A 54897-nucleotide genomic window follows, 5' to 3' on the forward strand; every position below is an offset into this window, starting at 1 on the left:
CAGCGGAAACCTGGATCCACCGACTCAAGCAACAGACTCCCGGCGGAGGGCACTAGTGCCCCGTCAACGAAGGTCGGTGTGGTTGTCCGTGGACGCGGGTGTTCGCCTGCAAGGCGCGGGAGCGTCCTCGCACCGGACGTACCCGGGCGCTTCCGCGACGCGGCCGGCGGGCGGCTTGGCGGCGGAGAACCGTGCTGGACCCTGCTCGAGGGGGCACTGACATGGCCGCCGTCTCCTCTGGACGTGTCGTCGGCTCGTGGCGCGCGGCTTGGCTGCGGGTCGAGGGCCACTGGACGTGGTACCGCCGCTACTGGCGGTCCAATCTGTACTCCTCGGGCCTGCAGCCGCTGCTGTACCTGTTGGCGATGGGCATCGGGTTCGGCTCGCAGGTGGAGCCCGGCCCCGCCACCGGCGGACTGGCCTATGTGCACTACGTTGCCCCGGCGCTGCTCGTCGCCGGCGCCGTGCAGTACGCGGTGGGCGAGTCGACGTTTCCCGTGCTGTCGGGGTTCAAGTGGCAGAAGGACTTCATCGCGGTCACCTCCACACCCGTCACGGCGGGCCAGGTGCTCGGAGGACAGCTGATCTGGGTGGCGATCCGGCTGTTGCTCTCCGGCGTGGTGTACCTGTTGATCGCCTGGCCGTTCGGCGCCTGGCTGAACGCGGGAGCGATCCTCGTCGTGCTCGTCGGCGCGGCCACCGGCATGGCCTGCGCGGCGCCGCTCATGGCCGTCGCGGCCACCACCTACGACGAGGGCTCGCGGTTCACGTCGATCTTCCGGTTCATCGTGATGCCGATGCTGTTGTTCGCGGGCACCTTCTTCCCGATCGAGCAGATTCCGGCGGCGATCCGGTGGCTGGCGTGGATCTCCCCGCTGTGGCACGGCAACGAGCTCGCCCGAGGGGCCACACTCGGTGGTCTGGGCGTCTTGCCCGCGCTCGGGCATGTGGCGTTCCTGGTGGCCGTGTTCGCGGCGGGCGGGCTCGCGGCCCGGCGCTACTTCTACCGGCGGCTGGTGGTGTGAGCGATGGTGACGACCGAAGCCCCGGCGCGCGGCGGACTGCTGCTGCGCATCCTGCCGCCCTCGCTCTACGCGGGCCGCGCGAGCGCGCTCGTGGAACGCTCCGCGCTGGCCTACTCGCGGGCCTGGCTGGTTTTCCTTTCCGGTTTCCTCGAGCCGTTGTTCTACCTGCTGGCCTTTCAGATCGGCTTCGGCAAGCTGGTCAGCGAGGTCACCGGGCCGGGCGGGCAGACGCTGAGCTACGTCGCGTTCGTCGCCCCGGCGCTGCTCGCGGCCTCCGCGATGAACGGCGCCGTGTTCGATTCCACCTACGGCGTGTTCTTCAAGTTCCGCTACCAGAAGACCTACGAGGCGATGCTGGCCACGCCGATCGGCCCACTCGACATCGCGCTCGGCGAGATCGCCTGGGCGGTGCTGCGCGGTGGCCTGTACGCGCTCGCGTTCTTCGGCGTGATGGGCGTGCTCGGGCTCGTCGCCTCACCGTGGGCACTGCTGCTCGTGCCCACGGCACTGCTGGTGTCGTTCGCGTTCGCGGCGGTGGGCATGGCCTGCACGACGTTCCTGCGGTCGCCGTCGCAGTTCGACTACATCAACCTCGCCGTGATGCCGATGTTCTTCTTCTCAACGACCTTCTACCCGCTGTCGGTCTATCCCGAGCCCCTGCAGTACGCCGTGCAGTGCCTTCCCCTGTACCACGCCGTCGAGCTGATGCGCGGGTTCTCGGTCGGCGTCCTGGACGCGAGCATGATCGGGCACGTCGCGTACCTCGCCGTCCTCGCCGTGCTCGGGGTCCACTGGGCGTCCCGCAGGCTCTCGGGGCTCCTGCTCCGGTGACCCCTCGCCGTCGGACACCGCGGCGAACGCATCGACGATGCCCCGGCCGTAGAAGCCGTTGTAGCCGAGGTACCCGGCGCAGTAGGCGTCCTGCATGCCGTTGCCGCTGAGGTCGTAGTCCTCGGGGCAGGCGACGGGCTCGGCCTGCTCGCCAAGCGCCTCGCGCAGCTCTGCCGGCGTCGCGCCCGGCCGGGCCGACGCGAGCAGCGCGGCCACGCCCGAGACATGCGGCGCCGCCATCGAGGTGCCGCAGAGCGGCTCGTAGCCGCCGGGCACGGTGGAGAGCACGCAGTGTTCTCCCTCACCGCCCGGGGCCGTGAGATCGATCACCCCGAGCCCGTACGAGCTGTAGCCGGCCTTCACCCCGGCGTGGTCGACGGCCGACACGGCGATCGTCTCGCGCAGCCCGGCCGGAAGCACCTCGCAGGAGCCCTCCTCTCCGGCGGAGCCGCTCGCCGGCGACGGCGTGACGTCGAGCGCGCCGTTGGTGGCGGCGGCGACGTTGAGGGTGCCGGCCTCGTCGGCGTACTCCACGGCCCGCGCGAGCGCCTCGCGGATCACCGCCTGGCCCTCGCTGCTCGTGCACGGTGTTCCGGGCGAGGTCACGGAGAAGCTGCTGTTGGCCACCTCGATGCCGTTGCGGGCCGCCCACATGAGCCCGCAGACCGCGGCCTCGGGGTCGACGTAGCCCTGGTCGTCGATCACCTTCACCGAGGCGAGGCGGACACCGGGCGCGACGCCCGCGATGCCCTTGCCGTCGTCGGCGGCCGCGACGATGCCCGCGACGTGCGTGCCGTGCGGCGAGGCCGTCGGCGCCCACGCCTCTTCGGACTGCTCCGGCACGCCCGTGAGGCAGCCCGCCGACAGCGACTCGTCCACCGCGTGGGCCAGGTCGGGATGGGCGGCGTCGATGCCCGAGTCGAGCACGGCCACGGCCACGTCGGCGCTGCCAGGGTCGACCGCGCGGGCCAGGTCGGCGCGCACTGCGCGCATGTCCCACTGCTCGCCGGTGAGGTCGGCGGCGGGCACGTTCCCGCCGGTCGCGATCGGACCGGGCCGGGTGGGCGACGCCGCCGGGGCCGGGGTGTCCACGTCGCGTTCGGCCTGGGCGCTGTAGGCGCGATCGTCGCCGAGCGCGCCCGCGAACTCCGGGCTGGCCGAGGTGGCCACCGCCACGCCGATCTCGGGGTAGTAGCCGGTCGCCTCACCGCAGGCGTTCTCGATCGCACTGGCCGCGTCCCGCTCGGGCGTTCCCCGGTCGAACAGCACGAGATAGCGCAGCGACACGCCCGGACCCGGACACGCGTCACCGGGATCCGCCGTGGCGTCACTCGCGGTGCCCAGCGTGGTGGTGACCACGAGGGCCGCGCAGGCGACCAGCACACTCCCACGCACCAGTACTGGACCTCCGAAGACCGCACCGGGCGGCCGACGCCGTTTCCCCTGCCGTGCGCACGGTAACGAGCCGGTCGGGGCCGGACAAGCTGTCGGCGGAAGTTCCCCCGGCCGGTGTCCGGCGGCCCCAACCACACGGCGTCCGCCCGGCCGTGTGGGATACTGGGTGACGGCTGCTGAGCCGTTGTCGCCACGGAAGGGGTGGTGAGCGACGGTCGGCGGCCCGGTGACGTGCTGAAAGAGCTCCAGGTCGTCGCCGCCCCGCGCATCCCGCGCCAGGCGGCTCGACGACTCGGGAGGTACCGAGTGGCCAGAGCTCGGTCAGGACGTCGCCGCGGGACCCGCCACTGCGGGCGTGCCGGCACCACCGGCTACTCAGTGGCATGAGAGGCAAGGATTCCCGTCGGCGGTGGACCCCACCACGGCGGTACAAAACAGGAAACGGCTCCTGTGCGGCCGCGTTCTGCCAGCCGGTTCCGGTGCCGGGGAAACTCTCCTCGGCCGGGGCGGGCCGGCAGACGCGCCCGGGGGCGAAGGAGACACATGTCGAACGCGGAGACACCCGCCGAGAACACAGGCGGGACTACCGCCACATCCACTGCCGGCGCATTGGCAGAGCTGCCGAACCGGGTCAGGGTGCACGCCCTGGCGAAGCTGCTGGGCTCCAGCAGCCGTGAGGTACTCGCGAAGCTCGCCGAGCTGGGCGAGACCGCGCGCAGCGCGCAGTCGAGCGTGCCGAAGGACGTGGCGCTGAAGGTCGCCGACGCGCTGGGCGCGCTCGACGAGGCCGTCGAGGAGGCCGCCGAGGCCGGCGGTGCCGAAACCGTGACCCCGCCCGAGCCTGCCCCGCAGACGCCCACGGAGCCGGAGCAGCCCGCCGAGCAGGCCCCGGCCGCTTCCGCCACCCCGGAGCCCGAGCCCGCCCCCGCACCGCGGCCCGTGCACACGCCTGTGTTCGCGGCGCCCTCGCCGGTGTTCCTGCCGCCGGAGCCCGTTGCCGAGCCCGCTCCCAAGAAGCAGGAGAAAACGGACAAGGCAGCGAAGCCAGAGAAGCCGGAGCAGGACGAGGCCGAGGCCGAGGCCGAGGCCGACGAGCAGGAGCAGCAGGGCGCCGACGGCGAGTCGGGCGACGCGGGCGAGGGCGGCCGCAGGCGTCGCCGCCGGGGTCGTCGAGGCCGGGGCCGGGGCAAGGGCGGCGACGACAACGCCGCCGACGAGCAGGCGGACTCCGAGGCCGCCGATGGTGGCGAGGCCAAAGCCGAGGACGCCGACGAGCAGGCCCAGAAGGCCGATGAGAGCGCCGAGCAGGACGAGACCGACGGCGAGGGTGGCAGCAAGCGCCGTCGCCGCCGTCGCCGCCGCAAGGGCGGGGACGACGACGGAACGGACGGCTCGGGCACGGACGATCCGCCGAACACCGTCGTGCACGTGCGTGACGGCAAGGCCGCCGACAACAAGACCGAGGCCCGTGACGGCGTGCGCAGCGTGCGCGGTTCGACCCGGCTCGAGGCGAAGCGTCAGCGCCGCCGGGACGGCCGGGAGGCAGGCCGCAGGCGGGCGCCGATCCTGTCCGAGTCCGAGTTCCTGGCCAGGCGAGAGTCCGTCGAGCGCACCATGGTCGTCGCCGAGCGCGGCGACTCGACGCAGATCGGCGTGCTCGAGGACGGCGTTCTGGTCGAGCACTTCGTGACCACATCGGGCAGCGGCTCGATCGTGGGCAACGTCTACCTCGGCCGCGTGCAGAACGTGCTGCCCTCGATGGAGGCCGCGTTCATCGACATCGGACGCGGCCGCAACGCCGTGCTGTACGCCGGTGAGGTGGACTGGGACGCCGCCGGGCTGGAGGGCAAGGCCCGCAAGATCGAGCAGGCGCTTTCCACGGGCGACAACGTGCTGGTGCAGGTCACCAAGGACCCGGTCGGCCACAAGGGCGCCCGCCTCACCACGCAGATCTCCCTGCCCGGCCGGTTCCTCGTGTACGTTCCCGCCGGCGGCGCCACCGGCATCTCCCGCAAGCTGCCCGAGAACGAGCGGCGCAGGCTCAAGGACATCCTCAAGCGCATCGTCCCCGAGGACGCCGGCGTGATCATCCGCACCGCGTCGGAGGGCATCAGCGAGGAGGAGCTCGCCCGCGACGTCCGCAGGCTCAAGGCCCAGTGGGAGATCATCAAGGAGAAGGCGGACTCCTCGACCGGCTCGGGCAAGAAGTCCAGCGCCCCCGTGCTGCTCTACGAGGAGCCGGACCTGCTGGTCAAGGTCGTGCGTGACCTGTTCACCGAGGACTTCGCGAAGCTGGAGGTCCAGGGCGCCACGGCGTGGGAGACCATCCACGCCTACGTCGAGCACGTGGCGCCGGACCTGACCGACCGGCTCAAGCGCTACGTCGGCAACGGCGACGTCTTCGCCGAGCACCGGATCGACGAGCAGCTCACCAAGGCGCTCGACCGCAAGGTGTGGCTGCCCTCCGGCGGTTACCTGGTCATCGACCGCACCGAGGCGATGACGGTGATCGACGTCAACACCGGCAAGTTCACCGGCTCCGGCGGCAACCTCGAGGAGACCGTCACCCGCAACAACCTGGAGTCGGCGGAGGAGATCGTCCGCCAGCTCCGGCTGCGCGACATCGGCGGCATCATCGTCATCGACTTCATCGACATGGTGCTGGAGTCCAACCGTGAGCTGGTGCTGCGCAGGCTCACCGAGTGCCTCGGCCGTGACCGGACCCGGCATCAGGTCGCCGAGGTCACCTCGCTCGGGCTCGTGCAGATGACCCGCAAGCGGGTCGGCACCGGCCTGCTGGAGGCCTACTCCACGACGTGTGAGCACTGCAAGGGCCGCGGCGTGATCGTCACCACCGAGCCGAACAAGGGCAACGGCGGCGGCAACGGCAACGGTCACCAGCACGGTGGCGGTGGGGGCGGACGGCGCTCCCGCGGCCGCGGCAAGGGCGGCGGTGGCGAGGAGGAGGCCGCGCGCACGGCCGAGGCCACGCCGAGCGGGCCGACCCCCGTGCAGCGTGAGTCCGTCGTCTCGGCGGTGCAGGCCATGGCCAACGCCTCGAAGGCGGCCGGCGGCAAGCCCGACGAGGCCGACAAAGCCGACAAAGCAGACAAGCCCGCCGATGCGCCGAAGGCTGGGCAATCCGACAAGGCCGAGCCCGAGAAGGCCGCGCAGCCGGAGAAGGCCGCGCAGCCCGAGAAGGCCGAGAAGGGTGCGAAGCCGGAGCGGCCGGTCCAGGCCGAGCCCGCCGCGGCAGAGCAGGAGCAGCCGGTCCAGGCCGCGCCCGGCGCGGCCGAGTTGCCCACCGAGCCGGAGGCCGCCAAGCAGCAGCCCGCGGAGGCCGAGAAGGGTGCGAAGCCGGAGCAGGCCGAGCCCGTGAGGAGCAGGCGGCCGGCCAGGGCGTCGCGGCCCGCGGGGCCTCCCGCGGTCGAACAGGCCGCCGAGGCCGGACGGGCGGAACAGGCCGAGCCCACCGCGCGGCCGCTCAACGGGCACACGCCGACCCACCAGGTCGCCACGCCCGAGCCCGCCACGAGCCCCGCGGCCGCGGAGAAGGCGCAGGGCGGAGAGGAGCAGTCGGTCGAGGCCGAGCCGGAGCAGCCGTCGGTCCCGGCACCCGCCGTGCGCACCACCACCCGGCGTCCGCGCCGGGCGGCGAGCCGTCCCGCGGGACCGCCGGTGCACGCGCAGGAGAACGGTTGATGACCACCCCCGTGCGCCCGGTGAACAGGGCGCACAGTAAACTGCTGAGCGGCCCGCTGTTGGAGCGGGTCGCCGCGCGCGAAGCTTGGGACGCCCAGAGCGGACCGTTCGCGTGAGCCCCCACCCACAGTCGAGCAAGCAGGAGACTTCCGTGTCGGCGTATGCAGTCGTCAAGACCGGCGGCAAGCAGTACAAGGTCGCCGTTGGCGATGTCGTCGAGGTCGAGAAGCTCGAGGGCGAGCCGGGCACCGAGCACACCTTCCCCGCCGTGCTTTACGTCGACGGCGGCGAGGTCACCGCGGACGCCGACGCGCTGGCGAAGGTCTCGGTCACCGGCAAGGTCGTCGAGCAGACCAAGGGTCCCAAGATCCGCATCCACAAGTTCAAGAACAAGACCGGCTACCACAAGCGGCAGGGTCACCGGCAGAAGCTGACCCGCATCGAGGTCACCGGCATCAACAAGTAAGCCTGACGCTTTCAGAGGAGGGTGACCAGAGATGGCACACAAGAAGGGCGCGTCCAGCTCCCGCAACGGTCGTGACTCCAACCCGCAGTACCTCGGCGTCAAGCGGTTCGGTGGTCAGGTCGTCAAGTCCGGCGAGATCCTGGTTCGCCAGCGCGGCACCAAGTTCCACCCGGGCGTGAACGTCGGCCGTGGCGGCGACGACACGCTGTTCGCTCTTGCCGCCGGCTCGGTGCAGTTCGGCACCAAGCGCGGCCGCAAGACGGTCAACATCGTGCCGGTCGAGGCCTGAACCGGCCCGGCCAGCAAGCGCTAGCACACTCGAACGAGGGGCGGGCCCGGAACACATCCGGACCCGCCCCTCGTTCGTGCTTGTGGCAGACATTCCAGCTCGGCAGGAGAGGCACAAAATGGCATCCCGCTTCGTCGATCGCGCGGTGATCCACCTGGCCGCCGGCAACGGCGGCAACGGGTGTGCCTCGGTGCACCGTGAGAAGTTCAAGCCGCTCGGTGGGCCCGACGGCGGCAACGGCGGCAGCGGCGGCGACGTCCTGCTGATCGTCGACCCCAGCGTGCACACCCTGCTGGACTTCCACTTCCGCCCGCACGCCAGGGCCGGCAACGGCAGGCCCGGCCAGGGCAGCAACCGCAACGGCGCAGCGGGGGAGACCCTGGAGCTCCGCGTGCCGGACGGCACGGTCGTGCTCACCGAGGACGGCGAGGTGCTCGCGGACCTCATCGGCGCGGGCACCACCTTCGTCGCCGCCAAAGGCGGCCGGGGCGGGCTCGGCAACGCGGCGCTGGCCTCGCGGGCGCGCAAGGCGCCGGGGTTCGCGCTGCTCGGCGAGGAGGGCGAGACCCGTGACCTGGTGCTGGAGCTGCGTTCGGTCGCCGACGTCGGTTTGCTGGGCTTCCCGTCCGCGGGCAAGTCGTCGCTGATCTCGGTGCTCTCGGCGGCCAAGCCGAAGATCGCCGACTACCCGTTCACCACACTCGTGCCGAACCTCGGCGTGGTCACCGCGGGCGACACCGTGTTCACCATGGCGGACGTTCCCGGGCTGATCCCGGGTGCCAGCCAGGGCAAGGGCCTCGGCCTCGACTTCCTGCGGCACATCGAACGCTGCGCGGTGCTGGTGCACGTCATCGACTGCGCCACGTACGAGCCCGGCCGCGACCCGGTCTCGGACATCGACGCGCTCGAGGAGGAGCTCGCGCGCTACACGCCCGCGCTCGGTGGCGACCTCGCCGACCGGCCACGCGTTGTGGTGCTCAACAAGATCGACGTGCCGGACGCCGCGGAGCTCGCTGAGCTGGTGCGACCCGACCTGGAGGCACGGGGCCTGCGCGTCTTCGAGGTCTCGACGGTGTCGCGCAAGGGCTTGCGGGAGCTGACCTTCGCGCTGGGTGAGGTCGTCGAGTCGTACCGGGCCGCTCTGCCCGCGCCGACGCCGGCGAAGATCGTGCTCACACCGCGCGCCGTCGACGACTCCGGTTTCTCGGTGGCGCCCGACCCCGACGAGCCAGGCGCCTACATCGTGCGCGGCCCGCGACCCGAACGCTGGGTGCGGCAGACCGACTTCGGCAACGACGAGGCCGTCGGCTACCTCGCGGACCGGCTCAACCGCCTCGGCGTCGAGGAAGAGCTGGCCAGGATGGGCGCGGAGCCGGGCAGCCAGGTCACCATCGGCGACTACAGCTTCGAGTGGGAGCCGTCGACTCCGGGCGCCGTGACCCACCTTGCGGGCCGGGGCACGGACCCCCGCTTGGAGCACCGCAGCCGCGTCACCGCGGCCGAGCGCAAGGAAGCCCGCAGGGTCCGCCGCGAAGGAGAGCCCGAGTCCGGTGAGGACGCCGGTGAGTGACCAAACCCGCGCCGCCATCGCCGCCGCGTCGCGCCTGGTCGTCAAGGTCGGCTCCTCCGCGCTGACCACCGCGGGCGACGGGCTCGACGTCGTCAGGCTCGACGCGCTGGTCGACGCCATCGCCGAGCGCGTCGCGCGAGGGGCCCAGATCGTGCTGGTGTCGTCGGGCGCGATCGGCGCGGGACTGGCTCCGCTGTCGCTCGGCAAGCGCCCCCGGGACCTCGCGACCCAGCAGGCGGCCGCGAGCGTCGGCCAGCTCGCTCTCGCCCACGCTTATGCCGAGTCGTTCGGCCGCTACTCGCTCACGGTCGGCCAGGTGCTGTTGACGTCGGACGACGTGGTGCGCCGTGCCCACTACCGCAACGCCGAGCGGACCTTCTCCCGGCTGCTGGCACTCGGCGCCGTCCCCGTGGTGAACGAGAACGACACCGTCGCCACCGAGGAGATCCGATTCGGCGACAACGACCGCCTCGCCTCACTCGTCGCCCACCTCATCCGGGCCGACGCACTCGTCCTCCTCTCCGATGTGGACGCTCTCTACGACGGAGACCCCCGCGCGGGAGGAACTCGGCGCATCACCGAGGTCGCGGACGAGTCCGATTTGGACGGACTGTCCGTCGGTATGTCGAGCTCCGGCCTCGGCACCGGCGGCATGATGTCGAAGGTCGCCGCAGCACGCACGGCGGCCTCCAGCGGTGTCCCCGTGCTCATCGCCGCTGCCGCCGACGCCCGCGAGGCCCTCGGCACCGCCGAGGTCGGCACCGTTTTCCGCGCCGCAGGCTCACGCCTGTCCGCGCGGCGGTTCTGGCTCGGCTACGCCGCGGGATCCACCGGCAGGCTGCATCTCGATGACGGTGCCGTGGCCGCGGTGGTGCGCCGCAGGCGGTCGCTCCTTGCCGCCGGCGTTACCGGTGTGGACGGCGACTTCCAAGCAGGCGACGTCGTCGACCTCGTCAACCCCGCGCAGCAGGTCGTTGCCCGCGGTGTGGTGGCCTTCGACGTCACCGAGCTTCCGGAGCTGATCGGCCGCTCCACCCACGACCTTCCGCCCGAGCAACGACGCGAGGTCGTGCACGCCGACGATCTCGTGCCGTTGCGGCACCGCTGACCCGTACGTCCTAACGCAACTCGCTGCGGTTGGTCTCCGGCAGGCGCAGGATCACGAAGAACGCGATCGCGGCTCCCACCGCGACGTACCAGAAGAACAGCGTCGAGGCGCCTGCGTCGGACAGCGCGGTGATCACGAGCGGAGCCGTGCCGCCGAATACGGCGACCGTGAGGTTGTACCACGCTCCGATGCCGAGGCCGCGCAACGACGTCGGGAACAGCTCGCTCATGATCGCCGGTGCGATCGACGTCATCGCGGTGTAGAGCCCGAGGCCGACACAGAACACGACGAGCAGCCCACCGAGTCCGGGACCGACCAGGGTGGAGAGCGGGACGATCAGGATGGCCGTCGCCGCCGACCACACCAGCAGCTGCGGTTTGCGGCCGAATCGGTCCGACAGCATGCCCATCGGGTACTGTAACGCCACGAACAGCGCCGTCGCGATCGAGAGGGCGAGGAACACGTCGACGTCGTCCGCCTCGCGCGTGTTCACCGCGAACGGAGTGAGCGCGCTGAAGAACGTGTAGTAGCACAGCGTCGACAGCATCGTGAAGCCGACGAGCTGCCCCACGGCCTTCGGGTGCTTCCGCAACGTGGTGAGCAGCGGCCGGGACACGCGGCGGGCCACGGCCTTGTTGTCCTTGAACTGCTCGGTCTCGTGGAGGCTGGACCGCAGCCAGAGCCCGACGAGCCCGAGCACACCGCCGAGCAGGAACGGGATGCGCCAGCCCCACGACTCCAACTGGGCCTCGTCCATTGTGCGCGCGAGCGTGAAGCCGAGGACGGAGGCGAGCAGGACCGCACTGCCCGTGGAGATGTAGAAGAACGAGGAGTAGCGGCCGCGCCGTTCCTTGGGCGCGATCTCGCCGAGGTAGGCAGAGGCGTTGGACACCTCGCCGCCGAGCGAGAGGCCCTGTGCCACGCGCGCTAGGAGTAGCAGGAGCGGAGCCAGCCAGCCGACCTGCGCGTAGGTCGGCAGGAGGCCGATGACGAGCGAGCCGCCCGCCATCAGCACGATTGTGAAGATCATGGCTGGCTTGCGGCCGCGGAGGTCGGCGAAACGGCCGATCAGCATTCCGCCGAGTGGCCGAAAGAAGAACGCCAGCGCATAGGTGGCGAAGGTGTTGATCTGGGCCAGGTCGCCGGGGAAGAACGCGCTGGCGAAATAGATACTGAAGGTCGCGTAAATGGTCCAGTCGAACCATTCGAGGGCGTTGCCGACGCTCGCGGCGAAGAGCTTGCGCACCGGAAGCCGGTGCTGTACGGGCGCATTCACGTTCGACTCGGTCATGTCGACCCTCCACCTCACCGAAGTGTGAGTTGGCACTTTGCCACACGGACCGGTGTGGTGGAAGGTCTCCAACCGCAACGGAAATGAGTTCCGGCGAATGGCGGCGCGTGATCAGCACGATCATCGGCGATTCCGTTCTACGCCGTGGCCGCGAGCGCGAACGGGAGCACTGCGGGCGCACCCGCCTGGCGCAACAGGTACGCGGCGACGGTCATGGTCCAGCCCGTGTCCACCACGTCGTCGACGAGGAGGACCGGACCACCGGCCTCCGCCACCGCCGAGCGGAGTTCGGCCGGCAGGGTCAGCCGCCGCCACAGGTCGGCGAGCCGCTGTGCGCTGTTCGCCCGCCGGGGCGGTGGACCCTGGGACTCGATGGCGCCGAGCAGGGGCAGCTTGCCGATCTGGGAGAGCCGGGTTGCCACCTCGCGGACAAGCTGTGGTCGCGTGTGTGAGTCAATCGCCACGACCGCGGCCGGACGTGCCGCCCAGTCCCAGGCCGCGAGCACCGACACGCACGCCTGGAACACCGGATCGGGCAGCGGTCCGTCGGGCGCCTGTGTGCCCACCAGCTCGCGCAGCCGCCCGCCCCAGCCGACGTCGGTGAGCCTGCCGACGACCCGGCCCGGCTCAGCCTGCTCGTCCTTGCCGATCCGGCCGGACAACGCGACATCGAGCGAAGCCATGCCGGTCGGCCATTGGCGGCGTGGCGTGATCTCGACGCCGGGCTTGCTCAACTGCTCGCGGGTGGCTTCCGTGCTCTGCTCGGACACGTCGGTGGACCAGTGCTGTCCGGTGCAGTTGTCACACCGCCCGCACGGTTCCGCGTGCGGGTCGTCCAGCTGCCTGCGCAGGAACTCCATCCGGCAGCCGGGCGTGGCGACGTAGTCCAGCATCGCCCGCTGCTCCGCGGCGCGGGACTGGCGCACGCGGTCGTACCGTTCGGCGTCGTAGTGCCACTCCTGGCCCGTGGCCTCCCATCCGCCGCGCACGCGGCGCACGGCCCCGTCGACGTCGAGCACCTTGAGCACCATCTCCAGCCGTGAGCGGGAGAGCTCCGCCATCGGCTCGATCGCCGCTGTCGACAAAGGACGGTCGGAGTACGCGAGCGCGTTGAGGACCTGGGTCACCCGGTTGCGGTCGGGAAAGGCCAGCGAGCCGAAATAGTTCCAGATCTCCACGTCCTCGCTGCCGGGCAGCAGCACCACCTCGGCGCGCCGGACACCGCGGCCTGCGCGGCCGACCTGCTGGTAGTAGGCGATGGGGGAGGCCGGCGCTCCAAGGTGGACGACGAAGCCGAGGTCCGGCTTGTCGAAGCCCATTCCCAGCGCCGAGGTAGCCACGAGTGCCTTGACCCGGTTGGCGAGCAGGTCGTCCTCGGCGGCCTGCCGGTCGGCGGGGTCGGTCTTGCCGGTGTAGGCGGCCACCGGGTAACCGCGCTCCGCGAGCAGGTTCGCGACATCGTTCGCGGCGGCAACCGTGAGCGTGTAGATGATGCCGGACCCCGGCAGCTCGGCCAGCCGGTCGGCGAGCCAGGCCAGCCGTGCGGCCTCCGTCGGCAACCGCACGACCGCCAGGCGGAGGCTCTCGCGGTCGAGGGAGCCCCGCAGCACCAGGGTGCCGTCGCGATGGCCGATGCCCAGCTGGTCGGCGACGTCGGTGACCACCCTGTCGTTGGCAGTCGCCGTGGTGGCGAGCACGGGCACGCCGTCGGGCAGGTCGCCGATCAGCGTGCGCAGGCGCCGGTAGTCGGGCCGGAAGTCGTGGCCCCAGTCGGAGATGCAGTGCGCCTCGTCGACCACCAGCAGCCCGGCCGACGCGGCGAGCTTGGGCAGCACGGAGTCCCGGAAGTCGGGATTGTTCAGGCGTTCGGGGCTCACCAGGAGCACGTCGACCTCGCCGGCCGCGATCCTCGCCTGCACGTCGTCCCACTCCTGCTGGTTCGCGGAGTTCATCGTGGCGGCGTGGATGCCGGCGCGGGCTGCCGCGGCGATCTGGTTGCGCATCAGGGCGAGCAGCGGCGAGATGATGACCGTCGGCCCCGCGCCGTGCTCGCGCAGGAGTGCGGTGGCGAGGAAGTACACGGCCGACTTTCCCCAGCCGGTGCGCTGCACGACGAGTGCACGGCGCCGGTGGGCGACGAGCGCCTCGATCGCCGTCCACTGGTCCTCGCGAAGGGTCGCGTCAGCGCCGGCGAGTGCCTGCAGCAGGGTCTCGGCCCGCTGACGAAGGGTGTCGATGTCCACGAAAACCAGCTCTACAGCATGGCTCCGACGATGTCTGCCCAGGCCCGGAGCGAACGGAACGCTCACTGCCAGAAATCGGCCTAATGTGACTCGGATCACATCTTGAGGTGGCGTCACGTTCGCGCGGGCGGCAAGTCACACCGGCATGCCAGGCACGCGCGGGGTGTGACTGGCATCCGGTGAAGTCCCCAGATCGCCGGTCTCACCGGTGCGCGCCGCGCGGGTCGGCCCTGGTTCGGGGAGCGGGAGGGCCGACCCCCGCGGCGCGTCTCACCTGGGCGTATAGGGTGGGTCTCCATGTCGCCACGCCGCATCGGTGTCATGGGTGGAACGTTCGACCCGATACACCACGGGCACCTCGTCGCCGCGAGCGAGGTCCAGGCCCGGTTCCACCTCGACGAGGTCATCTTCGTGCCCACGGGCCAGCCCTGGCAGAAGGCCGACCGCGTCGTGTCCAAGGCCGAGGACCGCTATCTCATGACGGTGATCGCCACGGCGTCCAACCCGGTGTTCTCCGTGAGCAGGGTGGACATCGACCGCGGCGGCCAGACCTTCACGATCGACACGCTCAGGGACCTGCAGACGGAGTACCCGGACGACGAGCTCTTCTTCATCACCGGTGCCGACGCGCTCGAGCAGATCCTGACCTGGCGGGACGCGGACGAGCTGTTCAAGTACGCGCACTTCATCGGCGTCACCAGGCCCGGCTACCACCTCGACGACCACCACCTGCCGAGGGGCAAGGTCAGTCTGGTCGAGGTGACGGCCATGGCGATCTCCTCGACCGGCTGCCGCGAGCGGGTCCGGGCGGCGGAGCCCGTCTGGTACCTGGTGCCCGACGGTGTCGTGCGCTACATCGACAAGCGGCGCCTGTACCGGGACTGACGGCTCTGTCGGCCGCGCCGGGTACGCTTCTGCGGACGCCAGTTAGATCCGAAGGAGCACCGTGACAGCGACGGCCGAAGCACGAGACCTCGCGACCGCGGCCGCGCACGCGGCCGCGGACAAGAAGGCGACCGACGTGGTCGTGCTCGACGTCTCGGAGCGGCTCGTGATCACCGACGCGTTCGTCATCGCGTCGGCGCCCAACGAACGCCAGGTCGGCGCCATCGTCGACAACGTCGAGGAGAAGCTGCGGCTGAACGGCCACAAGCCCGTCCGCAGGGAGGGCACCCGGGAAGGCCGCTGGGTGCTGCTCGACTACGTCGACGTGGTTGTCCACGTGCAGCACGACGAGGAGCGTTCGTTCTACGGGCTCGAGCGGCTGTGGAAGGACTGCCCGCGCATCGAGGTCGAGGGCCTCGACGGCGAGAGTGCCCCTCGGTCCGCCGACGACGAGGAACCGGGCACCCCGTGAGCCTGCGGCGGCTCGTGCTGTGGCGGCACGGAGAAACCGACTACAACGCGGCGGGCCGGATGCAGGGCCACATCGACTCGGCGCTCACCGAGGTCGGCTGGAACCAGGCCCGGTTCGCGGCGCCGGCGCTCGCGCGCTTCGAGCCCGATCTGGTCATCGCGTCCGACCTGCGGCGGGCCACCGACACGGCCACCGTGCTCACCGACGCGATCGGCGTACCGCTGCGCATCGACAAACGCCTGCGGGAGACCCACCTCGGCGACTGGCAGGGCATGACCGGCGCCGAGGTCGACGCGCAGGCTCCGGGGGAACGCGACCGCTGGCGCACCGACGCCACGTGGGCTCCTCCGGGTGGTGAGTCGCGGATCGACGTCGCCGAGCGCGCGGGCGAGGTCATAACCGACCTGCTGCGCGACGACGACGAGCACAAGACGGTGCTGCTCGCCGCGCACGGTGGGCTCATCCTCGCGCTCACCGCGCACCTGCTCGCGCTGCCGGTGGGGTTGTGGCCCTCTCTCGGAGGCATCTCCAACTGTCACTGGGTGGAGCTGGGCAGGCGCAACGACGTCTGGCGGCTACATGCCTACAACGCGGGCATGACCGGTTGACCATGGCCACGCCCCGGCTGCTGGTGTTCGGCGACTCGCTTAGCTTTCATGGCCCTGACGGGGGCTGCCCGTCCGACGAGCCCCGCCTGTGGCCGAACGTGGCGGCCCGCGAACTTGGCGGCAGTGCCGATCTCGTCGCGGGCATCGGCTGGACCGCGCGTGACCTCTGGTGGTCGCTCACCGGGGATCCGAGGGTGTGGGCCGAGCTGCACCGCGCCGACGTGGTGGTGCTGGCGGTCGGCAGCATGGACACTCTGCCGTCACCGCTGCCGACCTACCTGCGCACCGGCCTGCGGTATCTGCGGCCAGACGGGCTGCGTCGCGTGGTCCGCAAGGCCTACCTCGCCGCGCAGCCGAGGCTCTCGGTCGCGTTCAGGGGACGTCCGGCCGTGCTCCCGCCGCGGCTGACGGCGCGGTACCTGGAAACCTCGGCCTCCGCGCTGCGCACATTGCGCCCGTCGCTACCGATCGTCGGCTGGCTGCCCTCGGTCCATCGCGCGGCGTCGTACGGCTACGTCCACACGGCACGCGAGGAGACAGCCGCCGGCATCGCGGCGTGGGGCGCGAAGGCGAGTGTGCCGCTGCTCGACCTGCCCGCCGTCGTCGGCGCGCACGTGCTCGGCGGCCACGGCAACGCCGACGGCATGCACTGGGGGTGGGAGGGCCACGAGGCGGTCGGCAGGGCTATGGCGAGCCTGATCGCCCCCCTCTTGGCCGATGCGGGCGCGGCGGCTCCCGCTCACGGCCGGGCGGGAACGTAGGCTGGCGTCCGTGCCGGTCGCCGTTGTCACGGACTCCACCGCCCACCTGCCGGAGGGTTTCGCCGAGAGGCACGGGATCCGCGTGGTCCCGTTGCACGTGCTGATCGACGGCGTCGCCGCACTCGACGGCATCGACGTCGGGCCGGTGGCGCTCGCCGAGGCGCTGGGCCAGCGGCGCATCGTGACGACGTCGCGGCCGACCCCATCCGCGTTCGCCGCGACGTTCCGCGCCGCGCTCGACGAGGGAGCCGACACCGTCGTGTCCGTGCACCTGTCGAAGCGGCTCTCCGGCACCTGGGAGTCCGCGGTGCTGGCCGCGCAGGAGGTGGGGCCGGACCGGGTGCGGGTCGTCGACTCGCGAACCACCGCCATGGGCCTCGGTTTCGCGGCCCTGCACGCCGCTGCCGCCGCGGCGGACGGAGCGTCCGGCGAGGAGGTCGAGGCGGCGGCGGTCGACGCGGCCGCGCGCTCGGAGACGTTGTTCGTCGTGGAAACGCTGGAGTACCTGCGGCGAGGCGGGCGGATCGGGCACGCCGCCGCGCTGCTCGGCACCGCGCTCGCCGTCAAGCCGGTGCTGCGCATGGACGGCGGCGAGATCGTCCCGCTGGAGAAAGTGCGCACGATGAACCGGGCGGTGGGCAGGCTCGTCGATCTGGCGGTACAGGCTGCCGAGGAAAAGGACATCGCGCTTGCCGTGCACCACCTGGCCTCCCCGGAGCGCGCGGCGGAGCTGGCCACGCGGCTCGACGAGCGGCTGCCGCGGTCCCGTGGCTGCGTGGTCTCCGAGCTGGGTGCCGTGATCGGTGCGCACACCGGTCCCGGCGTGCTCGGCGTCGTCGTCCAGCGGCCGGAGTGACGCGCGAGGCCGGGACTTGTCCACATCACCCGGTCAATCCACAGGCCCCGCGATTCCGCCTGCCGCGCCCAGCTGCTCCTCCCTAGCGTCGAATGTGTGTTCGACCAAGCGAAGCTCGGTTCCAGCGACGCGGAACCACGGCCAGAACCGGAGCTGCGAGCGCAGCCGGGAGCGTCGCGCGTACGGCTGGCTCAGCTGGCCGCACAGGTCACTGTTGAGGAGAACGGGCCGCCGGACCGGGTGCCCGCGCAGCCGGAGAAGGCCGGGAGGTTCGTCGAGCGGTGGCTTCCGCCCGGCCTCGCCGGCGCCCCGGCGGGACGGCAGCGCCGGATCGCACTGATCACCGCTGTCGCGGGGATGGTGCTGGCGGTCGGGCTGACGGTTTTCGTGCTCGGCGGCCGTCCCGAGGCCGAACAGCCGCCGCCGTTGCCGGTCGCGCGCGCGGCGGGTGCGAGCGCGGGTCCGGCGACGAGCACGGCCGCGGCCGAGCCGCTGGTCGTGAGTGTGGTCGGCAAGGTCAAGGAGCCTGGCGTCGTCACGGTCGCGGCGGGCTCGCGGGTCGACGATGCCGTCAGGGCCGCGGGTGGTCCGGTGGCCGGTGCCGACCTGCTGAGCGTCAATCTCGCGCGTCGTCTGGTCGACGGCGAGCAGTTGTACATCGGCATCCCGGTGCCGCCGGGCATGCGGACACCCGCTCCGGCGCCTGCCGCGGGAGTGCCCGGCACGGATCCGGGCGGCACCGCGAGCAGCCCGTTGGTCGACCTCAACACGGCGGACCAGGAGCAGCTGGAGAACCTGGACGGGATCGGCGAGGTCACCGCGCAGCGCATCCTGGAGTGGCGGGCCGAGCACGGCCGGTTCACGGCAATCGAGCAGCTCCGTGATGTCGACGGCATCGGCGAGAAGCGGTTCGAGCAGCTGCGGGAGCAGGTGCGGGTCGGATGACCTCCCTGCTGTCACGTGAGCCGGTCACCGTGGAGCGCCGGCACGACCTGCGTCTGGCGCCCTCCGCCGTGACGGTGTGGTCGGCCGCGCTGTTCGGGTTGTTGTGGGGATGGTGGGCCTGCCTGGTCATAGGGGCGTTGGGCGCGCTGATCGCGGCCGCCGTCGCCTGGCGCGACGCGCGAGCCGGACCCGAGGCGGCCCGCCGGTTGCCCGCAGCGGGCGCGCTCCTCGTGTGCGGACTGCTCGCGGCGGGTCCCGTGGCCGTGCGGCTGGCTGGTGCCGAGCAGGATCCCTTGCGGGAACCGGCGCGAAACGGCAGCGAGGTCACGCTGCGGGCGACCGTCGCGGAACGACCCAAGCCGGTGCGGTCGGCCGGATACGCGGGACGGCAGGGCGGAGCCCGCTCGGTGGTGGTCCCGGTCGACGTCCTCGGCGCGAGCGTGCGCGACCGGCCGGTCGCGTCGACGGGCCGGGTGGTGCTCATCGCCCCGTTCGCGGAGTGGTCGCGGCTGCTGCCCGGGCAGCAGGTCACCGCGTCCGGCTCGCTCGCCCCAGCCCGGACGGGCGAGCTGACCGTCGCGGCGGCGTACGTGCGCGGGCCTCCGGAAGCGGTCGGCCCGGCCCCGTGGTGGCAGCGAAGCGCCGAATCGATCCGGGCCGCGCTGCGGGTCGTCTGCTCGGTGCTGTCCGAGGAGCCAGCGGGTCTGCTGCCGGGCCTCGTCGTGGGTGACACGAGCGCACTGCCCGCACGGGTGGAGCAGGAGTTCCTCGACGCGGGGATGTCGCATCTCACGGCTGTCAGCGGCGCGAACGTGGCGATCGTGTGCGGTGCCGTGTTGCTGCTGGCCAGGGCGCTGCGGCTGGGGCCGCGACTGTCGGCGGTCGCCGCCGGGGTGGTGCTGATCGGGTTCGTGGTGCTGGTCGGCTACGAGCCGAGCGTGCTGAGGGCCGGCGTCATGGGAGCGGTCGGGCTGCTCGCGCTGGTGCTGGGTCGGCAGGGATCCGCCATGCCGGCGCTGGCGGCAGCCGTCTGTGCGCTGGTGCTTTACGACCCGGCGATGGCGGCGAGCATGGGTTTCGCGCTGTCGGTCGTGGCCACCGCCGGCCTGGTGCTGCTGGCTCCGAGGTGGGCCGAGGCGCTGACCCGCCGTCGGGTGCCCTCGGGGCTGGCCGAGGGGCTCGCCGTGCCGGTGGCCGCGTTCCTGGTCACCGCGCCGATCATCGCCGGGATGGCCGGTGAGGTCAGCCTCGTGTCCGTGGCCGCGAACCTGCTGGCGGCGCCGGTGGTCGCGCCGGTGACGGTGCTCGGGGTGCTTGCCGCCGTGCTCGCGGGGCCGTGGCCCGCCGGTGCGGAGGTCCTCGTACACGTCGCGGGCCCCGGAGTGAGCTGGCTGGTGCTCGTCGGGAGGGAGGCCGCCGGGGTGCCGGGCGCCGTAGTGGGGTGGCCGTCCGGCTGGTGGGGCGGGCTGCTCGCGGCCGGCATCGCCGGCCTGGTGGTGCTGGCGCTGCGACATCGTCCGGCGCGCATCGCGCTCGCGCTGGCGCTGGCGTCGCTGCTGGTCGTCCTGGTTCCGGTGCAGGTCGTCGCGCCGGGGTGGCCGCCGAGGGACTGGGCGATGGTCGCGTGCGACGTCGGTCAGGGCGACGGGCTCGTGCTGGCCACCGGTGAGCCCGGCCGTGCGGTGGTGGTGGACGCGGGGCCCGAGCCGGGACCGCTGGACCGCTGTCTCGACCGGCTCGACGTCGACCGGGTGCCGCTGGTGGTGCTGAGCCATCTCCACGCCGACCACGTGGGCGGACTCGCGGCGGTGCTCGACGGGCGCTCGGTCGGCGCGGTGGCGGTCGGTCCCGGCCGGACGCCGGGCTGGGCATGGCGGGAGGTCGCGGCCGAGACGTCGGCCCGGGGCGTTCCCCTGCTCGAACTGAGCGTCGGGGACCGGCTCGAGTGGCCCGCACTGCGGCTCGATGTGGTGGGACCGCGCTATGTCCCGCGAGACCAGGGGGAGGAGGACGACGGCACGGGGATCAACAACAGTTCCGTGGTCCTGCGCGCGAACACGGCCGCAGGGCGAGCGCTGCTCACCGGCGACGTCGAGCTGGCTGCCCAGGGCGACCTGCTCAGTGCCGGGGCCGACCTGAGGGCGGAGATCCTGAAGGTGCCGCACCACGGGTCTCGGTTCACGCTGCCGCAGTTCATGGGTGCGGTGGCACCGAGGGTCGCGCTCGTGAGCGTGGGCGCGGACAACACGTACGGACATCCGAACCGCACGACGCTGAGCGTGCTGACGAGAGGAGGGGCACTCGTGGCCCGCACGGACACCGGCGGCGACACCGCCGTGGTGCCGGGCGACGACGGACCGGCCGTTGTCAGGAGAGGAGCGTCGCGATGACAGAACCACTCTGACTGGCCGTGAATCCGGTTGCCGGAACCGGACGGCCCCGGCACGCTCGCGCCATGATCAATACCGGACTCGGTCAGAAGGTCGTGCTGGTGACTGGTGGCAGCGGCGGCATCGGCGAGGCGATCAGCCGGGCCTTCGCCGCGCAGGGTGCCCGCGTGGCCGTACACCACCATCCCGGGGAGGAGGCGCGGTGGGCGCACGTCACCCCGCCCGTAGAGGCCGCGCGCCGGCTGGCCGGGGAACTCGACGATGCGGTCGCGGTGGCGGCCGACCTGGCCGAGCCGGATGCGGCGGCGCGGTTGTTCGACGAGGTCGAGGCGCGGCTGGGTCCCGTGGACGTGCTCGTGAACAACGCCGCGCACTGCGAAACCCCCGACACGGTGGACGCGCTGACGGCGGGCAGCCTCGAGCGGCACTACCGGGTCAACGCGATCGCGCCCGCGCTGCTGATCAGCGAGCTGGCGTGCCGACAGCAGCCGGACCGGGCAGCGCCGTGCGTCGTGAACATCTCGACCGACGCGGCACGCGCGTTCCCCGGCCAGCTCGGTTACGGCTCGTCCAAGGCCGCGCTGGAAGGGCTCACGCGCGGCACGGCATTGGACCTCGGCGCGGCCGGGATCAGGGTCAACGCCGTGGCTCCGGGGCCGGTGCAGACGGGCTGGATGGACGAGGACCTGGTGGCGAAGGTCAAGGAGATCGTGCCACTCGGTCGTCCGGGGAAGCCGGACGACATCGCCGACGCGGTCGTGTTCCTGGCGTCGGAGCAGGCCCGCTGGATCACCGGCCAGGTGCTGCAGGTCGCAGGGGGGCACGCCCTGTGAGCCGCGGCCCGTGGCGACTCAGGTGTGCTGTCGGGAGACGTTGGTGCGGGTCGACGATCTTGAAATGGGGCGAGCGTCCTCCTCTGTCGTGCGAGCCACCACGGTGATCCCGGCCCGCACGGCAGAGGATTATCAGACCCGACCTAGCGGCCGAGGACCTCGTTCACGGCGTCGGCCGACGGGGGCACGGTGGCCTTCGGGCCGATCTTGCCCTCGACGGCGTCCAGCGTCTTGAGGCCGTCGCCGGTGATGAGCAGCACGGTCTCGGCGTCGGGGTCCAGCCTGCCGGTCTCGATGAGCTTCTTCGCGGTCGCCACGGTGACGCCGCCGGCGGTTTCCGTGAAGATGCCCTCGGTGCGGGCCAGGAGCCGGATGCCCTCGACGACCTCCTCGTCGCTGACGTCCTCGATCGCGCCGCCGGTGCGGTTGACGGTGTCGAGCACGTACGGGCCGTCGGCGGGGTTGCCGATCGCGAGCGAGCGGGCGATCGTGTCCGGCTTCACCGGCTGCACCACGTCGTGCCCGTTGCGGAACGCGGCCGAGACCGGCGAGCAGCCGGTGGCCTGTGCCCCGAAGACCTTGTACGGCGACTCGTCGACGAGGCCGAGCTGGCCCAGCTCGCGGAAGCCCTTGTCAACCTTGGTCAGCTGCGAGCCGGAGGCGATCGGAACGACGATCTGCTCGGGAAGCCGCCAGCCCAGCTGCTCGGCGACCTCGAAGGCGAGGGTCTTGGAGCCCTCGGAGTAGTAGGGGCGCACGTTGACGTTCACGAAAGCCCAGGTCTCGTGCTCGGCGGCGAGCTGGGTCGCCAGGCGGTTGACGTCGTCATAGTTGCCGTCGACCGCGATCAGGGCGCCGTCGTAGACGGCCGTGGTGAGGATCTTGGCGCGTTCGAGAGAGGAGGGGATCAGCACGACCGACTGCCAGCCGGCGCGCGCGGCGGCCGCGGCGACCGCGTTGGCGAGGTTGCCCGTCGAGGGGCAGGCCAGCGTGTCGAAGCCGAACTCGCGGGCAGCGGCCAGCGCGACGGCGACCACGCGGTCCTTGAACGAGTGGGTGGGATTGCCGGTGTCGTCCTTGACCCAGATGCGCTTGACCCCGAGGGCCTTCGCGAGGCGGTCGGCACGCACCAGCCTGGTACAGCCCGGCTCGGTGTTGGGGATCTCCTCGACGTTGGAGGGCACCGGCAGCAGCCTCTTGTAGCGCCAGATGTTGCGAGGGCCGGCCTCGATGTCCTCCCGGCGCACGCGGCCGAAGTCGTAGGCGACCTCGAGCGGCGAGAAGTCCCCGGCGGAGACGAACTCCGGGGCCAGCGGCTGGCGGTGGCCCTCTTCCTTGGACACGAGCTCCACGGCCGGACCGAGGTCGACGGACTTCGTGGTTTCGAGCGCTGCAGTCATCGCGAGGTTCCTTTCCTCATCTGCCCCGCTGGCGCGGGTCGGAATTGGCACCGTGATCGCCAGCTACCTCGCGGAATCGAGATGACAGGCTGACGCCGGTTGCCGGGGCTTCATCGGGCCGTTCCCTCTGCCCCTCTGGATGAGCGGTATTCGGTTGTCCGTGGGCGGAATCCGCCCGACGTCGTGAGGAAGCCTACGTCATCGGGATCAGTTCGTGCCACGGCTGTGCGGGTTACGTCACCGTGGCAGGATCGGCAGCGTGACCGCGCCAGCCACCACGCCCGCACCACTGCAGCTCGTGCTCGGGGACGAGGAACTGCTCGTCGAACGCGCGGTGCGAGCCGCGCTGGACTCGGCGCGGCTGGCCGACGCGACGGCGGAGCTGACGCGCGTCCGGGTGTCCGAACTCACACCACCACAGCTCGCCGAGCTGGTCAGCCCTTCGCTGTTCAGCGAGGGCCGCGTGATCGTCATCGAGGGCGCGCAGGACGTCTCGCAGGAGATCTCCGACGCGATCCTGTCCTACGTGCGCATGCCCGCCGACGGCATCGTGCTCGTCGTGGTCCACACCGGTGGTGGGCGGAGCAAGGCGGCCAAGGCGCTGCCGGGTGCGCTCAAGAAGGCGGGCGCTGCCGTCATCGAGTGCGACAAGATCACCAAGCCCGCCGAGCGGGAAGCCTTCGTGCGCAACGAGGTTCGGCGGGCGGGCGGACGGATCGACGCGCCAGGGGTGGTCGCGCTCATCGACGCGGTCGGCTCCGACCTGCGGGAGCTCGCCTCGGCCGCCGCGCAGCTCGTGGCCGATTCCGGCGGCAGCGTCGACGAGGAGGCCGTGCGGCGGTATCACCGCGGCCGGGCCGACGTCACCGGGTTCATGGTCGCCGAGAAGGCCGTCGCCGGAGACCGCGCCGCCGCGCTCGAGTCGGTGCGGTGGGCGCAGCAGATCGGGGTGCCGCACGTGCTGGTGGCCGACGCGCTGGCCGACGCGGTCCGCACGATCGCCAGGGTGTCCGCGGCGGGCCGGGGCAACCCGAACCAGATGGCGGGCGAGCTGGGGATGCCGCCCTGGAAGATCCGCAAGGCGCAGGGCCAGTCGCGCGGCTGGAACTCGGGTTCGCTCGCCGAGGCCATGCGCATCGTCGCCCGCGTGAACGCCGAGGTGAAGGGCGCCGCGGCCGATCCGGACTACGCGATCGAGCGTGCCGTGCTGGACCTCATCGCCGCGAAGCAACGCCGCTAGGCGACGCGCCCCAGCGCCACCTTTGGTGCGCTCGGGGCACCGCCCGTCTCCCACACCCCCAACGGAGACGCTGCGCCATAGGGGACTTTCGGCGAACACGCGCCGACAACGGCGAAGCCCCCGGAGACCGTTGGTCACCGGGGGCTTCGCGACAGCTTGTCGGCAGGCTCAGAGCTTGTTGGCGCGCTGGGCCATCGCGGACTTCTTGTTCGCGGCCTGGTTCTTGTGGATCACGCCCTTGCTGGCAGCCTTGTCCAGCTTGCGCGCGGCCTCTCGCTGCAGCTCGATGGCCTTGTCCTTGTCACCGGCGTCAGCGGCCTCGCGGAACTTGCGGATCGCGGTCTTCACCGCCGACTTGACCGACTGGTTGCGCTGGCGCGCCTTCTCGTTGGTCTTGATGCGCTTGATCTGGGACTTGATGTTGGCCACGCGGGCGCTCCTCACATCGTTCGGCGGGATTGTCGTTGTCGCGTTCTCGTGGCCCCGGTGACTCACCGGGCTTCCTCCCTGGCGGAATGCCACACGGCAACGGCTGAACAGCATAACAACGGGTCACCGCGGGACCTCGGCCAGGTCGGTTACCTGGGCTCGCAGTGCCTGGGGTTTCGCCGTCTCCCCGCTGGCGCAGGCTCGCACACAACCAGGGGTCCGGCTACCTCTGCTACCCGGTCTCCGCCGTCGCTCTGCTGCCCGTGGTGCTCGCGATGGTGTTGTTCGGCGACCGGCGTCCGGAGTGGAGCTGGCTGCTGGCCGCCGCCGTGACGGTGGTCTGCCATGTGCTCTACGGCGTCGTCCTGCAACGCGGGTACGCGGTCGGCGACCTGTCCGTCGTGTACCCGGTCGCCAGGGGAGCGGACCTCTGCTGTCGGTGCTCGTCGCCGTGCTGGTGCTCGGGGAACGACCGGGCTGGCCCGGTCTGGTGGGGAAGCTGCGGCGGGAGCACCGGCGTGAGGTGCTGCTGGTGTGTCCGCTGTCTCCGTTGGCCTGCCTGCTCGTGTTCTTCGCCTTGCGGCTCGCGCCGGTGAGCCTCGTCGCGCCCGCCAGGGAGCTGAGCATCGTGCTCGGCAGTCTCGCCGGCTGGTTGTTGCTGGGCAGCGGCACCCTGGTAGGCGGCCGGCGGTTCTGCTCGTGTTGTTCGGGATCACGGCGACCGCACTCGCATGAGACCGTGTTGCCCATGGACGTGCTGAGCAGCAGGGTGCTGGTGCATCCCAGGGATCCCGACGTGACGAAGGCCTTCTACCGCGACACGCTCGGGCTCGCGGTCTACCGCGAGTTTCCCGGCGGCACCGTGTTCTTCCTCGGCGGCGGGTTTCTCGAGGTCGTGGGAGAGGGCCGCACCGGCGCCACCCCGGACATGGCGCTGTGGTTGCAGGTCAGAGACGTCGCCGCGGCCGTGGCCGAGCTGCGCGCGAAGGGCGTCGAGCCGGTGAAGGGCCCGCAGCGGGAACCGTGGGGACTCGACGAGGCGTGGATCTCCGACCCGGACGGCACGCGGATCGTGCTCGTGGAGATCCCGTCGGACCACCCGCTGAGGGTCGATGTGCGCTCCCAGTAGCTCCGTCTCGGGGATGCCCGGTTCGCCGAGACCGGGATCCTCGTGACGATCGGATTCGCCAGGCAGAGGGCTCAGCGCTGTGGCCGGCACCGTCGAGAGCCGCCACCAGCGGCTCCGGGCGCTGCCTGCCGGGGATGAACCGGCCACCGAGCCGCGGCGGCCGCGTTCAGGCGGGCCGCCACGCCCGCAGCTGGGCCGCGCGCGTGGCGGCGAGGCCGGGCGGGTCCCACACCCATGTCTGCAGGTCGCCGAAGCCGGCGGCCTCCAGCTCCCTGGCGAGGTCGTGCCGTGGCACCGGCAGCCACTTCTCGTGCGCGGAGAGCACGAGCCGCCCTCCCGGCCGCAGCACGCGGAACAGCTCGGCGAACGCGGCTTCCCGGTCGGCCCACAGCTGCACGTTGTTGACGCTGAGCACGACGTCCACGGACTCCCCTGGCTGCCCGGTGGCGGCGGCGGTGCCCGCTCGCAGCCGCACGGTGCCCTCACGCACCGCGGCGGCGCATCGCGCGCGGCACAGCTGGAGCATCTCCTCGGAGGGGTCGACGCCGACGGCGAGCCGGCTGCGGGCGGCCACCTCGGCGAGTCCGATGCCAGGGCCGGGTCCGAGCACGAGCACCGTCTCGTCCGCGGCCGGTTTCGCCACCTCGACCACGTGCCGCTCGGTCGCCGCGTTGCCGTGCGCCATCAGCGCTCCGCCGATGCGGCCGAGCAGACCGCGGGGGTGACCGAAGGCCCGGTCGAGCGGTTCGTCAAGTACAGAACTCATCCTTCGAGGTCAGCACGGACTGGACGAGACCCGCATCGGGGATGACCCGGAAATGTCGGTGTGGCGGCATGGGAACATGGAGGGTGCCACCCGCGAGCGACCTGAGGTAACGAGTGACACAGACACGCCCGTCCGCCGACACCACGTTCACGCCCCCGGAGCACATCCGGAACTTCTGCATCATCGCCCACATCGACCACGGCAAGTCCACCCTGGCCGACCGGATGCTGCAGCTCACCGGCGTGGTCGAGGAGCGGGCCATGCGCGCCCAGTACCTGGACCGGATGGACATCGAGCGGGAGCGCGGCATCACGATCAAGGCGCAGAACGTGCGTCTGCCGTGGCGGCTCGACGGCCAGGACCACGTGCTGCACCTCATCGACACGCCGGGCCACGTGGACTTCACCTACGAGGTCTCCCGTGCGCTCGAGGCGTGTGAGGGCGCGATCCTGCTGGTGGACGCCGCGCAGGGCATCGAGGCGCAGACGCTGGCGAACCTCTACCTCGCGCTCGACAAGGACCTGCACATCCTTCCGGTCCTCAACAAGATCGACCTGCCCGCCGCGGAGCCGGACAAGTACGCGGCCGAGCTGGCGAACATCATCGGCTGCGAGCCCTCCGACGTGCTGCGGGTGTCGGCGAAGACGGGTGAGGGCGTCAAGGAGCTGATCGACGAGGTCGTGCGCCAGGTGCCGCCGCCGGTGGGCGACTCCGATGCCCCGGCGCGCGCGCTCATCTTCGACTCCGTCTACGACACCTACCGCGGCGTGGTCACCTACATTCGCGTCGTCGACGGCAAGATCACTCCGCGCGAGCGGATCAAGATGATGTCGACCGGGGCCACGCACGAGCTGCTCGAGGTCGGCATCATCTCGCCGGAGCCGAAGGCCGCGAAGGGACTCGGCGTCGGCGAGGTGGGTTACCTCATCACCGGCGTGAAGGACGTCCGCCAGTCGAAGGTCGGCGACACGGTGACCGCGGAGCGCCACGGCGCCAAGGAGCCGCTCGCCGGCTACCGCGAGCCGCAGCCGATGGTCTACTCGGGCCTGTACCCCGTGGACGGCTCCGACTACCCGGACCTGCGCGAGGCGCTGGACAAGCTGCGGCTCAACGACGCCGCGCTCAGCTACGAGCCCGAGACGTCGGTAGCGCTCGGCTTCGGTTTCCGCTGCGGGTTCCTTGGCCTGCTGCACCTGGAGATCACGCGCGACCGCCTGGAGCGTGAGTTCGGCCTCGAGCTGATCTCCACCGCGCCGAACGTCGTCTACCAGGTCTTCCTGGAGGACGGCACCGAGCTCGTGGTCACCAACCCGTCGGACTGGCCCACCGGCGGCAAGATCGCCGAGGTGCACGAGCCGGTCAGCAAGGTCACGGTGATCGCGCCGTCGGAGTTCATCGGCGCGATCATGGAGCTGTGCCAGAGCAAGCGCGGCCAGCTGCTCGGTATGGACTACCTGTCCGAGGACCGCGTCGAGCTGCGGTACCAGCTTCCGCTCGCCGAGATCATTTTCGACTTCTTCGACTCGCTGAAGTCGCGCACCCGCGGCTACGCCTCGCTCGACTACGAGGAGGCGGGGGAGCAGGCCGCCGACCTGGTCAAGGTGGACATCCTGCTGCAGGGCGAGGCGGTGGACGCGTTCTCGGCGATCGTGCACAAGGACGCCGCCTACAGCTACGGCAACCGGATGGCGACTCGCCTGCGCGAGCTCATCCCGCGCCAGCAGTTCGAGGTGCCGATCCAGGCCGCGATCGGCTCGCGCATCATCGCTCGCGAGACCATCCGCGCGATCCGCAAGGACGTGCTCGCCAAGTGCTACGGCGGTGACATCTCGCGTAAGCGCAAGCTGCTGGAGAAGCAGAAGGAAGGCAAGAAGCGCATGAAGACCGTCGGCCGCGTGGAGGTGCCGCAGGAGGCCTTCGTCGCGGCACTGTCCACTGAGGACAGCGGTGGCGACAAGGGCAAGGGCAAGAAGTAGCCTCCCGTTCTTGCAAGACAGCGGGGAGCCGCGCCGGGATGATGCGAGAGTGATCAGCAGAATCATCCCCTATGCCGACGGAGCAGATCTCGGCGCGTCCCGGGACTTCTACGTCGAGGTCCTCGGACTCGAGGTCGCGATGGAGGATCCGGTGCTCGGTCTGCGATCGCCGGCCAACCCCACGGCGCAGGTACTCGTCCTACCGCCCGGAGCGGAGCACCCCCAGCCTCGTTTCGGGGTCGATGTCGGCGAACCGGCGGCCGTCGACGCGGCGCATGCCTTGGCGGTGCGTCGTGGCCTGCGGGTCGTCTACCCGCTCACCGACGAGCCGTGGGGCGTTCGACGCTTCTTCGTCGAGGACCCTGGCGGCACGGTGATCAACGTGCTCGCACACCTGCGGTGACCCCGCGCCCTAGCGGTCGCTGATCCGCACCGCCTCGACGAACAGGGCGGTGCGCCGCTCCTCCGCCATCACGCGGTCGTACTCGGCCCAGTCGTCGTGGGTGCCGCCGGCCGCGGTGAAGATGTCGCGCAACAGCTGGGGCAGCCGCTCGGCGGGGAAGTGCTCGCACGTGTCGTCGGGCCCGATCAGGCGCGCCGGGCCCTGCACGGACACCCATCGCCAGCCGTGCCGGAAGACGAACGTCGCGTGTCCGCTGCGGCGCAGGAGTTCGCGCTTGCGGGCTCCGCCGACCAGTACTGCCGCGACCGAGGGCCTCCCGGACACCGGGTCGTCGAGCACGCCCGCGTTGACCACGGAGGCGTGCACCGTGCCGTCGGGCCGGGTGGTGGCGAGCGTCGCCAGGCCGTGTTCGGCGGCGGCGAGCTCACGGACGAGGGCGAGATCGGCGGGCATGCCCCCACGGTAACGACGCCAGGGCCGCGCGGGGATGGTCTCCCCACGCGGCCCCGGGACGGGTTGCGCCGTCAGACGCCGAGCAGGATGGCGAGCGCCTCGACCAGCGATGCCGACGTGGCGGCGATCGTCTCGTCCAGGTACTCGGCGATCGGGGTCAGCTCGGCCGCGGACGCCTGGCCCCCGACGATCGCGAGCATGGGCACCGTCAGCGCGCTCACCGCGACGCCGCGCATGGTCCAGCGCTTCGCCGTGCTCCGCGCGGTCACCTGGTTGTCGGTCATTGCCGTCCTCTTCCTCTCGGTTCGACGCGAACGTCGCTCGCGTCGTGGGGGCAGCCTGCACTGGGCCAAACGGCGCAACAAGGCGATTTACGGACGGTTTTCGATCATGAAACAGCGGCTAGCTCGGCGGGGTGACACCCGTTTACCCGATGGTCATGCCGGTGAATTCGTTTCTCACCTTCCCGTAACGAGGGTGGTGACCGGGCGCGTCATCGCGGTCCGTGAGGGCTTCGTACGCTTGGCGCATGTTCGACAGCTTGCGTGTCCCGGTGGTGGTGGCCCCGATGGCCGGTGGTCCGTCGACGCCGGAGCTCGTGGCCGCGGCCGTGCGTGCGGGAGCCTTCGGCTTCCTGGCGGGCGGCTATCTCGGTGCCGCGGCGTTGGGGGATCAGATCAGCAAGGCAAGGGAGCTCTGCGGTGACACGTTCGGCGTGAACCTCTTCGTGCCCGGCATCCGGGCCACCGTGGACCTGCGGCCCTACGCGGAACGGTTACGCGAGGAGGCGCGGCGTTACGACGTCGAGCCCGGCGCCGCGCTCTGGGACGACGACGGCTACGGCGCCAAGCTCGACCTGCTCGTGGAGCAGCGGGTGCCGGTGGTGTCGTTCACCTTCGGGGTGCCGCTGGAGACCGACATCGAGCGGCTCCACCAAGCGGGCAGCACGGTCGTTGTCACTGTCACCTCGCCAGAGGAAGCGCGTCAGGCCGCCGAGGCGGGCGCGGACGCGCTGTGCGTGCAGGGGTTCGAGGCCGGTGGGCACCGTGGCCTGTTCACCGATGATGCCGGCCGGGCCGAGGGTGGCGAGCTGTACGGGCTGCTCGCGGCGCTCCGGCTCGTCGGGGCCGAGACGGACCTGCCGCTGATCGCCGCCGGTGGTCTTGTCCACGGCGGGGACGTGGCCGCCGTCGTCACCGCGGGCGCCGTGGCGGCCCAGCTCGGCACAGCGTTCCTGCGGGCGGACGAGGCGGGCACCAACGCGACGCAGCGGCGCGCGCTCGCCGACGCGGGCCGTCCCACCGCCTTCACCCGTGCGTTCAGCGGACGGCCCGCACGTGGCCTGGTCAACCGGTTCCTGCGCGAGCACTCCGGCGACGCCCCGTCGGCCTACCCGCAGCTGCACAACCTCAGCAAGCCGATCAGGGCAGCGGCGAGTGCGGCGGGCGACCCCGAGGCGATGTCGCTGTGGGCGGGGCAGACGTACTCGCTCGCGGGTCAGGCGCCCGCCGCCGAGATCATCGAGACGTTGCGGGAGCAGGCCAGGGCAGCGCTGGAGCGGAGTGTGCGCAGGTTCGGCTGAAGCCCGGCCCGCCTCAGTGCGCCTCAGCCAGCCGCGCCCGCGGCGGCGGACGGCAGCGGGGCGGTCTCGGGCCGGGCGCGGTTGCCCTGTGCGAAGTAGGTCAGCACCTCGGCGATCGCCTGCGGGTCGTCCAGCTGTGGGCAGTGCCCCCAGTCCTCGCGCTCCAGCAGCCTGCTGTGCGGCACGAGCGCGTGCAGCTGCCGCCCCGACGCCGCGCTCACCAGCCGGTCCTTACCGCAGACGATGATCAGCAGCGGTGCGGTGATGCGGTCGAGCTGGTAGGCGGACTCCAGCTCGGCGACGAGCTGCCTGGCCTCGGCGAGCCTGCTGGTGGTGGTGCTGTAGTCGGGGAAGAGGTCGAGGAACCGGCGGACGTGCACGGCGTCGGCCATCTTGATGTCGGCGTAGAGCAGGCGCGGCACCACCTGCTGGGCGATCGAGCGCACGACGAAGCCGGGCACGGGCAGCGGCAGCGACGCACACAGGCGCAGCGCGAGCGGGTACTTGGCGACCGTCCTGATCAGCCACGAGTCCACGAAGCCGGGCGCGGCGATCGAGACGATCCCGGCGATCGGCAGCTTGGGGTTCTGCGCGGCGCGCAAGCTCATCGTTCCGCCGAGCGAGTTGCCGACGAGCACCACGCTGCCGAGCGCGGCCTGCTCCCGGATCACGGCGGCCGTGAACGCGTCGAGCTGGGGAAGCATCGCGCCGGGGCGCAGCGGAGCGGCCTCACCGAAGCCGGGCAGGTCGACGGCGAGCACCGCGATGCCGGCGTCGGCGAGCTGTTCGAGCACGGGGCGCCAGGTGTCGGCGCTGTCGCAGTAGCCGTGCAACAGGACGATGCGGGGCGCGTCGGGCCGGGCTCCCTGGCGGCGCCTTCTGGTGCGCCTGCCCGACTCGACCATGCGCGGGCCGACCTCCAGCACCCTGGTGCGGAAACCCGCGAAGCGGCGATACCCGGCCCGGATAACCGGGCCGGGCAGAGCTTCTCGCTGCGCCGCGATCATGCTTTCAGGTTAACCGGAATACGGGATTTTCAAGCCCGTTCTCCCGGACACGAACCCGTATCGGCGCAATGTCAACACGGTGTCTGTGCAGGTCAGCAGCGTTCTGGGAAACTAACGCACAAACACGATTTTCCCGGCGGTGGCGCCTTTCAGCATGTCCGAAAAGCCCGACTCGGCCTGCTCGAACGGCAGCTCGGCACCGATCTGCGGCCGGATCCCGGCCAGGTCGGTGTAGGAGAGCAGGTCGGCCAGCTCGTCGCGGGTGCCCATCGTGGAGCCCACCACGTTCAGCTGCAGAAAGAACAGTCGCTGCAGGTCGGCGCTCGGGTCGGGGCCGCTGGTGGAACCCGACACCACGATGGTCCCGCCCGGCTTCAACGACTTCATCGAATGCGACCACGTGGCCTTGCCCACCGTCTCGAACACGGCGTCGACGCGCTCGGGCAGGCGAGTCCCGGACTCGAACGTCTGGTGGGCGCCCAGCTGCTCCGCCAGTGCCCGCTTCTCCTCGCTGCGGCCGGTGACCCACACGCGGAACCCCGCCGCCCGGCCCAGCTGCACCAGCGCGGTCGACACACCGCCGGAGGCGCCCTGCACCAGGAATGTCTGCCCCGGCCGCAGCCCGGACTTGACGAACAGCATCCGGTAGGCGGTCAGCCACGCGGTGCCCATGGTCGCTGCCTCCGCGAACGAGAGGCCCGCTGGCTTGGGGAGCACGTTGCGGGCCGGGACCACCACCGAGTCGGCGAACGTGCCCTGGTGCTTCTCGGTGAGCAGCGTCCGCTTCGGGTCGAGGGTGTCGTCCCCGCGCCACGAGGCGTCGTTGACCACCGAGTGGATCACCACCTCGGTGCCGTCGTCGAGCACGCCGGCGCCGTCGCAGCCCAGGATCATGGGGAACTGCTCCTGCTTGATCCCCACGCCGCGCAGCGTCCAGATGTCGTGCATGTTCAGGCTGGCCGCCCTGACGGAGACCTTCACCCAGCCGTCGGGGACCTCCGGCTCCGGTCGTTCACCCACCACCAGCGAGGCGAGCGGATCGTCGGGGTTGGCTTCTTTGGCATAGACGGCGAACATGGCGTCAACCTACCTGGCGTACGCTCTTCGTTGTGTTCGACGGAGTGGCCCGCTGGTGGGACAGCCTCGAGCTGTGGCTCGCGCAGCAGTGGTTCCCCGTGCAGTTCGTGCTGGTGATGGCCGTGCTGATACCGCTGTGCGTGGGGCTGGCATGGCTGATCCACCGTGTCGTCCACGCGGTCGCCGACCGCGTCAGCAGGTTCCGCGGCGCAACCCGCCGCCCGGACAGAACGTCCTAGGGAGGCGTGGGTGCTCTCCCGTAGGCGCATCAGTGTGGCGCTGGTCGGGCTCATCGTGCTGGTTCTCGGCGGATGGCTGATCAGGGACGTCATGGCGGTTGACGCCCCGCCAACCGGGCCGGGTAGCCTGCCGGGCGCGGATTCGGGCCTCGAGGTGGTGTCGCTGTCCAGCCTGCCACCCGAGGCGGAGGAGACGTGGCGGCTCATCGAGCAGGGCGGCCCCTTCCCGTATCCCGCGAAAGACGGCACGACATTCGGCAATAGGGAGAGTGTGTTGCCTGAGAAGCCCTCCGGTTACTACCGGGAGTACACGGTCGAGACGCCGGGCAGCCCCGACCGCGGTGCGCGCAGGCTGGTCACCGGCGACGGTGACGAGCTGTACTACACCGGTGACCACTACGCGTCGTTCCTCGTCGTGGACCCCAGGCGATGACCGTCCCACCCAGGCCCGACCTCAAGACGGCCACGGAGCAGGCGCGTGCCCGTGGCGCGTTCACGCACGTGCTCGACGGCACGAAACACCCCGACAAGCTCGGCACGCTCGACGCGATCGCCGCCGCGCTGTCGTTCCCCGACTACTTCGGCCGCAACCTCGACGCGCTCTACGACTGCCTGACCGACCTCGGCTGGCTGCCCACCGGCGAGCACGTGCTGATCTGGGTGGCCTCCGACGTCCTCAAGCAGGCCGATCCGAGGGCCTACCTCGCGGTGCACAGCGTGCTGTCCGACGCCCAGCGCGCACTCGCGCCGGGCGGCGAACGCACCGACAGCCGCACCCTCACCGTGGTGCTGGCGGACTGACCCGGCCGCCCTCCCTCTTTCCGGCCGCAGTGAAGGCCACCATGCCTGCGCCCGCCCGTCTCCCTCCACCACCCAGACGGAGGCGCTCCGCGCCGCTGAGTCTGGTTCAACGCAGTGAAGGTGGCCTTCACTGCAGAGGGCTAGTCCTGGGGCACCCAGCTGGGCTTGCGCTTCTCCGCGAAGGCCGTGATGCCCTCCTGGCCCTCCTCGCTCGCGAAGAAACGGGCGGAGGTGGCCAGCATCGTCTCGAACGTCTTCGGCATCTCCCGGCCGCTCTCGCCCTGCAGCAGGTCCTTGGTGGCGGCGAGCGCGGCCGGGCCGCCCAGCGCGAGCGAGGTGACGTAGCGCTCCACGGTGGTGTCGAGCAGCTCCGCCGGCACGGCGGCGTTGATGAGCCCGATCGACGCGGCGCGCTCGGCGTCGAAGACGTCACCGGTGAGGAACAGCTCGTGGGCCGCGCGCGGGGTGAGCCTCGGCAGCACGGTCACGGAGATGATCGCCGGGATCACGCCGATGCGGACCTCGCTGAACGCGAACGTCGCGCTGTCCACGGCCACCGCGATGTCGGCGGCCGCGACGATGCCCACGCCACCCGCGCGCGCGGGCCCGGCCAGCCGGGCCACCACCGGCTTCGGGCTGGTCCAGATGCGCTCGAGGATGGCGGGGAACTCGTTGACGCCCTGGTCCTGCGAACCGGCGCCGCGGGCCTCCTTGAGGTCCATCCCGGCGCAGAAGACCGGGCCGGTGTGCGTGAGCACGATCACCCGCACAGCGTCGTCCGCGACGGCCTGCTCCAGGCCCGCGCTCAGCTCCTTGCGCAGCTGCGCGGACAGGGCGTTGCGGTTGTGCGGGGAGTCTAGGGTGATCGTCGCGACGCCGCCGGTCACGTCGTAGTGCACGAGTTCGTCAGCCATGCCGACACCTTCGCACAGCGCGACGTCAGGCGGAGCGGAGAGTGGCGGACAACGCCGCGAGGTAGCGGTCGAGCACCACGTCGGCGACCCTGTCCTCCGCGCCGAGTGGAGCCGCCATGGGGGAGCCGGGCGCGGCCTGCTCGGTCAGGTCGCGGATGCGGTCCGGCAGCAGGCCGGGCGCGAGGAACCAGGACGCGACGGCGAAGCGGCCCGCGCCTTTGGCCCGCAGCTTGGCGATCGCGGCGGGCACGTCGGGTTTGGTGGCGCTCGCGAACGCGGGCGCGACGAGGCAGCCGTGGCGGGCCTGCCAGCGTTCGGCCAGCCGCGCGACGACGGCGTTGGCCGGGGCGTGGGAGGAGCCCACGGCGGAGAGCACCACACCGAGGCCGGGGTCGGCGAGGTCGACGCCGGTGGCCCTCAGCCGGTCCAGCGCGACGGCTTCGAGCAGTGGGTCGGCGCCCAGCACGTCGGCCACCGAGACGCGCAGCCGGGGCAGCCGCGCGGTGACCTCGTCGACGATGCCGGGCAGGTCCACGCGGGCGTGGTAGGCACGGCCGAGCAGCAGCGGCGCCGCCACGACGTGCCGGTGGCCTTCCGCGTGCAGGGCGGTGAGGACCTCGGGAACGGACGGTGCGGACAGGTCGAGGAACGCGACCCGGACGTCCACGTCCGGGGCCGCCGCGCGCACGACGTCGCCGAGCGCGCGCACGGTAGCCGCCGACCGGGGGTCGCGGCTACCGTGCGCGACCACGACGAGTGGCGCCGAGGTCACTCCTGCTCCGAACCGCCCAGCGCGCTGAACCGCTCGCCGACGAGCCCGGCCGCCAGCGTGTCGCCGTCCTTCGGGTCGATCACGAGGAACGCGCCGGTGCGGGCGCTCGTCGCGTAGTCGTCCACCGGGATCTCCTCGGAGAGGCGCAGCTTCACACTGCCGATCTCGTTCAACTCCAGCGAGTCCGGACCCTCCACAATCGACAGAGCTTGCTCGTCGAAGCGCGAGTTGAGCTCCTCCACCATCGCCTGCACCGTGCGCGCGCCGTGCTTGACGAGCACCCGCGCACCGGGCTGCAGCGACTTCGTGGACAGCCAGCACAGGGCGGCGGTGAACGCGTCGGTCACCTCTGGACGGTCGGCCGCCGAGGCGATGAGGTCACCGCGCGCGATGTCCAGGTCGTCGGCGAGCAGCACGGTGACCGAGCTGCCCGCGCCTGCCTCCTCCAGCTGGCCGTCCGGGGTGTCGACGCGCTCGACGGTGGTGCGCAGCCCACGCGGCAGCACGACGACCTCGTCGCCGGGCCGCACGGTGCCGGCGGCGATCTGGCCGGCGTAGCCGCGGTAGTCCGGGTACTCAGGGGTGCGGGGCCGGATGACGTACTGCACGGGGAACCGGAACGGCGCCTCGTGCGGGTCCGGCGCGACCGGCACGTTCTCCAGGTGCTCGAGCAACGTGGGGCCCGTGTACCACGGCGTGTTCTCCGATCGCGTGGCGACGTTGTCGCCCACCAGCGCCGACACCGGGATGGCGAGCACGGAACCCTCGGAGTAGCCCAGCGACGACGCGTGCGCGGCGAACTCCTTGGCGATCACCGTGAACGCGGCCTCGTCGTAGCCGATGAGGTCCACCTTGTTCACCGCGAGCACGAGCCGGGGAACACCCAGCAGCGCCAGCACGGCGGCGTGCCGCCTGGTCTGCTCCACCACGCCCTTGCGGGCGTCGACGAGCAGCACGGCGAGCTGCGCGGTGGACGCGCCGGTGACCGTGTTGCGGGTGTACTGCACGTGGCCGGGAGTGTCCGCGAGCACGAAACTGCGCTTGGGTGTGGCGAAGTAGCGGTAGGCCACGTCGATGGTGATGCCCTGCTCCCGTTCGGAGCGCAGGCCGTCCACCAGCAGGGAGAGGTCCGGAGTGGACAGACCGCGGTCGACGCTGGCGCGCTGCACGGCGTCGAGCTGGTCGGCCAGCACCGACTTGGTGTCGTAGAGCAGCCTGCCGACCAGCGTCGACTTCCCGTCGTCGACGCTGCCTGCCGTGGCGAGCCTCAGCAAAGAGCTCATGGCTAGAAGTACCCCTCCCGCTTGCGGTCCTCCATGGCGGCTTCGGAGAGCCGGTCGTCCGCCCTGGTGGCGCCGCGTTCGGTCAGCCTGCTGGCCTGGACCTCGGCGATCACGTCCTCCACGGTGGACGCGGTGGACTCCACGGCACCGGTGCACGATCCGTCGCCCACGGTGCGGTAGCGCACCGTCAGTTCCTCGACCTTCTCGCCCTCGCGGGGGCCGCCCCATGGTCCCTCGGTGAGCCACATGCCGTCGCGCCGGTACACCTTGCGCTTGTGGGCGTAGTAGATCGAGGGCAGGTCGACGCCCTCGCGGGCGATGTAGTTCCAGACGTCCGCCTCGGTCCAGTTGGACAGCGGGAACACGCGCACGTGCTCGCCGGGGCGGTGCCTGCCGTTGTAGAGGTTCCACAGCTCGGGCCGCTGCCTGCGCGGGTCCCACTGGCCGAACGCGTTGCGCAGGCTGAAGATGCGTTCCTTGGCGCGGGCGCGCTCCTCGTCCCGGCGGCCGCCGCCGAAGACGGCGTCGAACTTGTGCTCGGCGATGGTGTCGAGCAGCGGCTGGGTCTGCAGCGGGTTGCGCGTGCCGTCGGGGCGCTCGACGAGGCGCCCGTCGTCGATCCAGTCCTGAACGTGCGCGACCACGAGCCGCAGCCCGTACTTCTCGACCACGCGGTCGCGGAAGTCGATGACCTCCTCGAAGTTGTGCCCGGTGTCCACGTGCAGCAGCGGGAACGGCACCGGCGCAGGCCAGAAGGCCTTGATCGCCAGGTGCAGCAGCAACGTGGAGTCCTTGCCACCGGAGAAGAGGATCACGGGCCGGTCGAACTCGCCCGCGACTTCACGGAAGATGTGGACGGCTTCCGACTCCAGCGCGATGAGGTTGTCCCGCGCCGCGTCGGTCGCGGCCTCCAGTGTGGTCATGACATCCTTCCTCAGGCGTGCAGCCCGCACTCGGTCTTGGTCTTGCCGGCCCAGCGGCCGCTGCGCGGGTCGGCACCCGGTGCGACCTTCGCGGTGCACGGGGCGCAGCCGATCGACGGGTAACCCTCGGCGACCAGCGGGTTCTGCAGGATCCCGTGCTCGTCGATGTAGTTGTTGAACTCGTCGTCGGTCCATGCCGCGATGGGGTTGACCTTCACGAGGCCGTTCCGATCGTCCCACGTCACGATCGGTGTATTCGCCCTGGTCGGGGCATCTACTCTGCGTACACCCGTGACCCAGCACGAGTAGTTCGCCAGCGTCTTGCGAAGCGGGATCACCTTGCGCAGGTGGCAGCACTGGTTCGGGTCGCGGTCGTGCAGTTTCGGCCCGTACTCGGCGTCCTGCTCGGCCACGGACTGCTCCGCCTGCGCGTTGACGACGGTGATGTCCGGGTAGACCGTCGCGACGGCGTCGCGCGTGCCGATGGTCTCCGCGAAGTGGTAGCCGGTCTCCAGGAACAGCACATCCACATCGGACTTCACCTTGGTCGCCAGGTCGACCAGCACGGCGTCCTGCATGTTCGATGCGACGATCAGGTCGTCTCCGAACTGCTCGACCGCCCAGCGCAGCGCCTCCTCGGCGCTCGCGTTCGCCAGTCGCTCGGACGCCTCCTCCGCCAGTGCCTTCAGCTCTTCGGTCGAAGCCGCCGCGGTCATCGAGTCACCTCCGGTATCTGCAGGCCGATGAATGTCACCGAGAACACCCGCCGACAGGACGAACACAGCCAGGCACCGTTCTCTTCCGGTCGGAGATCCTCGTCGCCACAGTACGGACAGTAGAACGCGGTGGCCCTGGTGGGCGGGGTTCCTCCTGAATCCGTCACTTCAGCTCGGCTTCCTCGGCGCGGGTGACCCACTGGGCGAACCTTTCCCCTTCCTCTCGCCCGGCGAGGTAGTTGCGCACGACCCGCTCCACGTAGTCCGTCAGCTCCGCACTGGTCACCTTGTGTCCGCGAAGTTTACGGCCGAAGCCGGCGTCGAGTCCGAGGCCACCGCCGAGGTGCACCTGGAAGCCCTCGACCTGGTTGCCCTCGTCGTCGGTGACGATCTGGCCCTTGAGGCCGATATCGGCGACCTGGACGCGGGCGCACGAGTTGGGGCAGCCGTTGAGGTGCACGGTGACCGGATTGTCCAGTCCGTCCTGGATTCCGGCGAGCCGCTGCTCCAGCTCGGCCACGAGCGCTTCGGCGCGGGCCTTGGTCTCGACGATCGCGAGCTTGCAGAACTCGATGCCCGTGCAGGCCATGACGTTGCGCCGCCACGGCGACGGCTCGGTCTGCAGGCCTGCCTCGGCGAGCTCGGCCTTCAGCCCGTCCACTTCGGTCTCCGGGACGTCGAGCACCACGAGCTTCTGCTGCGGGGTGAGGCGGACGCGGCCGGAACCGGCGCGCTCCGCGGCCTTCGCCGCCGCGATCAGCATCGAGCCCGACGAGCGGCCGGCGACCGGAGCGCCGCCGACGTAGTACAGCCCGTCCTTCTGCTGGTGGACACCGATGTGGTCGATCGGCCGCGCGGGCACCTCGGGCGCGGGCCCGTCGATCAGCGGGCGCTTGAGGTACTCGGTCTCCAGTACCTCGCGGAACTTCTCGGCACCCCAGTCCTTCACGAGGAACTTGATGCGCGCGCGGGAGCGCAGCCTGCGGTAGCCGTAGTCACGGAAGATGCTGATGACGCCGGCCCAGACCTCCGGCACCTCGTCGCGCGGGACCCACGCCCCGAGCCGCTGCGCGATCATCGGGTTGGTGGACAGACCGCCGCCGACCCAGACGTCGAAGCCTGGCCCGTGCTCGGGGTGCTCGACGCCGACGAACGCGACGTCGTGGATCTCGTGGGCCACGTCCTGCTGCCCGGAGATCGCGGTCTTGAACTTGCGCGGCAGGTTGGCGAACTGCGGGTCGCCGACGTAGCGGCGCTTGATCTCCTCGATCGCGGGCGTGCCGTCGATGATCTCGTCCCTGGAGATGCCCGCGACCGGCGAGCCGAGGATGACGCGCGGGCTGTCGCCGCACGCCTCCATCGTGGTGAGGCCGGCATCCTCGAGCCTCTTCCAGATCGTCGGCATGTCCTCGACCTGGATCCAGTGGTACTGGATGTTCTGCCGGTCGGTGATGTCGGCCGTGTCGCGCGCGTAGGTCTGCGAGATCTCGCCGAGGAGCGCCAGCTGATCGGTGGTCAGCGCGCCGCCGTCCAGCCGCACCCGCAGCATGAAGTAGCTGTCGTCGAGCTCCTCCGGCTCCAGCGTCGCGGTGCGGCCGCCGTCGATGCCCGGCTTGCGCTGCGTGTAGAGGCCGTACCAGCGGAAGCGGCCGCGCAGGTCGCCGGGGTCGATGGAGTCGAAGCCACCGCGGGCGTAGATGTTCTCGATGCGGGCGCGGACGTTGAGCGGGTGATCGTCCTTCTTGGAGCGCTCGTTCGGGTTCAGTGGCTCGCGGTAGCCCAGGGCCCACTGACCCTCACCGCGACGTTGCTTGGTCCGTGCGGGGCGGCCTGCGTTCGGGGCCATCTGTCCTGTCCTCCAGGGCGGTGTTCGCGGTGGACGGCGCCGCGCGTGCCGGAACGCCCTGGACGAGCCGTGGTGGGAGCAGTTCGCGGCACACCGGCGCCAGTTTGTCCGTAAATGGGCAAATGACGCGGGAGTCAGAGCCGGCAGAGACTGCTGGAGACACGCAGATAGTCGACGTGGCGCCGGACCACGAGCGAGACACCTGCGTGAGTCATTCTCCCAGGGTGCCATGCTGCTCAGAATGTGGTCCAGCGCCGCCCGCATGGTGGGAGCAAGGTCATATGCCCTGTTCCGCGGCTAGAATGTTCCGTCTGCAGCCCTTGGCCAGCGCTCGCTGCCGGAGCAGGCGATCGACCAGCCGCAGGGGGGTCAGCGGGCCTCCCGGAACGCCCCGTCGTTCCGTGACCGTCAGCTCGTCGCCCCACAGCGTGCCGCTCAGCGACCACGGTTCCCACCGTTCGAGATCGGGCATCGAGTAGTCGTGACCGAAGACGAGTGCGCGGGTGCCGTCCCCGCGCAGCGGCTCGCCGGCGAGGCCGCGCAGGACGACGCGCTCGCCCGCCGCGTCAGCCACGTCGACCACGTCGACGGCCAGCGCGGCACTGCGCTCACGCACCACCAGCGCGTGGCGACCGGCGTCGGTCCTGGCCGGCAGCGTGTGCCGCGGCTCCACGCGGCGCAGGCGCACGATGATGCGCGGCAGCCACCACCAGTTCTCCCGGCACAGCAGCGGGCTGTCCGCGAGGGTGCGGGAAGGCGGGTACTTGACCAGTTCCTGGGTCAGCAGCTCCTCGGTGAAGAACTCGCCGCTGGTGTCGTCGGTGACCGAGGGCGTGCCGAACCACGCCCCGCCGGCAGCTCCCACGCGTAGTGACCGGGAGTCGGTGACGGTGAACGCCACCCGCCGCGCCCCGCGCAGGCTCGCCGCCTCCTCGGCGCGCGCGTACGGCAGCGCGACGCACGCCACTGCGCCGTCGACCACGGGTGTCACAGCCAGCGCGCGGGGCTCGCCCGTCCCGTCGAGCCAGCACACCTCCCCGGTGACGGCGCGCCGCCACGCCGGACATAACGGATCTGGATCAGTCATCGCCCAAAGCCTTATCAGACAGGTGCTCGCCTGTTACGGTGCCACCTCGTCAGAGGCTCCCGCCAACGATGTCAGTGGAGTTGACCCGGCATGCCCGCCATCGTCGTCGTCCTGGTCGTGGCCGTTCTGTTCTACCTCGGCTACCGCTACTACTCCAGCTATTTGGCAAAGAAGGTCTACGCGGTCGACGCCGCGTTCGTGACCCCGGCGCACAGCATGCGTGACGGGGTCGACTTCGTGCCCACCAACAAGCACGTCCTGTTCGGCCACCATTTCACGTCGGTGGCGGGAGCGGCGCCCATCGTCGGCCCGGCGATCGCCGTGTTCTGGGGTTGGGGACCCGCGCTGGCCTGGGTCGTGCTCGGGACGATCTTCGCGGCGGGTGTGCACGACTTCGGCTCGCTCGTGGTGTCGGTGCGGCATCGCGCGAAGAGCATCGGCACGCTTGCGCGGGACGTGATCAACAAACGGGCCCGGACACTGTTCCTGCTGATCATCTTCTTCCTGCTGACACTGGTGAACGCCGTGTTCGCGGTCGTGATCGGCAACCTCTTCATCGCCACGCCCGAGGCCGTGCTGCCGATCCTGCTGGAGATTCCGCTGGCCATCGGCATCGGCCAGTACATCTACCGCACCCGCAGCGCGGCGCTGGTCCCGTCGATCGTCGGCGTGATCCTGCTCTACGCCTCGATCCTGCTCGGCCAGGAGCTGCCGATTTCGCTGGCAGGCATCGCCGCCGAGGACGGACTCTTCACCGAGCGCAACCTCTGGGTCATCTTCCTGTTCGCCTACACGTTCATCGCCTCGCGAATCCCCGTGTGGGTGCTGCTGCAGCCCCGCGACTACATCAACTCCCACCAGCTGTTCATCGCGCTCGGCGTGATCGGGCTCGGCGTCGCCATCGGCTGGGACCGGATCGTGGCACCCGCCTTCAACGACACGCCCGAAGGATCGCCGAACTGGTTCCCGTTCCTGTTCATCACCATCGCCTGCGGGGCCATCTCGGGCTTCCACAGCCTGGTGTCCTCGGGCACGACATCGAAACAGCTGGACAAGGAGACCGACGCCCGCTATGTGGGCTACGTCGGCGCCGTGGGTGAGGGCTCGCTCGCGCTCGGCTCGATCCTCGCCTGCACGGCGGGCATCGTGGCCACGACGGCCGACTGGGAGGCCGCCTACCGCGACTTCTCCACCGCGTCCGGCGACGCGACGTCCAACTTCGTCAACGGCGTCGCGCACTTCGCGAGCAACCTCGGGATCGCCAACTCGATCGCGGTGATCTTCGCGGCGGTGGTGGTGATCAGCTTCGCCGCCACGACGATGGACACGGGTGTGCGGCTCCAGCGCTACATCGTCCAGGAGATCGCGGACATCGCGGGCGCGCGCGTCGTCTCCCGCAACGTCACGCTGGCCACGACGATCGCCGTCGTGGTGCCACTCGTCATGGCCCTGTTGCCCGGCGGAGGGGACGCGGGGTACACGTTCGGCGTGCTGTGGCAGCTCTTCGGCACCACCAACCAGCTCACCGCGGGCCTGGCGCTCGCCGTGATCGCGGTGTGGGTGACCAAGAAGCGGCGCAACCCCGTCGCGGTGCTCGTGCCGCTGGTGTTCCTGTTGGCGATGACCAGCTGGGCGCTGATCGAGAACCTCCGCAACTTCGTCGACGAGGGCCAGTGGGTGCTCGCGCCGCTCGACGCGATCATCTTCGTGCTGGCGGTCTGGCTGATCGTCGAGGCCGCGCTGGCGATGCGCCGGGCCTGGGCGGGAAGGGCCGAGGTCGGCGAGCCGGAGCGGGAGCCCGAGCGGTGACGTTGTGGCGCGGGCTGGTCTCCGCCTGGAAGCGGGTGGAGGCCGGCCACGACGCCGTCTTCGTCGCCCGGTGGCGGCAGGGCGTGCGGCGCGAGGCCCGCAGGCAGCAGGACACCCTGCGCGCACTCGTGCTGCTGGAGTCCCTCGGCGTCGACAACCCGGTGGCCTACGAGACGCTGGACCTCGTCCCGTATCTGGTCGCCGACGTGCACGAATGGCACCAGCGGATGGGCCGCGAGACCTTCGGCGACGCCGGAGTCTGCTGTTGAGTCCGGTGATCCGGTTCTTCGGCGGCAAGGGCGGGGTGGGCAAGACGACGCTGGCGGCCGCCTACGCCCTGCGGCAGGCGGAGCGGGGCACGCGGACGCTCGTCGTCTCCACCGACCCCGCGCACTCGCTCGGCGACGTCTTGCTGGCCTCGCTGGCCGACACCCCGCGCGAGGTGCTGCCCGGACTCTGGGCGGCGGAGATCAGCGGCGAGGAGCAGGCGAGCCGCCGGGTCGCGGAGGTCGCCGAGGACGCCAGGCACGCCGTGCCCCGTGAGGTGCTGCCCGCCGTCGAACGGCATCTCGCGAGAGCGGCGAGCAGCCCCGGCACGGTGGAGTCGGCCCTGCTGGACCGGCTCACCGACCTGACCGAGCAGGTGGGCACGCGGTGGGACCTGCTCGTCGTCGACAGCGCCCCGACCGGGCACATGGTGCGCCTGCTGAGCCTGCCCACCCTGCTGACCCCGTGGATCGAGGGCCTGGCACGCCAGCGTGAACGGGCCCGCAACGCCGACCGGCTGGTGGCGGGCATGAGCGGGGACGCCGCCGACGACCCGGACCCGCTGCTGCGGCGGCTCCACGTCCGCCGCGACCGCATGGAGCGCATGGCGCGACGGCTGCGCGCGGAGGCGCTCGTCCACCTGGTGGTGGTGCCCGAGCACCTGGCCCTCGCCGAGACCCTGCGGGCGGCCGACACCCTCGCCGACGCGGGCCTGCCGCTGGGTGCCGTACTGGTCAACCGGGTCGTGCCCGACGAGGAGACCGGAGTGCTGGCCGGCCGCAGGGACCAGCAGCAGGAGGTGCTCCTCCGGCTGAAGGAGCGGTTCGCCGACGCCGGGCTGGTGCGGGTCCCCCTGCTCGCCGGGACGCTCGCGGGCGCCGCCGAGCTCGCGGTCCTGGGCACGGTCTTCGACGGGGCCGGTGGGACACTGGCGGGGTGAGCACCGCCGTATCCCCTGACGCCTTCGTCCTGCCCTCCTCCGCGCTGCGCGGGCTGGGCACGCGGCCGTTCGGGGTGTACGTCCACGTGCCGTTCTGCGCGACGCGGTGCGGCTACTGCGACTTCAACACCTACACCGCCGGTGAGCTCGGCACGGCGGCCTCGCCCGGGTCGTGGCTGGAGGGCCTGCGCCGCGAGCTCGACCTCGCCGCGGGGATGCTCGGCACCCCACCCGCCGCGGACACCGTCTTCGTCGGCGGCGGCACGCCGTCGCTGCTCGGCGCCGACGGGCTCGCGGCCGTGCTCGAGGCCGTGCGGCGGTCGTTCGGGCTCGCCGACGACGCCGAGGTGACCACGGAGTCGAACCCGGAGTCCACGTCGCCGGAGTTCTTCGCCGGCCTCCGTGAGGCGGGCTACACGCGGGTGTCGCTGGGTATGCAGTCGGCGGCGCCGCACGTGCTGCGGATCCTCGACCGCGTCCACACACCGGGCCGTCCCGTCGCCGCCGCGCGGGAGGCGAGGGCGGCCGGGTTCGAGCACGTCAACCTCGACCTCATCTACGGCACGCCGGGGGAGCGGTCCGAGGACCTGCGGGAGTCGCTGGACGCCGTGCTCGCCGCGGGTGTGGATCACGTGTCCGCCTACGCCCTGATCGTCGAGGACGGCACCGCGCTCGCGCGGCGCGTGCGCAGGGGCGAGCTGCCCGCGCCCGACGACGATGTGCTCGCGGCGCGCTACGAGCAGCTCGACGCGGCGCTCTCCTCGGCAGGCCTGCACTGGTACGAGGTGTCGAACTGGGCGGCGTCCGAGCAGGCGCGGTGCAGGCACAACCTCGGCTACTGGCTCGGCGGCGACTGGTGGGGCGCGGGGCCCGGCGCGCACAGCCACGTCGGCGGCGTGCGGTGGTGGAACGTCAAACACCCCGCCCGCTACGCCTCCGTGCTCGCCGGCGGCGAGGTGCCCGTCGCGGGGCACGAGGTGCTCACCGACACCGACCGGCACCTTGAGCGCGTCATGCTGGAGCTGCGCCTGGCCGAGGGGCTGCCGCTGACCGCGCTCGGCCCCGGCGGCGTGCGCGAGGCACGCGCCGCCGCGGCCGAGGGGCTGCTCACCGGCGACGGGCTCGCCGAGGGCAGGGCGGTGCTGACCGACCGCGGCCGCCTGCTCGCCGACGCCGTCGTGCGCAGGCTGGTCAGCTGATCTCGCGGATCGTCAGCCCCGCCTTGCGCAGCCGCTCCAGCAGGGCGTCTCCCATCGCCACCGCGGTGGTGACCTGGCCGGACGTCGCGGGCAGGTCGTCGAACGCGAGGCACAGCGCGGACTCCGACAGCATCTTCGCCGTCTCGTCGTAGCCGGGGTCGCCGCCCGCGACCTCGGTGACGACCCGCTTGCCGCCACCTTCGCCGGTGAACCGGACGTTGAACCACGACTTCGCCCTCCGCTGCTCGCTCGGTCCCTCGCCGGGCTTGCGCAGGCGGCCCAGCGCGGTGCGCGCGGGCGGGATCTGGGCGAGCACGGCGAGCACACCGAGGCCGAGCCCGGCCGCGACGATCGTCGGCAGGCGCTTGACGGCCGCCGTGTGCCGGTAGGTGAACGCCGGGCCGTAGCGGGGCAGCGCCGCGGCCGAGCGGGCGACGATCTGCGGGTCGATGGTCGGCATCGGCACGAGCCAGCGGCCCGTCTCGCGGTCGCGGGTGGGCGCGCCGAGCGGGGTGTGGATCGCGCGGTCCTTCGGCCACGGCTCGGCCCTGCGCCGCTCCTTCGCCGTGCGCGCCATCTCCCTGGCCCGCGAGAAAGCCGTCAGCGCTGAGGAGTACGTGCCGCCGGAGAACTGGGCGCTGGCCCTGATCTGGCCGGTGACCGTGAGCGGCACGCCCTCGGGCAGCTTGCTCACGGTGTAGTAGACGCCGAGGTCGTAGGGGATCGAGTCGAACCCGCACGCGTGCACGATGCGGGCGCCCGTGCGCTGCGCCGTCGCGTGGTGGGCGAGGTAGGTCCGGTCGGCGAACTCGGGCTCCCCGGTGAGGTCGACGTAGTCGGTGCCGCTCTCCGCGCACGCGGCGACCAGTGGCTCGCCGTAGTTGAGGTACGGGCCGACGGTGGTGATCACCACGCGGGCCGAGGCGGCGACCGTGCGCAGCGACCCGGGGTCGGTCACGTCGGCGTGCAGCAGCGGCAGCTCGGCGCAGTCCGGGTTGAGCTCCGCGAGCCTGGCGCGGGTGCGTTCCAGCTTCGCGCTGTCGCGGCCGGCGAGCGCCCATCGGCACTCCGGCGGCGCGTGGCGCGCCAGGTACTCCGCGGTCAGGCCGCCGGTGAACCCGGTCGCGCCGAACAGGACGATGTCGTGCTCACGCTTGGCTGCCATGGGTTTCCTTCCTCTGCAGGTCCACCGGCTCGTCGGGCCCGAGCTCGACGCCCTCGGACCGCAGCACGGCCTCGATGGCGCCGCCGACGAGCGTGGTGAGGTAGTCGACGATCTCCTCCTCCGGCAGGCCGGGGTGGTCGAGCCACCAGTTCCCGGCCGCCTCGACGGCGCCGACGAGGCCGTGCGCCCACGGGGCCGCGCCCCGCGAGTCGACCCCGAAGGCCCGCAGGTACTCGTCGAGCATCGCGGCGATCGGTCCCGCGGCGGCCGTGCGCTCGGCTCGGGCCTGCTCGCCCGCCCTCGCCGCGCAGACGAAGCGGAAGACGTTCGGGTGCTCGGCGAGCACGCCGACGTAGGCGCGCACGCTCATCCGTACCCGCACACGCAGGGGCGCGGGCTCGGTCAAAGCCGGGGCGAGCCGGTCGCGGACCAGTGCGAACGTCCGCCGCGACACCGCCTCGTGCAGCTCGGCCTTGTCGGCGAAGTGCCGGTACAGCCGGGGTTTGGCCACCCCGGCCTCGCGTGCGATCTCGGCCATGCCGACCCCGGGGCCGTGTTTGTCGATGGCCCGGAACGCCGCGTCGACGAACTCCGCCCGCCTGGCGGCACGGTGCTCCCGCCAGCGCTCGGTGCGGCCGTCGCTGTGACCGCTGCCACTGCCCGTCATGGCGTAGAGCGTACCCGAAGTACGGGATACCGGTGGTACCCCCGAATCGATCCTGATTGGAATCCCGCAGGCCGGGGTACCTCCCGATCATGAGCCACAACCACGACCTGGTCCCTCACGCCGATGTCGACGAGCAGCGCCGCTCCGTCAGCGAGGGCGACGCGGGCACCCCCTCGGACGTTTCCGTGCCCCTCGAGGCCGACCCCGCCGACGCGGCCGAGCAGGCCGCCGCTGTGCCGTTCGACGAGGAAGACGGCCCTGCCCCGACCGGCGGCCCGGAATGAGGTGTGAGTTCCGGGCAACCGGGGTACACCGCGCGCGCGACGCGCGCATGGCACGTTCACGGAGGTGACCGCATGACCGATACGTCTCGCCTGCCCACTCCGGTCGCGGAGGTATGGGAATGGCAGCGGCATGGCAACTGCCGCAATCTCGACAGCTCCGTGTTCTTCCATCCTGACGGAGAGCGCGGGTTCGCGCGAGCCGACCGGGTGGCCCGCGCGAAGGAGATCTGCCGGACGTGTCCGGTGATCGTCCAGTGCCGCCACCACGCGCTGACTGTCCAGGAGCCGTTCGGCGTCTGGGGTGGCCTGGACGAGACCGAGCGGCGCGACGCGATCGCACGGCGGAAGAAGCTGGAGCCAGCGGCCCACTGACACCACCCGGCGCAGTCATGCGACGAAGGGGGAGTTGTGCGTTTCGGATACACCCTGCTCACCGAACAGGCCGGCCCGAGGCAGCTGGTCGCCGACGCGGCGGCGGGGGAGCAGGCTGGCTTCGACTTCGAGGTGATGAGCGACCACTACTCGCCGTGGCTCGACGAGCAGGGCCACGCGCCGTACGCGTGGAGCACGCTGGGGGCGGTGACACAGTCCACCGAGAGCGTGGAGCTGATGACGTTCGTGACGTGCCCGATCATGCGGTACCACCCGGCCGTCGTCGCTCAGAAGGCCGCGACGGTCCAGCTGCTGTCCGGGGGCCGGTTCCTGCTCGGGCTCGGGGCGGGCGAGAACCTCAACGAGCACGTGATCGGCGAGGGCTGGCCACCGGCCAACGTCCGGCACGAGATGCTCGGCGAGGCGTTGCAGATCGTCAACGGCCTCTTCGACGGCGGCTACACCAACTACGCCGGTGAGCACTTCCGCGTCGACTCGGCCAAGCTGTGGGACCTGCCGGAGCGCAGGGTGCCGGTGGGCGTCGCGGTGTCGGGAGCGCAGTCGGTGAACAAGTTCGCGCCGTTGTCCGACGCGCTGATCGCGGTGGAGCCGAACGGGCAGCTCTGCACGCAGTGGGACACCGAGCGCTCCGGTGCCGGGCTGGAGACGTCGCGCAAGATCGGCCAGCTGCCGGTGTGCTGGGACCAGGACAAGAAGGCCGCCGTGCGAAGGGCCCACGAGCAGTTCCGCTGGTTCGCCGGCGGCTGGAAGGTGAACGCGGAGCTGCCGGGCACCTCGGCCTTCGCGGGCGCCACGCAGTTCGTGAGCGAGGACGACGTCGAGGGGGCGCTGGCCTGCGGGGGCGACCCGGAGACCGTCGTCGAGGCCGCGCGCCCGTTCTGGGAGGCCGGTTTCACCGATCTCGCGCTCGTGCAGATCGGCGGCGACCACCAGGCCGAGTTCCTCGACGCCGCCAAGCGGACGCTGCTCCCCGCGCTGCGGGAAGCAGCGTCCTGAGCGCGCGAGGCCGTCAGGCCCGCACGCGCAGGCGGCTGAGCACGTCGTAGGGCGGGACCCAGCCGTGCTCCACCAGCGCCTGGTAGAGCGCGGTCAGGGCCTTGTCGTTCTCCTCGTCGCTGTAGGCCTCGGCGAGTGTGCGCATCAGGTCGAGCACGGCCTCGTCTCCCCTGGCCGACGGCCCGGGGCCGTCGCCGTCGAGCGGGATCGAGCCTCCCGCGGCCGCCTCGTGCAGCAGGGGCTCCAGCTGGGCCTGCTCGACACGCTGCGCCAGCTGGACGAGCGCCTGCGCGATGCGGTGAAGCTTGATGTTGTACTGCTGCGACAGCCGGACGAGGACCTGGAAGGCCTCCTGCGGCGTGCAGCGGTGCGAGACCACGAGCACGCCCATCGCCTGCTCGATGGTCGCGCGCGTGCGCAGCGCGCGACGTAAGCCGTCGAGTTCGTTCTCCAGGTGGGCGACCTGGGCGAGCAGATCCGCGTCGTCGGGAGAGCCGGAGCCGTGGTTGTCCGGGGTGTGACCCACGCGTCGGACCGCCGGGCTCAGAGCGCCGAGGCGCGCGGCGGGATCGGCTGGAACGGCAGTGGTGTCATGATGGCTCCCTCGGTCGGCAGTCGCGAAGACAAGCGCGGACGCGAGGACACTCACGGTTCGACCAACCGGGAAAGCCGCGGTCGGTGCGGAGCACGCAGCGCCTCGCTTCGCACGAACGCCAGGCGGCTCCCGGATCCGGCCGGATGCTCGCCTGGCGCGCTGCGGCTGCTTGCTCAACCGCTTGTTGCGTCAACTTTAAAGAGGGCGCTCACCTGGCCGCACGGCGGCCCTTCCGTGTGATCACCCGAGCGGGAGTTCAGAACCCGCCGTCCTGGTTGACGAGCGCGCGAAGCCTTGCCAGGGCGCGGTGTTGCGACGTGCGGACGTTCGCGGGGGAGAGGCCGAGGGCGTCGGCGGTCTCACCGGCGGAGAGGCCGACGACGATGCGGAGGATCACGATCTCGCGCTGGTTGTTCGAGAGGAAGCCGAGCAGGCCGTTGAGCCGGTGCCCCAGGTCGGTGTTGAGCGCGCGCCGCTCCGGCTCGTTGTCGCCGCCGTTCTGCTCCGGCACGTCCGGCGTCGGGTCGGAACGCTCGCGCGACACGAGCCGGAACGCGTCCGAGACCTTGTTGGACGCGATGGCGTGGACCAGGTAAAGGAACGAACCACCCCGGTCCTGGTAGCTCGGCAGCGCCTTGAGGACGGCGACGCACGTCTCCTGTGCGACGTCGTCGGCGGAAACGTACGACAGGTCCCGCCTGCCGAGCCGCGCGCGGCAGTACCGCGTGATGATCGGGGTGATCATCGTGATCAGCTTGTGCACCGCGAACTGGTCCCCCGCGGCGGCGGACCGCACCACGGGATCGAGTTCCGCCTTGGTGAGCTGCGGATCGCCCCGGTAGGGCTCGGTGTCCGCCCCGGTATGTTGGGGGACAGGACCTATGGCAACGCTTGGCATAGCCGGCTCCCAGACCATGAGCAATGCGGTTGCCGTCGGGGTCCATGACGGCTGCTGTCGGGGTTCGAGTCCCGAGCCGAAGGTGCGGGGAGCCAGCCAGCTCGGTGACCACTGAGCGTAATGCTAGATGCCTCCAGCCGGGTAATCCAGATATCAACAGAATTTGGCCCGTTTGCACGAACGCGATCGGCTGTTAGCGCAGGAACACGAGCAGGCTCGAGAGTGCGGTCGCGGCCGTCAGCGCGGCGACGGAGACGTACAGGCCCCGGCCCGCCGCCGGTGGCTCCGCCTCACGACGGAGGACCCGGTCGCGCCGCCAGCCCAGTACCGCGAGTGCGGCCGCCGTCAGGCCCGCGACGGCGGCAGGCGCCGTCAGCGGCCCCCAGCCGTGGCGGGCGGCCGCGTGCAGGAGCAGGACCGCGCACGCGCCCGCGGCGAGCGACGTGCGCTGCCACGCGAGTCCGGTGCGCTCCGGCTGGAGTCCGTCGGTCATCCGACGACCACCAGCACGGCGGCGAAGACCGTGAGCACCGAGATGCCGCCCGCGAGCACGAGCAGCAGCACGCTGCGCGGCAGCGGGGCCCCTCGGCGCATGGCCAGCTGGACCGCGCGCCAGCGCGGGTAGCTGGCGGCGGCGAGCACGGCGGCCAGCGCGATGCAGAGCAGCGCGAGCGCGGTCCTGGCGCCCGCCGTGGCCAGTCCGGGGACGAGCTGCTGCACCGCCACCCCGCCGGCCACTAGGCCGAGCGCGGTGCGGATCCACGCGAGGAAGGTCCGTTCGTTGGCCAACGTGAACCGGTAGTCGGGCTCGGTCTCGGCCGGCTGGTCGTCGCGTTCTGTCACCTGATCATCTTGACGCGTCGGGCGAACACCCACGAACGGAGCAACAGGAAGCGGCAGATGCCGCCCGCGAGGCTGGTCGCCACGAGCACGGTCGCCTCCAGCTCGGGCGACGGCGAGGCGTCCAGCGCGTGCAGCAGGACGAGAGCGGCCGAGCCGGCGCCCGCGTAGTAGCCGAACGTCAGCACGGTCTGCAGATGACGCCGGGCGGGCGGCGTCGTGCTGCCCGCGAACGTGACCAGCCGGTGGAACTCGGTGTTCAGGATTGTGGTCAGGCCGATGGCCACGAGGTTGGCCCCCTGCGCGCCGAGGGGTCCGCGCACGGCGAGGTACACCAGGACCTGCAGTACGGTGCTCACGGCGCCGGCCACGAGGTAGAGCAGGGCATGCCTGCCGAACTCGTGGCGGAGGCGCGCCAGCACGGCGAGCAGGTGCCCGCCGGCTGATGCGTTCACCGTGGTCATAGCGCGAAGGCTACTCGGGTTTCACAAAGTCGTGAAGTTAGAAAAGACCCTGAACGTGTGGTGTTCGGCTCACTCCGGAGCGCGCACGGCGTCGAGCGCTTCCTCGATGCCCGCGTACATCGGCGTCTGCGCGGCAAGCCCGGTCGCCTCGAGCGGTCGCAGCACGACGCGGCTGGTGGCGACGACCGCCCACCGCAGGCCTTCGCCGATCGAGTGCTCGGTGAGCTCGGCGAGCACGGACAGGCCCGCGGAGCCGAGGAAGCCGACGCCGTCGAGATCCAGGACGAGGCCGCCCAGCGGCAGAACCTCTTCCTGGATCCACTTGCGCAGCTCAGGGGCAGATAGCAGATCCACCTCGCCGGAGACGCGAGCCAGCACCACGCCGTCCTCTCGATGAGAGGCCTCGATGCGCATGCCGTGCGCGTCCCGTGAGGTGGTGCGGGTGGTCGCCGGCGACTGCGCTGTCAGGCCGTTCTGTTCGGTGCTTGGCACGGTTGCCCCTCCGGGGGTTCGGATCGGGATCACACGGACTCGACGGAGCCGCCACGGTCGCACGCGGCGTGTGAAGCGGTCCCGTCCGTATTCGGCTGTGTGCTCAACCGTGGTTCCAACCGTAGGAATCCTTCCAGCCTCTTCGCAACCTCGCCCGGTGAGTGATCCACAACGGCCCCGCGTGCGTTTGCCCGCTCTGGCCCTCGGGTACAGCCGTACCCGAGCTGTTGGGAGGGAAGGCCACATGGACGACGGCAAGGATTCCGCGACGCCTCCGCAGGACACCGGGATGCCGGACGCCGCCGAAACCGATCCGGCGGCCCTGAACAGCGCGGAGGACCTCGACGAGGACCGGCTCAAGGTCGACCCGCTCGAGGAGGGCGTCGAGCCCCCTGAGCAGTGGAGCGAGGTGAACCGGTCCGGGACGACGCCCTTCGAGCAGCAGCAGGGCGAGAGCCTCGACGCGCGGCTGAGCGAGGAGCGCCCCGACTTCGGGGAGGAGGAGCCGCCCGTGCCGGAGCGCCCGGTCGCCGCGACCCCGGCCACCGAGCTGGACGACTCCATCGACCACGTCGCCGAGGACGTGGAGCCGGTAGCGCCCGAGGACGAGCCCGGTGAGCCGAGCACGCCCGCGATTCGCCGAGGGCAGAACGCGGACCAGGCGGGTGGCTCGGTGGCCGATGCCATCAGGGCCCCCGGAAGCGAGCAGCGGTGAGCGCGGGCGGGCTGGGTGTTCACGGCCTCACGGGCCGGCTGCTGACCGTGGCCAGGCTCGGCGACCTCGACGCGCTCACCGCGCTGCTCACACAACTGCTGGGCCGGGGCGCCCCGCACCGGCATCTCTACGACCTCGTGCTGCGCGAGCTGGTCGCGATCGTCGTGCGCGAGCTGCGCGAGCGGGCGGAACCCGATGGTGACGGCGAGGGTGTCTTCGTGGTCGACGTGTTCGACGACGAGGACGCGACGGTGCCGATCGACGAGGTGCAGCCCGCGCTGAGGGCCGTGCTGCGTGCCGTGCTCGCCTCGCTCAACGAGGACCACGCCGACGCCGGGTTCCAGCTCGGTCTCGTCGCCGACGACCCCGACCCGCTCGCCCGCCTCGACGCGGCGCTGCACGTGCTGCTCTGGGCGAACGTGCTGAGCGGAGGTTCCGACTGACGGTGGTCAAGTACGAGGGAGCGGAACACTACGTGCCGGAGGGCCGCGGGCTGGCCGAGCTGCGCGAGGCCGCCGAGCGCTGCCGGGGGTGCGATCTCTACGCAGACGCCACGCAGACCGTGTTCGGGGCGGGCCCGCAGGACGCGCGCGTGGTCATGGTGGGCGAGGTGCCCGGCGACAGGGAGGACGCCACGGGCAAGCCGTTCGTCGGTCCCGCGGGCGGCCTGCTCGACAAGGCCATGAAAGAGGCGGGAATCGACCGCGACGGCGTGTACGTGACGAATGCGGTGAAACATTTCCGTTTCACCCCCGCGGAACGAGGGAAACGCCGTATACACAAGAAGCCTTCGCGCGGGCAGATCGTCGCGTGCCGACCGTGGCTCGTCGCCGAGCTGGAGGCCGTCACGCCCGGCGTCGTCGTGTGTCTCGGTGCGACGGCCGCACAATCGTTGCTGGGCACGGATTTCCGCGTGAGCAAACAGCGTGGCGAGTTGCTCGACCTGCCCGGCCGTGAAGCACGAGTGCTCGCCACGGCACACCCTTCGGCGATCCTGCGCGCGCCGGCCGACGACCGCGAGCAGGCGTACCAGGATCTCGTGAAAGACCTTCGAATCGTGGCAAAAGCGACGTAACCGACGTGACGCACCGGGGTGGCCGGGCGGCGCGCACGGCCGGGTCCCCCTACGGTGGGGGGTGGCAGCACGACAGCAAACCGAAGGGACACGTCGAACATGCTTGCGATGACTGACGCTGCCGTCGAGGCGATCAGCGCTCTGACCTCCCAGGATGGACAGCAGGCAGCCGGTCTGCGGTTCGCGGTACGGGAGGAGAGTGACGCGGGAGCGCAGCTCGCGCTGTCGATCGCCCCGGCGCCGGAGGACGGTGACGAGGTGCTCGGCACCGACAGCGGTGCCCGGGTTTTCCTTGAACCACAAGCGGCTTCCTTCCTCGACGACAAGGTGCTGGACGTCCAGCAGGACGAGCAGGGCCAGCTGAACTTCGCGGTGATGCAGCAGC

At 71.3% G+C, this 54897-nt stretch carries 59 protein-coding genes, 2 pseudogenes and 1 riboswitch (1 of these 62 only partly in view); of the genes and pseudogenes, 35 read left to right on the top strand and 26 right to left on the bottom strand.

What is annotated here, in order from left to right; translation table 11 throughout:
* Positions 1 to 221: 221 nt before the first annotated feature.
* Together DI005_RS26860 and DI005_RS26865 are read left to right on the top strand one after the other, a co-directional pair.
* Positions 222 to 1025, top strand: a complete 804-nt coding sequence (locus DI005_RS26860; protein ID WP_113644025.1) for an ABC transporter permease — start codon at positions 222 to 224, stop codon at positions 1023 to 1025.
* A gap of 3 nt (positions 1026 to 1028) precedes the next feature.
* Entirely contained in the window at positions 1029 to 1856 is an 828-nt protein-coding gene (locus DI005_RS26865) for an ABC transporter permease (protein ID WP_113644026.1), read from the top strand.
* Positions 1857 to 1868: 12 nt separating this feature from the next.
* Here the strand turns inward: DI005_RS26865 and DI005_RS26870 are convergent.
* Positions 1869 to 3251 (bottom strand): annotated as a pseudogene (locus tag DI005_RS26870) (S8 family serine peptidase); the annotation flags it as partial.
* A 543-nt stretch (positions 3252 to 3794) separates the two neighbouring features.
* On the opposite strand from DI005_RS26870, the gene DI005_RS26875 reads away from it, so the two are divergent.
* From DI005_RS26875 to proB, 5 genes are all read left to right on the top strand, one after another.
* Positions 3795 to 6953 (top strand): translation initiation factor IF-2 N-terminal domain-containing protein, encoded by a 3159-nt coding sequence (locus tag DI005_RS26875; RefSeq protein WP_113644027.1) that lies wholly within the window; start codon positions 3795 to 3797, stop codon positions 6951 to 6953.
* 151 nt (positions 6954 to 7104) lie between these two features.
* Positions 7105 to 7419 (top strand): 50S ribosomal protein L21, encoded by a 315-nt coding sequence (gene rplU, locus DI005_RS26880; protein ID WP_112275601.1) that lies wholly within the window; start codon positions 7105 to 7107, stop codon positions 7417 to 7419.
* A 31-nt stretch (positions 7420 to 7450) separates the two neighbouring features.
* On the top strand, positions 7451 to 7708 hold the full coding sequence (gene rpmA, locus DI005_RS26885; protein ID WP_110342822.1) for a 50S ribosomal protein L27: 258 nt from the start codon (positions 7451 to 7453) through the stop codon (positions 7706 to 7708).
* Between the two features lie 118 nt (positions 7709 to 7826).
* The gene (gene obgE / locus DI005_RS26890; RefSeq protein WP_113644028.1) at positions 7827 to 9278 is read left to right on the top strand and encodes a GTPase ObgE; all 1452 of its coding nucleotides are present in this window, start codon (positions 7827 to 7829) and stop codon (positions 9276 to 9278) included.
* On the top strand, positions 9271 to 10386 hold the full coding sequence (gene proB, locus DI005_RS26895) for a glutamate 5-kinase (RefSeq protein ID WP_113644088.1): 1116 nt from the start codon (positions 9271 to 9273) through the stop codon (positions 10384 to 10386). Before obgE ends, proB begins: the two co-directional genes overlap by 8 nt.
* A gap of 10 nt (positions 10387 to 10396) precedes the next feature.
* Here proB and DI005_RS26900 read toward each other — a convergent pair whose 3' ends face one another.
* A complete protein-coding gene (locus DI005_RS26900; protein WP_112275603.1) occupies positions 10397 to 11677 on the bottom strand; it encodes an MFS transporter in 1281 nt (426 codons plus the stop codon).
* Between the two features lie 137 nt (positions 11678 to 11814).
* The gene (locus DI005_RS26905) at positions 11815 to 13920 is read right to left on the bottom strand and encodes a RecQ family ATP-dependent DNA helicase (RefSeq protein ID WP_112275604.1); all 2106 of its coding nucleotides are present in this window, start codon (positions 13918 to 13920) and stop codon (positions 11815 to 11817) included.
* 297 nt (positions 13921 to 14217) lie between these two features.
* Between DI005_RS26905 and nadD the strand changes: the two genes are divergently transcribed.
* The 8 genes from nadD (at position 14218) to DI005_RS26945 (ending at position 21670) form a co-directional block, all read left to right on the top strand.
* Positions 14218 to 14805, top strand: a complete 588-nt coding sequence (nadD, locus tag DI005_RS26910) for a nicotinate-nucleotide adenylyltransferase (RefSeq protein WP_112275605.1) — start codon at positions 14218 to 14220, stop codon at positions 14803 to 14805.
* A 61-nt stretch (positions 14806 to 14866) separates the two neighbouring features.
* Positions 14867 to 15277, top strand: a complete 411-nt coding sequence (gene rsfS / locus DI005_RS26915) for a ribosome silencing factor (RefSeq protein WP_112275606.1) — start codon at positions 14867 to 14869, stop codon at positions 15275 to 15277.
* The gene (locus DI005_RS26920) at positions 15274 to 15885 is read left to right on the top strand and encodes a histidine phosphatase family protein (RefSeq protein ID WP_112275607.1); all 612 of its coding nucleotides are present in this window, start codon (positions 15274 to 15276) and stop codon (positions 15883 to 15885) included. Before rsfS ends, DI005_RS26920 begins: the two co-directional genes overlap by 4 nt.
* Positions 15886 to 15887: 2 nt before the next feature.
* On the top strand, positions 15888 to 16646 hold the full coding sequence (gene octT / locus DI005_RS26925; RefSeq protein ID WP_113644029.1) for a diglucosylglycerate octanoyltransferase: 759 nt from the start codon (positions 15888 to 15890) through the stop codon (positions 16644 to 16646).
* 10 nt (positions 16647 to 16656) lie between these two features.
* On the top strand, positions 16657 to 17502 hold the full coding sequence (locus tag DI005_RS26930) for a DegV family protein (RefSeq protein WP_113644089.1): 846 nt from the start codon (positions 16657 to 16659) through the stop codon (positions 17500 to 17502).
* A 96-nt stretch (positions 17503 to 17598) separates the two neighbouring features.
* Complete coding sequence (locus tag DI005_RS26935) at positions 17599 to 18447, top strand: ComEA family DNA-binding protein (protein WP_233520326.1); 849 nt, start codon at positions 17599 to 17601, stop codon at positions 18445 to 18447.
* Positions 18444 to 20837, top strand: a complete 2394-nt coding sequence (locus tag DI005_RS26940) for a ComEC/Rec2 family competence protein (RefSeq protein WP_113644030.1) — start codon at positions 18444 to 18446, stop codon at positions 20835 to 20837. Before DI005_RS26935 ends, DI005_RS26940 begins: the two co-directional genes overlap by 4 nt.
* A gap of 65 nt (positions 20838 to 20902) precedes the next feature.
* A complete protein-coding gene (locus tag DI005_RS26945) occupies positions 20903 to 21670 on the top strand; it encodes an SDR family NAD(P)-dependent oxidoreductase (protein WP_112275610.1) in 768 nt (255 codons plus the stop codon).
* A gap of 143 nt (positions 21671 to 21813) precedes the next feature.
* Here DI005_RS26945 and thrC read toward each other — a convergent pair whose 3' ends face one another.
* Positions 21814 to 23070, bottom strand: coding sequence for a threonine synthase (gene thrC, locus DI005_RS26950; RefSeq protein WP_113644031.1), 1257 nt, complete (start codon positions 23068 to 23070; stop codon positions 21814 to 21816).
* 13 nt (positions 23071 to 23083) lie between these two features.
* Positions 23084 to 23216: riboswitch (SAM riboswitch) on the bottom strand.
* A gap of 113 nt (positions 23217 to 23329) precedes the next feature.
* Here thrC and holA point away from each other — a divergent pair.
* Positions 23330 to 24310 (top strand): DNA polymerase III subunit delta, encoded by a 981-nt coding sequence (gene holA / locus DI005_RS26955; RefSeq protein WP_113644032.1) that lies wholly within the window; start codon positions 23330 to 23332, stop codon positions 24308 to 24310.
* 168 nt (positions 24311 to 24478) lie between these two features.
* Here holA and rpsT read toward each other — a convergent pair whose 3' ends face one another.
* Positions 24479 to 24739 (bottom strand): 30S ribosomal protein S20, encoded by a 261-nt coding sequence (gene rpsT / locus DI005_RS26960; RefSeq protein ID WP_110342808.1) that lies wholly within the window; start codon positions 24737 to 24739, stop codon positions 24479 to 24481.
* Between the two features lie 164 nt (positions 24740 to 24903).
* Between rpsT and DI005_RS39190 the strand changes: the two are divergent.
* Positions 24904 to 25474 (top strand): annotated as a pseudogene (locus tag DI005_RS39190) (hypothetical protein).
* Positions 25475 to 25487: 13 nt separating this feature from the next.
* Positions 25488 to 25868, top strand: a complete 381-nt coding sequence (locus tag DI005_RS26970; RefSeq protein ID WP_113644091.1) for a VOC family protein — start codon at positions 25488 to 25490, stop codon at positions 25866 to 25868.
* 166 nt (positions 25869 to 26034) lie between these two features.
* Here DI005_RS26970 and DI005_RS26975 read toward each other — a convergent pair whose 3' ends face one another.
* The gene (locus tag DI005_RS26975; RefSeq protein ID WP_113644033.1) at positions 26035 to 26634 is read right to left on the bottom strand and encodes a class I SAM-dependent methyltransferase; all 600 of its coding nucleotides are present in this window, start codon (positions 26632 to 26634) and stop codon (positions 26035 to 26037) included.
* Between the two features lie 113 nt (positions 26635 to 26747).
* On the opposite strand from DI005_RS26975, the gene lepA reads away from it, so the two are divergent.
* The gene (gene lepA, locus DI005_RS26980) at positions 26748 to 28610 is read left to right on the top strand and encodes a translation elongation factor 4 (RefSeq protein ID WP_113644034.1); all 1863 of its coding nucleotides are present in this window, start codon (positions 26748 to 26750) and stop codon (positions 28608 to 28610) included.
* Between the two features lie 49 nt (positions 28611 to 28659).
* Positions 28660 to 29013: a VOC family protein gene (locus tag DI005_RS26985; RefSeq protein ID WP_113644035.1), complete on the top strand. Its 354-nt coding sequence runs from the start codon at positions 28660 to 28662 to the stop codon at positions 29011 to 29013.
* A gap of 9 nt (positions 29014 to 29022) precedes the next feature.
* Here DI005_RS26985 and DI005_RS26990 read toward each other — a convergent pair whose 3' ends face one another.
* Both DI005_RS26990 and DI005_RS26995 read right to left on the bottom strand, forming a co-directional pair.
* Positions 29023 to 29466 (bottom strand): pyridoxamine 5'-phosphate oxidase family protein, encoded by a 444-nt coding sequence (locus DI005_RS26990; RefSeq protein ID WP_112275622.1) that lies wholly within the window; start codon positions 29464 to 29466, stop codon positions 29023 to 29025.
* 71 nt (positions 29467 to 29537) lie between these two features.
* Positions 29538 to 29750 carry a hypothetical protein gene (locus DI005_RS26995; RefSeq protein WP_112275624.1) on the bottom strand — a complete coding sequence of 71 codons (213 nt, stop codon included), beginning with the start codon at positions 29748 to 29750 and terminating at the stop codon, positions 29538 to 29540.
* A 245-nt stretch (positions 29751 to 29995) separates the two neighbouring features.
* On the opposite strand from DI005_RS26995, the gene DI005_RS27000 reads away from it, so the two are divergent.
* The gene (locus DI005_RS27000) at positions 29996 to 31048 is read left to right on the top strand and encodes a nitronate monooxygenase family protein (protein WP_113644036.1); all 1053 of its coding nucleotides are present in this window, start codon (positions 29996 to 29998) and stop codon (positions 31046 to 31048) included.
* A 23-nt stretch (positions 31049 to 31071) separates the two neighbouring features.
* On the opposite strand, the gene DI005_RS27005 is transcribed toward DI005_RS27000, so the two are convergent.
* Positions 31072 to 32055 (bottom strand): alpha/beta fold hydrolase, encoded by a 984-nt coding sequence (locus tag DI005_RS27005; protein ID WP_113644037.1) that lies wholly within the window; start codon positions 32053 to 32055, stop codon positions 31072 to 31074.
* Positions 32056 to 32166: 111 nt separating this feature from the next.
* Positions 32167 to 33132: a zinc-binding dehydrogenase gene (locus DI005_RS27010; RefSeq protein WP_112275630.1), complete on the bottom strand. Its 966-nt coding sequence runs from the start codon at positions 33130 to 33132 to the stop codon at positions 32167 to 32169.
* Between the two features lie 32 nt (positions 33133 to 33164).
* Here DI005_RS27010 and DI005_RS27015 point away from each other — a divergent pair, with 32 nt between their 5' ends.
* Genes DI005_RS27015 through DI005_RS27025 form a run of 3 tightly spaced genes read left to right on the top strand, consistent with a single transcriptional unit; the run spans position 33165 to position 34172 of the window.
* Positions 33165 to 33371 (top strand): hypothetical protein, encoded by a 207-nt coding sequence (locus DI005_RS27015; protein WP_112275632.1) that lies wholly within the window; start codon positions 33165 to 33167, stop codon positions 33369 to 33371.
* A 10-nt stretch (positions 33372 to 33381) separates the two neighbouring features.
* Positions 33382 to 33804 carry a ribonuclease domain-containing protein gene (locus DI005_RS27020; RefSeq protein WP_112275634.1) on the top strand — a complete coding sequence of 141 codons (423 nt, stop codon included), beginning with the start codon at positions 33382 to 33384 and terminating at the stop codon, positions 33802 to 33804.
* Positions 33801 to 34172, top strand: a complete 372-nt coding sequence (locus DI005_RS27025) for a barstar family protein (protein ID WP_112275636.1) — start codon at positions 33801 to 33803, stop codon at positions 34170 to 34172. The genes DI005_RS27020 and DI005_RS27025 overlap by 4 nt, the downstream gene beginning before the upstream one ends.
* Positions 34173 to 34312: 140 nt before the next feature.
* On the opposite strand, the gene DI005_RS27030 is transcribed toward DI005_RS27025, so the two are convergent.
* From DI005_RS27030 to DI005_RS27065, 8 genes are all read right to left on the bottom strand, one after another.
* Complete coding sequence (locus DI005_RS27030; RefSeq protein WP_112275637.1) at positions 34313 to 35086, bottom strand: enoyl-CoA hydratase family protein; 774 nt, start codon at positions 35084 to 35086, stop codon at positions 34313 to 34315.
* Positions 35087 to 35111: 25 nt separating this feature from the next.
* Positions 35112 to 35858: a sirohydrochlorin chelatase gene (locus DI005_RS27035; protein ID WP_112275639.1), complete on the bottom strand. Its 747-nt coding sequence runs from the start codon at positions 35856 to 35858 to the stop codon at positions 35112 to 35114.
* Complete coding sequence (locus DI005_RS27040; RefSeq protein WP_113644038.1) at positions 35855 to 37141, bottom strand: sulfate adenylyltransferase subunit 1; 1287 nt, start codon at positions 37139 to 37141, stop codon at positions 35855 to 35857. The genes DI005_RS27035 and DI005_RS27040 overlap by 4 nt, the downstream gene beginning before the upstream one ends.
* A 2-nt stretch (positions 37142 to 37143) precedes the next feature.
* Positions 37144 to 38064 (bottom strand): sulfate adenylyltransferase subunit CysD, encoded by a 921-nt coding sequence (gene cysD, locus DI005_RS27045; protein ID WP_112275643.1) that lies wholly within the window; start codon positions 38062 to 38064, stop codon positions 37144 to 37146.
* Positions 38065 to 38075: 11 nt separating this feature from the next.
* A complete protein-coding gene (locus DI005_RS27050; RefSeq protein ID WP_110342787.1) occupies positions 38076 to 38780 on the bottom strand; it encodes a phosphoadenylyl-sulfate reductase in 705 nt (234 codons plus the stop codon).
* Positions 38777 to 38947 carry an Insertion element protein gene (locus tag DI005_RS39195; protein ID WP_112275644.1) on the bottom strand — a complete coding sequence of 57 codons (171 nt, stop codon included), beginning with the start codon at positions 38945 to 38947 and terminating at the stop codon, positions 38777 to 38779. The genes DI005_RS27050 and DI005_RS39195 overlap by 4 nt, the downstream gene beginning before the upstream one ends.
* A complete protein-coding gene (locus tag DI005_RS27060) occupies positions 38944 to 40626 on the bottom strand; it encodes a nitrite/sulfite reductase (protein WP_112275646.1) in 1683 nt (560 codons plus the stop codon). Before DI005_RS27060 ends, DI005_RS39195 begins: the two co-directional genes overlap by 4 nt.
* A gap of 277 nt (positions 40627 to 40903) precedes the next feature.
* Complete coding sequence (locus tag DI005_RS27065) at positions 40904 to 41713, bottom strand: hypothetical protein (protein WP_112275648.1); 810 nt, start codon at positions 41711 to 41713, stop codon at positions 40904 to 40906.
* A 90-nt stretch (positions 41714 to 41803) separates the two neighbouring features.
* On the opposite strand from DI005_RS27065, the gene DI005_RS27070 reads away from it, so the two are divergent.
* The 4 genes from DI005_RS27070 to hemW are packed head-to-tail and all read left to right on the top strand — an operon-like array spanning position 41804 to position 45928.
* Positions 41804 to 43522: a carbon starvation protein A gene (locus tag DI005_RS27070; RefSeq protein ID WP_112275650.1), complete on the top strand. Its 1719-nt coding sequence runs from the start codon at positions 41804 to 41806 to the stop codon at positions 43520 to 43522.
* A complete protein-coding gene (locus DI005_RS27075; RefSeq protein ID WP_112275652.1) occupies positions 43519 to 43791 on the top strand; it encodes a cory-CC-star protein in 273 nt (90 codons plus the stop codon). Before DI005_RS27070 ends, DI005_RS27075 begins: the two co-directional genes overlap by 4 nt.
* 5 nt (positions 43792 to 43796) lie before the next feature.
* On the top strand, positions 43797 to 44729 hold the full coding sequence (locus DI005_RS27080; RefSeq protein WP_233520331.1) for an ArsA family ATPase: 933 nt from the start codon (positions 43797 to 43799) through the stop codon (positions 44727 to 44729).
* Positions 44726 to 45928 (top strand): radical SAM family heme chaperone HemW, encoded by a 1203-nt coding sequence (hemW, locus tag DI005_RS27085; RefSeq protein ID WP_113644040.1) that lies wholly within the window; start codon positions 44726 to 44728, stop codon positions 45926 to 45928. The genes DI005_RS27080 and hemW overlap by 4 nt, the downstream gene beginning before the upstream one ends.
* On the opposite strand, the gene DI005_RS27090 is transcribed toward hemW, so the two are convergent.
* Positions 45921 to 47093, bottom strand: a complete 1173-nt coding sequence (locus DI005_RS27090) for a trans-acting enoyl reductase family protein (protein ID WP_112275658.1) — start codon at positions 47091 to 47093, stop codon at positions 45921 to 45923. The genes hemW and DI005_RS27090 overlap by 8 nt on opposite strands.
* Entirely contained in the window at positions 47077 to 47760 is a 684-nt protein-coding gene (locus DI005_RS27095) for a TetR/AcrR family transcriptional regulator (RefSeq protein WP_113644041.1), read from the bottom strand. Before DI005_RS27095 ends, DI005_RS27090 begins: the two co-directional genes overlap by 17 nt.
* A gap of 89 nt (positions 47761 to 47849) precedes the next feature.
* On the opposite strand from DI005_RS27095, the gene DI005_RS27100 reads away from it, so the two are divergent.
* The 3 genes from DI005_RS27100 (at position 47850) to DI005_RS27110 (ending at position 49433) form a co-directional block, all read left to right on the top strand.
* The gene (locus DI005_RS27100; RefSeq protein ID WP_112275662.1) at positions 47850 to 48044 is read left to right on the top strand and encodes a hypothetical protein; all 195 of its coding nucleotides are present in this window, start codon (positions 47850 to 47852) and stop codon (positions 48042 to 48044) included.
* Positions 48045 to 48116: 72 nt separating this feature from the next.
* Positions 48117 to 48416 carry a WhiB family transcriptional regulator gene (locus DI005_RS27105; RefSeq protein WP_110342780.1) on the top strand — a complete coding sequence of 100 codons (300 nt, stop codon included), beginning with the start codon at positions 48117 to 48119 and terminating at the stop codon, positions 48414 to 48416.
* Positions 48417 to 48452: 36 nt separating this feature from the next.
* Positions 48453 to 49433 (top strand): TIGR03557 family F420-dependent LLM class oxidoreductase, encoded by a 981-nt coding sequence (locus DI005_RS27110; RefSeq protein ID WP_113644042.1) that lies wholly within the window; start codon positions 48453 to 48455, stop codon positions 49431 to 49433.
* Between the two features lie 13 nt (positions 49434 to 49446).
* Here the strand turns inward: DI005_RS27110 and DI005_RS27115 are convergent, their stop codons facing one another.
* The 6 genes from DI005_RS27115 to DI005_RS27140 form a co-directional block, all read right to left on the bottom strand.
* On the bottom strand, positions 49447 to 49959 hold the full coding sequence (locus tag DI005_RS27115; protein WP_112275666.1) for an ANTAR domain-containing protein: 513 nt from the start codon (positions 49957 to 49959) through the stop codon (positions 49447 to 49449).
* A gap of 325 nt (positions 49960 to 50284) precedes the next feature.
* A complete protein-coding gene (shbA, locus tag DI005_RS27120) occupies positions 50285 to 50926 on the bottom strand; it encodes an RNA polymerase sigma factor ShbA (protein ID WP_113644043.1) in 642 nt (213 codons plus the stop codon).
* A 193-nt stretch (positions 50927 to 51119) separates the two neighbouring features.
* A complete protein-coding gene (locus DI005_RS27125; protein WP_112275670.1) occupies positions 51120 to 51419 on the bottom strand; it encodes a DUF202 domain-containing protein in 300 nt (99 codons plus the stop codon).
* Positions 51416 to 51769, bottom strand: a complete 354-nt coding sequence (locus tag DI005_RS27130) for a YidH family protein (protein ID WP_112275671.1) — start codon at positions 51767 to 51769, stop codon at positions 51416 to 51418. The genes DI005_RS27125 and DI005_RS27130 overlap by 4 nt, the downstream gene beginning before the upstream one ends.
* Positions 51766 to 52230: a GtrA family protein gene (locus tag DI005_RS27135; protein ID WP_112275673.1), complete on the bottom strand. Its 465-nt coding sequence runs from the start codon at positions 52228 to 52230 to the stop codon at positions 51766 to 51768. The genes DI005_RS27130 and DI005_RS27135 overlap by 4 nt, the downstream gene beginning before the upstream one ends.
* Positions 52231 to 52299: 69 nt before the next feature.
* On the bottom strand, positions 52300 to 52722 hold the full coding sequence (locus DI005_RS27140) for an anti-sigma factor antagonist (protein WP_228714216.1): 423 nt from the start codon (positions 52720 to 52722) through the stop codon (positions 52300 to 52302).
* A 244-nt stretch (positions 52723 to 52966) separates the two neighbouring features.
* On the opposite strand from DI005_RS27140, the gene DI005_RS27145 reads away from it, so the two are divergent.
* The 4 genes from DI005_RS27145 to DI005_RS27160 all read left to right on the top strand — a co-directional run.
* Positions 52967 to 53437 (top strand): hypothetical protein, encoded by a 471-nt coding sequence (locus tag DI005_RS27145; RefSeq protein WP_112275675.1) that lies wholly within the window; start codon positions 52967 to 52969, stop codon positions 53435 to 53437.
* Positions 53434 to 53880 (top strand): hypothetical protein, encoded by a 447-nt coding sequence (locus DI005_RS27150; protein ID WP_112275677.1) that lies wholly within the window; start codon positions 53434 to 53436, stop codon positions 53878 to 53880. The genes DI005_RS27145 and DI005_RS27150 overlap by 4 nt, the downstream gene beginning before the upstream one ends.
* Before the next feature lie 2 nt (positions 53881 to 53882).
* Positions 53883 to 54512: a UdgX family uracil-DNA binding protein gene (locus tag DI005_RS27155; RefSeq protein ID WP_113644044.1), complete on the top strand. Its 630-nt coding sequence runs from the start codon at positions 53883 to 53885 to the stop codon at positions 54510 to 54512.
* 99 nt (positions 54513 to 54611) lie between these two features.
* Positions 54612 to 54897 carry the 5' portion of an iron-sulfur cluster assembly accessory protein gene (locus tag DI005_RS27160; protein ID WP_110342903.1) on the top strand. It continues 11 nt past the right edge of the window, so the window shows 286 of its 297 coding nt (coding positions 1-286); it begins with the start codon at positions 54612 to 54614; the stop codon falls past the right edge of the window.

Source organism: Prauserella sp. PE36 (genome assembly GCF_003311655.1).
Taxonomy (GTDB): domain Bacteria; phylum Actinomycetota; class Actinomycetes; order Mycobacteriales; family Pseudonocardiaceae; genus Prauserella_A; species Prauserella_A endophytica.

What these genes read in the sequence shown, in the direction of transcription:
- DI005_RS26860 (WP_113644025.1), top strand. Translation starts at nt 222, where the DNA reads ATGGCCGCCGTCTCCTCTGGACGTGTCGTCGGCTCGTGGCGCGCGGCT.
- DI005_RS26865 (WP_113644026.1), top strand. Translation starts at nt 1,029, where the DNA reads ATGGTGACGACCGAAGCCCCGGCGCGCGGCGGACTGCTGCTGCGCATC.
- DI005_RS26875 (WP_113644027.1), top strand. Translation starts at nt 3,795, where the DNA reads ATGTCGAACGCGGAGACACCCGCCGAGAACACAGGCGGGACTACCGCC.
- rpmA (WP_110342822.1), top strand. Translation starts at nt 7,451, where the DNA reads ATGGCACACAAGAAGGGCGCGTCCAGCTCCCGCAACGGTCGTGACTCC.
- obgE (WP_113644028.1), top strand. Translation starts at nt 7,827, where the DNA reads ATGGCATCCCGCTTCGTCGATCGCGCGGTGATCCACCTGGCCGCCGGC.
- DI005_RS26900 (WP_112275603.1), bottom strand. Translation starts at nt 11,677, where the DNA reads ATGACCGAGTCGAACGTGAATGCGCCCGTACAGCACCGGCTTCCGGTG.
- nadD (WP_112275605.1), top strand. Translation starts at nt 14,218, where the DNA reads ATGTCGCCACGCCGCATCGGTGTCATGGGTGGAACGTTCGACCCGATA.
- octT (WP_113644029.1), top strand. Translation starts at nt 15,888, where the DNA reads ATGGCCACGCCCCGGCTGCTGGTGTTCGGCGACTCGCTTAGCTTTCAT.
- DI005_RS26940 (WP_113644030.1), top strand. Translation starts at nt 18,444, where the DNA reads ATGACCTCCCTGCTGTCACGTGAGCCGGTCACCGTGGAGCGCCGGCAC.
- DI005_RS26945 (WP_112275610.1), top strand. Translation starts at nt 20,903, where the DNA reads ATGATCAATACCGGACTCGGTCAGAAGGTCGTGCTGGTGACTGGTGGC.
- thrC (WP_113644031.1), bottom strand. Translation starts at nt 23,070, where the DNA reads ATGACTGCAGCGCTCGAAACCACGAAGTCCGTCGACCTCGGTCCGGCC.
- DI005_RS26970 (WP_113644091.1), top strand. Translation starts at nt 25,488, where the DNA reads ATGGACGTGCTGAGCAGCAGGGTGCTGGTGCATCCCAGGGATCCCGAC.
- DI005_RS26975 (WP_113644033.1), bottom strand. Translation starts at nt 26,634, where the DNA reads ATGAGTTCTGTACTTGACGAACCGCTCGACCGGGCCTTCGGTCACCCC.
- DI005_RS26990 (WP_112275622.1), bottom strand. Translation starts at nt 29,466, where the DNA reads ATGCCCGCCGATCTCGCCCTCGTCCGTGAGCTCGCCGCCGCCGAACAC.
- DI005_RS26995 (WP_112275624.1), bottom strand. Translation starts at nt 29,750, where the DNA reads ATGACCGACAACCAGGTGACCGCGCGGAGCACGGCGAAGCGCTGGACC.
- DI005_RS27000 (WP_113644036.1), top strand. Translation starts at nt 29,996, where the DNA reads ATGTTCGACAGCTTGCGTGTCCCGGTGGTGGTGGCCCCGATGGCCGGT.
- DI005_RS27005 (WP_113644037.1), bottom strand. Translation starts at nt 32,055, where the DNA reads ATGATCGCGGCGCAGCGAGAAGCTCTGCCCGGCCCGGTTATCCGGGCC.
- DI005_RS27010 (WP_112275630.1), bottom strand. Translation starts at nt 33,132, where the DNA reads ATGTTCGCCGTCTATGCCAAAGAAGCCAACCCCGACGATCCGCTCGCC.
- DI005_RS27025 (WP_112275636.1), top strand. Translation starts at nt 33,801, where the DNA reads ATGACCGTCCCACCCAGGCCCGACCTCAAGACGGCCACGGAGCAGGCG.
- DI005_RS27030 (WP_112275637.1), bottom strand. Translation starts at nt 35,086, where the DNA reads ATGGCTGACGAACTCGTGCACTACGACGTGACCGGCGGCGTCGCGACG.
- DI005_RS27040 (WP_113644038.1), bottom strand. Translation starts at nt 37,141, where the DNA reads ATGAGCTCTTTGCTGAGGCTCGCCACGGCAGGCAGCGTCGACGACGGG.
- cysD (WP_112275643.1), bottom strand. Translation starts at nt 38,064, where the DNA reads ATGACCACACTGGAGGCCGCGACCGACGCGGCGCGGGACAACCTCATC.
- DI005_RS27050 (WP_110342787.1), bottom strand. Translation starts at nt 38,780, where the DNA reads ATGACCGCGGCGGCTTCGACCGAAGAGCTGAAGGCACTGGCGGAGGAG.
- DI005_RS27060 (WP_112275646.1), bottom strand. Translation starts at nt 40,626, where the DNA reads ATGGCCCCGAACGCAGGCCGCCCCGCACGGACCAAGCAACGTCGCGGT.
- DI005_RS27065 (WP_112275648.1), bottom strand. Translation starts at nt 41,713, where the DNA reads ATGACTGATCCAGATCCGTTATGTCCGGCGTGGCGGCGCGCCGTCACC.
- DI005_RS27070 (WP_112275650.1), top strand. Translation starts at nt 41,804, where the DNA reads ATGCCCGCCATCGTCGTCGTCCTGGTCGTGGCCGTTCTGTTCTACCTC.
- DI005_RS27090 (WP_112275658.1), bottom strand. Translation starts at nt 47,093, where the DNA reads ATGGCAGCCAAGCGTGAGCACGACATCGTCCTGTTCGGCGCGACCGGG.
- DI005_RS27095 (WP_113644041.1), bottom strand. Translation starts at nt 47,760, where the DNA reads ATGACGGGCAGTGGCAGCGGTCACAGCGACGGCCGCACCGAGCGCTGG.
- DI005_RS27100 (WP_112275662.1), top strand. Translation starts at nt 47,850, where the DNA reads ATGAGCCACAACCACGACCTGGTCCCTCACGCCGATGTCGACGAGCAG.
- DI005_RS27105 (WP_110342780.1), top strand. Translation starts at nt 48,117, where the DNA reads ATGACCGATACGTCTCGCCTGCCCACTCCGGTCGCGGAGGTATGGGAA.
- shbA (WP_113644043.1), bottom strand. Translation starts at nt 50,926, where the DNA reads ATGCCAAGCGTTGCCATAGGTCCTGTCCCCCAACATACCGGGGCGGAC.
- DI005_RS27125 (WP_112275670.1), bottom strand. Translation starts at nt 51,419, where the DNA reads ATGACCGACGGACTCCAGCCGGAGCGCACCGGACTCGCGTGGCAGCGC.
- DI005_RS27135 (WP_112275673.1), bottom strand. Translation starts at nt 52,230, where the DNA reads ATGACCACGGTGAACGCATCAGCCGGCGGGCACCTGCTCGCCGTGCTG.
- DI005_RS27145 (WP_112275675.1), top strand. Translation starts at nt 52,967, where the DNA reads ATGGACGACGGCAAGGATTCCGCGACGCCTCCGCAGGACACCGGGATG.